Source organism: Proteobacteria bacterium CG1_02_64_396, assembly GCA_001872725.1.
Classification (GTDB): domain Bacteria; phylum Pseudomonadota; class MNWR01; order CG1-02-64-396; family CG1-02-64-396; genus CG1-02-64-396.
The window spans coordinates 1-57671 of record MNWR01000031.1 but is presented as its reverse complement, the minus strand read 5'-3'; the positions used below and the strand labels follow the sequence as shown (position 1 = coordinate 57671).

Here is a 57671-nt window from a genome sequence, read left to right as displayed (position 1 = left end):
GCTTTTCGCGGCACCGAGATTCGCCCCCACGACGGCGGCGACAACGTGCTCAAGGACATCCTGACCGACATCCGACTGCCCATCGAACACACCGGCTGGCTGCCCAACGTGGGAGGAACCCACAAGGGGTTTTCCCAAGCGCTCGACTCGGTCTGGAATGCCCTGAGCGGTGCCATCCTCAAGGGGGATGAGGCCCCCCCGTTGTGGCTGGCCGGTCACAGCCTGGGGGGAGCGCTGGCAACCTTGGCGGCACTGCGGCTCGACCAGGTGCAGGGGCTCTACACCTATGGGTCGCCCCGGGTCGGCAACGCCCGTTTCGCCCGCCACTTTCAGGCCCCCACCTACCGGGTGGTCCACCGGGAAGATCCGGTTACCGATCTGCCCTTCACCTGGTGGTGGCTGGGCCATTACCGCCACGTCGGCCAGCCGGTTCATATCGACGCGGAGGGTAAACTCCACTTTCCCGCACAATTGGGCAACCGGGCCAAAGCGATGTTCGAAGCGACGCTCCGCAATCTGTTGGAGGGGAATTTCGATCCGCTGCAACTCGACGGGCCAGCCACCATTCCCCGCCCCGTCGCCGACCACTCCCCCCTCTACTACGCCTTGCGCATGTGGAACCACCTGGTCGCCACCGCTCCCTCTATGTAAGCCCGACCTTGCCGCCCACGGAGCGGGCGCCCTTTCTTCTGCCTGCTCCTTTGGCTACCCTGACAGAACCTTACTATTACCGCGTCCTACCGCCCGGCGGAGTGTTCATGAGTCACGCGCAGTCCCTGCCTCCGGTGATCGAGCGACTGCTCGACCCCAGCTTTTACCCCCATCCGGTGGAACACCTGGAGCTGATTCAGACCCACGTCTCGTGGGTGGTCCTAACCGGCCCCTACGCCTACAAGGTGAAAAAACCGGTCGATTTCGGCTTTCTCGACTTCTCCACGCTGGAAAAACGGCAGCACTTCATCGCGCTGGAGCTGACCCTCAATCGGCGTCTGGCCCCCGACCTTTATCTTGAGGTGCTGCCGGTACGCACCGACCCCCAGGGCAACCTTGAGCTCGGGGGGGATGAGGGGGATCGCCCCATCGTCGAATACGTCCTCAAGATGGTGCAGTTCCCTCAATCGCATTTGCTCGACCGGCTGCTGAGCGAAAACAAGGTTGAGCCGCAGTGGATCGACGCGCTGGCCGACCGAGTCGCCCGCTTCCATCAAGACGCCCCGACCGGCAAGGCCATCGCCTCGTTCGGCGCCCCGGAGCGGGTGCGGGAAAACATTCGGCAAAACTTCGAGCAAAGCCGCCATTTGGTGGAACGTGGACGGGTCGACGCCGCCGCATTCGACGCCTTCGAACGCTGGAGCGAAGCCTTCTTCGTCGACCACGACGAGACCTTCCGGCAACGGGCGGAGCGGGGCCACATTCGTGAATGCCATGGCGATTTACACAGCGGCAACATCGCCGTTTGGGACGGTAACCTTCAGGTTTTCGACTGCATCGAATTCAACGAGCCGTTCCGCTTCATCGACACGATCAGCGATCTGGCCTTCTTGGTCATGGACCTGCGCTTTCGGGGCCGACCCGATCTGGCGATCCGGGTACTCAACCGCTATCTGGCCCACACCGGCGACACCGAAGCCCTGGTTTTGCTGCCGCTCTACGAAAGCTATCGGGCCCATGTGCGGGCCAAGGTGGCCGGCTTCATGGTGCAAGGGGGGGACGAGAGCCAGGGGGTGCAGGCGGCCCGCTACCTCGAATACGCCATGCAGGTCACCCACCCGCGAACCCCGCGTATTGTCGGGATCTTCGGCCTGTCGGGGACCGGCAAATCCTCCGTCGCCGCCAGTCTGGCCGAGGCGGGGCAGGCGATCTGGCTGCGCTCCGATACCATCCGCCGTCAGGTGGCCGGGCTTGAATTAACCGCCCGCACCAATTCCGCCCTCAACCACAACCTCTACGCCGCCGACATGACCGCCAAAACCTACGCCGAGCTCTTCCGCCAAGCGGGGGATGTGGTGGCGGCGGGGCTGCCGGTGATTGTCGACGCCACCTTCCTGGAACAAGAGGGGCGCGAGGCGCTGCATGGTGTCGCCAAACGCTTCGGCGTCCCCCTCGACTGGGTCTGGACCGATCTGCCCCCCCATCTTGCCGAGGAGCGGATCGTCCAACGCAGCGCGGCGGGGGCCGACCCCTCCGAGGCGACGGTGGAGGTCTACCGCGCCCAGCGGATGCGCTTCGATCCCCTGCAGAACCTTGAGGATCGGGTCTGGCGCCAAGAGACGACTCAACCCATTGACGCCGACGCCCTCTGGCGTCGCATCGAGGCGGGGTAAACCTTGTTTATTCTGCGTGCCGGTGGGGTGCTGTTGCTGGTTTTTGTGCTGGCCGCCCTGATCTACGGGGTGCTGGCCAAGGATCCCAGGGTGATCCCGGTGATGCTGCGGGTGCTGCGCTGGGGGGTGATGTTGGCGGCGCTGGGGGTGGGACTTTATTTCGTGGGACGTTTGGTGGGATGGGTATTGTGATGGCCGACGACTCGTTCGAAACCCTGCTGCGCGATCTGCTCGCCCTGAACCCCGAACAGCGCAGGCTGGTGCAGCGCACCGTGCGCGAGTTACTGGGCCAAGGGGGACAGACGCAAGGGGTGCCGCGCCCCGTCGAGCCACAGCCCGAAGCCTCCCCCGAGGGCGAGAAGGTCTTGGCGGCGATGCAGCGACTGCGGCGCAGCTACCCGATGCTCCCCCCCGAGAAACTGCTGGGACCGGCCAGCGAGATCATGATGCAGGCGATGAGTACCCCCAGCGAGGAGCACCCGGCCTTGATTGCGCGGCTTGAAACCCTGTTTTCAGCCCACTACCAACGCTACCTCGACGCCTTCGAGCAGGAGAACCCGACGTGAAGAAGTTGCTGCGCCCCCTAACGATGTGGCTACTGCTGATGGCGCTGCCGGTGAGCGCCTGGGCCGCCCCCTTCGTCGCCACCGCCACCGCGGGGGTCAACCTGCGGTCCGGCCCCTCCACCGAGCATTCGATCCTGTGGAACCTGCCGGTGCAGGGGTACCCGCTTCAAGTGGTCGAGGAGCGGGGCGATTGGATCCGGGTGGTCGATTTCGAAGGGGACGGTGGCTGGGTCGCCCAATCGTTGGTCGGCCCCAACCATGCGCTCATCGTCACCTCGGACAACGTCAATCTGCGGAGCGGCCCCGGCACCAACTTCGACATTGTGGCCAAGACCAATCGGGGGGTAATGCTGACCATCGTGAAAAAAAAGGGTCAATGGCTCCAGGTCGATGTGCCCGGCCATAAGGGGGAGGCCTGGATCTTCAACACCCTATGCTGGGGCGAGTAACTTTTTGATCCCCACCCCCCGTCGCATCGCGCTCTACCTTTCTGGCCACGGCTACGGCCACCTCTCCCAAACCGTCCCTATGTTGCTTGAGCTCGGTCGGCTGCTGCCGGATTTTGAGATCCTTCTGCGCACCGAACTCCCTGCCGATCTGCTGCACTGCGCCCTCCCCAATCTGAATCTGAAGATTCTGCCCGGACCGGTCGATGTCGGGGTGGTGCAGCGCTCGGCCATTGATGAGGACTGGGGAGCCACGCGAAGCGCTGTCGAGTCCTTTTTTGGACCTTGGCAGGAGCGAATCGACGCCGAGGTGGCCCGACTGGCCCCGCTTAAACCCGAGATCGTGGTTTCGAACATCAGCCCCCTGGCCTTTCCGGTCGCCCGCCGCCTCGGAATTGCCTCGCTCGCCCTGGCCAGCCTCGATTGGGGGGTCATCTACCGCTCCCGTTGGGGAGATGTGGACCCCTGGGTCGCACGCATCGCCCAGGCCCACCGCGACTGCGACCTGCGTCTGAGCCCGCCGCTGTCGTTGCCATCCGTCGATTTTCTCGACAACCGCTCCATCCCCCTGCTGGTTCGTTCCCCCCACCACAACCGAAAAACGGTGCGTGATGCCCTGGGGTGGGGCGAGGGTGAGAAGGTTGCGTTGGTGCTGTTTGGCGGCACCGGCCAGCCCCCCTTCGAACTGGCCGGGCTGGCCCACATCGAGGGATGGAGTCTCGCCCTGCCTACCCAGCTGGCCCCCGATCCCCTACCTCCCAACGTGTTGCGGGTGAGTATCGACCAACCGTTTGCCACCCCCGATTTGTTGCTGGCCGCCGACGCGGTGGTCACCAAACCGGGCTATGGGGTGCTCAGCGAGGCGTGGCAGGCGGGGTGCCCGGTGGTTTATCTGCCCCGAAGAGGATTCCCCGAATACCCGATGTTGCACGGTTGGTTGCAGAACCACGCCCCGAGCGCCCTGCTCGACCTTGAATCGTTTGCCGCAGGCCGCTGGGGAACCGCGCTGGCCCTGGCAACGTCTTGCTCCACCCGCTACCCCCCACTCGACCCCTCGGGGGGGCGGGTTGCTGCGGCAACGGTGGCGCGGCTAATGGGCGGTTTTGGCTAGATCCTTGCTATGGCGGCCCGCCTCGTCCTTGATCGAAAGGTTCGATTTCAACCCTGGGTTGCTTTAGCATCCCTCGATCTCTCGAAGCCCTTTTCAACCGGATTCGGGGAGCCGCCCCGGTCCATGATCCTTGTTTCACGGAGGTTGTTCTCATGAGCGTTCAACACATCACCGACGCCCAGTTTCAAGGCGAAGTCCTCAACAGCGAAGTCCCGGTTCTGGTCGACTTCTGGGCCGAATGGTGCGGCCCCTGCAAGATGATCGCCCCCCACCTGGATGCGGTTTCCGAGGAGTACGCCGGCAAGGTGAAGGTGGTCAAAATCAACATCGACGAAAACCAGGATGCCGCCCGCAACTACGGTGTGCGCTCCATCCCCACCCTGATGATCTTCAAGGGTGGTCAGGTCGCCGCCACCAAGATCGGCGCCCTGCAAAAATCGGCTCTGAGCCAGTTCGTGGGCGAGCACGCCTAATGCAAGAAGGGGGGGGACGGAGCCCTTCGGTCCCCCCCCTCCCCCTGTTGACACCGCTATTTTATCCCGTATATTAGTTTCTTCTAATATTAGAACTTGGATGTTCGCCCACGCTCCTAGGGGGCAGTCATGATCTCCGAAGAAAACCTAACCCGCGCCAGCCGCTGCATGAAGGCACTCGCCCATCCGATCCGCCTGCGCATCGTCGATGTGCTGGGCGAGCAAGAATTCAACGTCCAGCAGCTGGTCGAGGCGGTGGGAACCTCCCAAAGCAACGTTTCTCAACATCTAACCATGATGCGCGACAAGGGGATTCTCTCCTCTCGACGTGAAGGCAATCAGGTCTTTTATAGCGTTGGCGACTGCAAGATTCTCAAGCTGGTCAGCCTGATGAAAGAGACCTTCTGCCCCACGCCGGGGGATGTCGCCCCCGCTCCCGAAGTGAGCGACGAGGCGGCGCTATCCCAGGCCTAGCCAAAAACAGCGATGCGCCCCCGGTCACGGGGGCGCCTTGACAAAGGCCAGCGCGGCCTTTTCTTTTTGCCCATCAATATTAGAATTTTCTAATCTTCTTATTTAATGGAGGAACCGATGCCGATGCGTCGCGCCACCACCGCTTCCTGGATCGTCCTGGCCTCGCTGAGTGGCCTGCCCACCTGGGCCGCCGCCGCCCCCCCCGTATCGTTGGGAACGGCGGTTCGGCATGCCTTGGACCACAACCCCCAGATTCAGGCTGCCCAGGAGCAAATCGAGGCCGCTCAAGCCCAGCTCGATCAAGCCATCGGCCACCTGCTTCCCCGCATCGATCTATCAGCCACCGCACTGCGCAGCGATGGGGCGCTGGCTGCCTTTGGCAGCAAGCTCAACCAGCGCTCGGCCACGGTGGGCGACTTCGGTCTGCTCGAATCGGGGGCTGGAATCGGCGCCGCGATTGCCGGAACCGGCGCCCCCAACGCCGCCTATGCCCCCGACGCCCTGAATCGCCCCGGCTTTTACAACGACTGGGGGACCAAGGTGCAGGTGGTGGTGCCGATCTACAACGGCGGACGCATCTGGACTGGCAAGGGGCAAGCCGAGGCGATGGTCGAGGCGGCCCGCGATCAAGAGCTGCGCACCCGCCAGGAAATCGCCGCCCAACTGGTGCAGGCCTACCTGGGGGCGGTCACCGCCACCGCCTATGTCGAAGTGGCCCAGCAGGGGCGCAAGGCGACCGAGGAGTACGTCGCCATCGCCCGCAATCTGCTTAAAGGGGGGGTGATCGTCGAAAGCGATCTGCTCAACGCCCAGGTCCACCAGGCCGAGATGGAATCGCGGATTCTTGAGGCGCAAAACCAACAGCAGCAGGCCACCGACTACGTGCGCATGCTGGGCAACTACGTCGACGCCATTGAGCTGACCCTGAGCGGCGATCCGGTTTTGCCGATCCCCGAAGGGGACGAGACGGCGCTGATCGAGATGGCCCTGAATCAACGCCCCGACCTGTTGGCCATGAAGGCGCAAAGCCGGGCCGCCGAGGGGCAGATCGATCAAGCCGAGGCGGGACACCGTCCCAACCTGAATCTGATCGCCATGAGCGAGTGGCACAAAAACAAGCCGGGGCTGGCCAATCAAGCCTCGACGGTGCTCGCTCAGTTCGACCTCAACCTGTATGCCGGGGGGAGCGTCAAGGCGCAGACCCTGGCCGCCGAGGCCGACTACCGCCGGATCACCTCATTGATCGGCCAGATGGAGGAGGGGATTCGGGTGCAGGTGCGTCAGGCGCGCCGTAACTTGGGGGCGGCGGCGGCCCGCATGGAGGTGGCCCACCGGGCGCTGAGCCAGGCGGCCCAAGCAACCCAACTAACCCGCAACCGCTACCGCGAGGGGCTGACCACCATGGCTGAAGTACTGCAATCGGAGGCAGGACTCGACAAGGCCCGGGCCGATTTGGTGCGCGCCCGCCACGATCAACAGTTGGCGGCCCTCGATCTGATGCTGGCCACTGGACAGATGAAGTTTGAGGATCTGATCCGCCAGAACGGCGGGCAGTAATCTGCTGCCCCATCACCCCCTCCAGCGGTGGGGGGCAAACCAAAACTGTTATTCATTAATCGCGCCGAGGCGGCGCTCCAACAAATTTCTTATACGGAGCAAATCCATGAAATCCCGTGCTCTGCTGCTCGCCATGTTCGCGGCCGCCCCGTTGCTGGTCGGTTGCTCCGACGAAGCGGCCACTCCCGTCCCCAGTCCTGAAACCCGCCAAGTGGCGGTGAATGTGCTGGCTGTGACCCCCACCAGCCTGCCCCGCCACCATACCGCCACCGGTTCGGTCGTCTCCGACCACCGGCTGATGACCGCCTCGCGGGTCATGGGCTACATCAAGGCGATCCACGTGCAAGAGGGGGACTTCGTTGCGAAGGGGGATCTGCTGGTCTCCATCGACCCGGCCGACATCGAGGCGGGGATCGCCCAGGCCAAGGCGGGGCTCGAACAGGCCCAGGCCAATCAGCGCAAGGCGACCAGCGCCCTGGTCGACGCCACCGCCGACTATGAGCGTTTCAAGGGTTTGTACGAGCAGAACTCGGTCCCCAAACGCGACTTTGAAAAAATGCGGCTGCGCTATCAAGTCGCCCAACAAGATGTTCAAGCCGCCGAGGCGGGGGTGCGTCAGGCCCAGGCGGGGCTGACCAACGCCCGCGACCAACTCAAATACGCCGCCATCACCGCCCCGGCTCGCGGCGTGGTGACGCAGAAACTCAAGTCGTCGGGCGACATCGCCACCCCCGGCTTCCCCATTTTGGTGATCGAGTCGCCCGACCAGCTCATCTTCCGCACCCAAGCCCGCGAACAACAGGTCGGCCACATCGCCATCGGCGACGCGGTTGAACTGAGCATCGACGCCCTCGGCCATCCCATCCCCGGCAAGGTCAGCCAGGTTGTCCCGAGCGGCGATCCGGCCACCCACACCTATTTGGTCAAGGTCGCCCTGGCACCGAGCGCCGAGGATGCCCGCGCCCTCAAGGCGGGGATGTTTGGTCGTGCCACCTTCACCCTGGGCAGCGAGGATGGGATGGTCATCCCCCCTGCCTGCATCGTCGAAAAGGGGGGGCTCAGCGGGGTCTATCGCATCGATGAGCAGGGCAAACTCGCCTTTCAGATGGTCCGTCTGGGCCGTATCTTCACCCTTCAGGGTACACCGATGCAGGAGATCGTCGCCGGACTTGAGGCGGGGGACCGTATCGTCGTCGACGCTACTTTAACCCTGCGCACCGGCATGACCGCCGTGGTCGCCCCTGCACCCGCAGCCCCCGCCCCCCAGGGAGGTGAGTGATGAGCGAGCGTCCCAACGACGCGCCCCCGTCGGAATTGGAGCGCAAAGAACGGGAGTCGGAGCTTGACGCGCTCAAGCTCCGCGAGCAGATCCTCGAAGAGGAGGTCCAAGCCCTCGAAGAGGAGGCCCATTCCAACATTGCGGGCAAGATCGCCCGGTACTTCATCGATTCGAAGTTGACCCTGCTCATCGCCCTGGCCTCGTTGTTGTTGGGGGTCATGGCGCTGAACATCACCCCGCGCGAAGAGAACCCGCAGATTGTGGTTCCCGCCGCCAACGTCATGGTGATGAAGCCGGGGGCGACCGCCGCCGAGGTCGAGAACCTCGTCGTCAAGCCGCTGGAGGCGATCCTCAAGGAGATGCCGGGGGTCGAGCACACCTACGGCATGGCGATGAACGACATGGGCGTGGTCACCGTGCAGTTCTTCGTGGGGCAGAACAAGGAAGACTCCTTGGTCAAGCTCTATGACCGGATCATGCACAACATGGATCGCATCCCCCCCGGGGTCATGCAACCGCTGATCAAGCCGGTCGATGTGGATGACGTACCCATCGTCGCCATCGCCCTGTCGGCCCCCGAAGCGACCGACAACCTCTACACCGACAACGATCTGCGCCGGGTCGCCGACGACGTGCTCGAAGAGCTGCGTAAGGTGCCGGGCACCTCGGTTTCGTTCGTCACTGGCGGTCAAACCCGCCGCATCACGGTGGAGCTTGATCCCGAGCGGATGCAGTCGATGGGGGTCAGCCTCTTTCAGATCGACGAGATGCTCGACGCTGCCGATGTCGAGATCCCCAGCGGATCGCTCGTCCAGGGCAACAACGTCGCCTCGGTGCGGGTTGGCGGCTGGCTCAACAACGCCAAAGAGGTTGGTAATCTGGTCGTGACCATCAGCGACCAGGGGCGTCCGGTCTACCTGCACGACATCGCCAACATCACCGACGGTCCCGGCGAGCGGGCGCTTTCAACCCGCATGGCCTTCGGCCCCGCCCACTCCGGCTTTGCCACCTTGGGGGGGCAGGAGTACCCCTCGGTGTCGCTGGCGGTCGCCAAACTTCCCGGCACCAACGCGGTGACCGTCGCCCAAGCGGTGATCGACCGGGTCGAGGCGATCAAGGGCTCGATCATCCCCGAAGACATCCACACCGTGGTGACCCGCGACGACGGCGCCAAAGCCGACGACGCGGTCAACACCCTGGTGGAGCATCTGGCCATCGCCATCGGCTCGGTCATCATCGTGTTGATCATCTTCCTCGGTTTGCGCGAATCGATGATCGTCACCGCGACCGTGCCGCTGATTCTCTTCCTCACCCTGGCGGTGGGGATGATGGCGGGGCAGACGATCAACCGAATCACCCTGTTCGCCTTAATCCTCTCGTTGGGATTGCTCGTCGACGCCGCCATCGTGGTGATCGAAAACATCCATCGCCACTACGCCTTGGGGCGGGAAGACCGCGCCCTGGGTGCGATCCGTGGGACCAACGAAATCGGCAATCCGACCAACGTGGCGACCCTGGCCGTGGTCCTCGCCTTCCTGCCGATGTTCTGGGTAACCGGGATGATGGGCCCCTACATGGCCCCGATCCCCTTCAACGTTTCGGTGGCGATGGTCGCCTCCTTGTTGATCGCCTACGTCGTCACCCCCTGGGCTGCCAAGCGCTACATGCCCTATAGCCAACACGGCCAGGGGCACGAAGAGGAGGGGGCCGGCATCCGGGCCGCCTACCGCAAATTCGTCGGCCCTTTGATCGCCTCGACCGCCAAACGACGGCTGTTCATGGGGGGTGTGGTCGCCTTGTTGATCGCGGTTCTGGCCATGCCGGCCTGGGACGGGGTGCTCTTCAAGATGCTGCCCAAGGACAACAAGAACACCTTCAACATCACCATCGACATGCCCGAGGGCACGCCGCTGGAACAAACCGACCGGATCGCCCGCGAGGTCGGCGCTGTGGTGGCGCAAAACCGGTTTGTCACCGATTACGAGACCTTCGTCGGCATTCCCGGGGTGATCGACTTCAACGGTCTGCTGCGCGGGGCCGGGTTCAAAAAGGGGAGCAACATCGCCGAGGTGCGGGTGAACCTGGTCAACAAACACGACCGGGCGACCTCAAGCATCGACATCGTCATGGCCATGCGCGGCCCGATCCAGGCGATCATGGACCGCAACCCCGGCGCCAACATCAAGCTGGTCGAAGATCCCCCCGGCCCCCCGGTGCGGGCCACCCTCTTGGCCGAGCTCTACGGCCCCGATTACGACGAGCTGCGTTTGATGGCGGGCGACGTGCGCGGCCTGTTCTTGCAGACCGACGACGTGGTCGATGTCGACGACTCCTTGGGGGCGCAGCAGACCGAATACCGCATTGTGGTCGACAAAGAAAAAGCGGCTTTGTCGGGGATCGTCACCGGTCAGGTCGCCAAGACCCTGGCCACCTACCTGGGCGGTTGGGATTACGGGACCGTGCACATCGAGGGCGAGAAGAACCCGGTGCCGATCCGCTTCCAGCTCCCCCAAACCCGGCGCATCACCCCCGACGAGATCGAAAACATCACCATCCAAAACCGGACGGGGATGCAGATCCCGCTGTCGGAGATCGCCAAAATCGTGCCGGTAACGGCGCAGCGCCCGATCTTTCATAAGGATGGCCACCCGGTCGTCTACGTGATGGGCGAGCTGGCCCAAACCAGCCAGGTCTACGCGGTACTGGGGATGTATGGCCAAGTGGCCAAGCAACAAGTAAACCCGCCCAGCGGTTTGGATATTGCCCTCGACATGTTTGGCCTGGGCAACCTGCAAACCCTGGGGCAACTCGGCGGGCATGAGGTCAAGCAGCTCTTCACCGCCGATCCCAACGATGGTCAGTACTCGTTGCGTTGGGATGGGGAGATGCGCCTCACCCTCGACGTCTTCCGCGATCTGGGGACCGCCTTCGGGGTCGCCGTGGTCCTGATCTACCTGCTGCTGGTTGGTTACTACCGCTCCTTCGTGATCCCCTTGGTGGTGATGGGGGCGATTCCGCTGACCATGGTGGGGGTCTTCCCAGGCCACATGATTACCGACCAGTACTTCACGGCGACCTCGATGATCGGGGTGATCGCCCTGGCGGGGATTGTGGTGCGCAATTCGCTGCTGCTGATCGACTTCATCATCGATTACCGCAACAAGGGGTACACCCTGGAGGAGGCGGTTCTCGAAGCGGGGGCGGTGCGGTTCCGGCCGATTTTGCTCACCGCGCTGGCGATCATCCTCGGCACTGCCGTGATGATTACCGACCCGGTCTTCGGCGGCTTGGCGGTGGCGCTGATCTTCGGCACCTTCGCCTCGACCATCCTGACCCTGGTGGTCATCCCGCTGCTCTACTACGCCATCGAAAAGCGGCGCGAGCTTCAAGCAGCGGCCTGAGCAGCAGGGCTTCGGCGACGGGGTCGCCTCCTACGACGGCGCACCCTTTTGGCAGCTTCGGCGACGAGGTCGCCTCCTACGACAGCACACCCTTTCGGCGGCCCATCCCTGGGCTGCTTGGAAGAATCAATCCGCGCTTCCCAAGGGGGCGGTTTCGCGCCCCCTGTACCTTTTTGGAGCCCATCATGACCTTCGTGAAAGAAAACTGGCCTTGGATCGCCGCCTTCGCACTGATCGCCTTCATCCTGCTCAAGGGCCCGATCTCTACCGCCATGGCCGGGATCAAGACAATCTCGGTGAACGACCTGAACGCCATGATGAGCAGCGACCAGCCACCGCTGTTGATCGACGTGCGCACCCCGGCCGAATACAACGCCGGCCACGCCCCCAAGGCGGTGTTGATTCCCCTGTCGGAAGTGGAACGGGCAATCCCTCGGATTCAAAAACTGGCGGGGGAGCGCCCCATCGCCCTGATCTGCCGCTCCGGCAATCGCTCGGGGCAGGCGGCGGTGATTCTGAGCGGCGCCAAGCTGACCAACGAGATCGTCAACGTCGGGGGCGGCACGATGGCGTGGCAGAGCGCTGGGTATGCGGTGGAGCGGTAAATCTTGAGATATAGGTCTTATAGAACTCATAAGACCCATAACGACCTATAACACCCCGGAGGCCCCATGAGCGAAACCCTGACCCTCCCCTGTCCCGCTTGCGGGGCGCTCAACCGGGTGCCTGTCGCTCGACTTGGCGAACAACCGACCTGCGGCAAGTGCAAACAAACGCTGCTGCCGGGCAAACCGGTCGTCGCCAGCGACACCACCTTCGACCGGCAGGTGCTGCAATCGCCCCTGCCGGTGTTGGTCGATTTTTGGGCGCCCTGGTGCGGCCCTTGTCGTATGGTGGGGCCGGTGCTGGAACAGATCGCGGCCGAGCGGGAGCAGTCGCTGAAAATCGTCAAGGTCAACTCCGACGAAAACCCTGGCCTTTCAAGCCGCTTTGCGATTCGCTCGATCCCTACCCTGATGCTCTTTAAGGGGGGGCGACATGCCGATACCATCATGGGCGCCCTCCCCAAGGGGCAGCTCGATAGCTGGTTGAACCAACATCTGGCTTAACCCGGACCCCGGTCCGCCACGTACCTCTCACCCACCAAAGGAAAGGAGCACCCAATGCAAGCAAACATGGGCAGTGTCGATCGCGGGGCCCGCTTCGTCGTCGGTCTCATTCTGGTTACCCTGGTCTTCGTTGGTCCCCAGACCCCCTGGGGCTGGATTGGCCTGATTCCCCTGGCTACCGCCGTCCTCGGCTGGTGCCCCCTCTATGTGCCGTTGAAGCTCAACACCAAAGGCAAGGAGGGCTGAGTCCCATGGCCGATTACGGTTTCCGCAAGGTGGTCGCCGGCTCGATGGACGAGGTGGTCGAGCGCACAAAAGAGGCCCTCAAAGGGGTCGGCTTCGGCACCCTGTTCGATCTGAACGTGGCCGGCATCCTGAAGGAAAAAATCGGCCACGAGCGCCGTCCTTACCGCATTCTTGGCGCCTGCAATCCCCGTTATGCCGCCCAGTCGTTGCAAATCGAAGAGGAGCTGGGGCTGCTGCTGCCCTGCAACGTCATCGTTTACGAAAACGAAGCCGGGCAAACGGTGGTGAGCATGATCGATCCCCAAGCCATGCTCGGAGTCCCCGGCAATCCGGCCCTAACCGAGGTTGCCGGTCCCGTCAAAGAGCTGATGCAACAAGCGCTGGATGCAATTTGATCGGCCGCCGCACGACCTTGAAACCCCCAGCCATCCGGCTGGGGGTTTTCTTTTGGGGACTTAAACCATGACCCCCCCCCATGCCCACACCCCCCTTACCCTCTGGGGCTGGGACGAATTCTTCGAAACCGGCTACCAGCCCTGGGTCGGCAAACGGGCCGAACCGGGCCGCATCGTCGCCCAGCACCAGAACATCTACCGGGTTGCCGCCGCCTCGGGGGAATACCTGGCGGAGGTCTCGGGGCGTCTGCGCCATCAGGCCAGCGGAAGGATCGACTTTCCCGCCGTGGGTGATTGGGTCGCCATCCGACCCACGACCGGCGACCGGGCCACCATCCAGGGGCTGCTGCCCCGCAAAACCCTTTTCGCCCGGCGCATGTCGGGGCTGGAGGCCGACCAGCAGGTGGTCGCCGCCAACATCGACACCCTCTTTCTGGCCACCGCCTGCGACCGCGATTTCAACCTACGCCGTCTAGAACGCTACCTGCTGCTCACCCAAGAGGGGGGCGCCAGGCCGGTGGTGCTTCTGACCAAGGCCGACCTAGAAGAGAACCTCGCCGCCGTGGTCGCCTCGGTCCACGCCATCGCCCCCCAGGTGCCGGTCCACCCGGTCAGCACCCTGACCCTCTCGGGGCTGGAGGCGCTCGATCCCTATCTGGGGCCGGGGCAGACGGTGGCGGTGCTGGGGTCGTCGGGGGTGGGCAAATCGACCCTCATCAACGCCCTGAGCGGCCAGGCAAAGATGGCAACCCAGCAAATTCGGGCAAAAGACGGTAAAGGTCGCCACACCACTACCCATAAGGAATTGTTGCTTCTAGAGGCGGGGGGGATGCTGATCGACACCCCCGGCATGCGGGAGCTGCAACTGTGGGAGGGACGCGAGTCGCTCGACGCTTTGTTTCCCGATGTTGAAGGTCTTTTGGGAAGCTGTCGTTTTTCCAACTGCACCCACAGCAACGAGCCGGGCTGCGCCATTCAGGCGGCCATCGATGCGGGGGAGCTAGCGGCGGGGCGCTGGAACAACTACCTGAAAATGAAACGGGAGATCGAAGAGATCGAGCACATGTTGAGCGTTCCAGACAAAAAGGGGCGCCCCGTGCGTCATCGACGCGGCTGACGCCTTCAGCCCCAGGGAACCGCCCCCCCGCTGGAGCATCCATCCTGACCCTACCCGGCAGCGGTCGCGCTTTTCACACACAGGAGTAGATCATGAGACATTGGCTAGCACCGATCTTGGCAGGTTGTTTCGTCATGGCCGCCCTTCCCGCCATGGCCGAAGACGATGGCGACGAATGGGACGAAGCCCCGATGCAGTCGAGCCCCTGCATGGGGCAACCCTGCATCATGGGACACCCCGGCATGGGACAACCCTGCATGCCGGGACAATCGGGCATGGCGGCGCCTGGAGCCAAACGGCCCGCCCCTGGGATGGGGCGTGGCTGGGATGCACTGAATCTGACGGCCGAGCAAAAGACCAAGATTCAGGCGCTGCGCGATTCATTCCTTCAACAACGCAGCAACGAGCGCGAGCAGATTCGTCAAGCCATCGACAAGGTACGGGCCTTGAGCAATGACCCCGCCACCACCGATGCCGACCTCACGGCGGCGATCCAAGCCAAACACGAGCTGCTGATCCAAGCGGAACTCGCCCACCTCCAGCACTGGCGCGATGTCCGCAAACTCCTCACCCCCGAACAGCTGCAACAGCTCGACAGCCGCCGCGAGCAGCGCCGCAACCGGATGGAGGAGGGTGGACAGCCGCCTCGGCGCTGATTCCAGCCAGTCCCACCGAAAAAGCCCCGTGGCTTGAAACCCACGGGGCTTTTGGTTTTCTTGCCTTATCGTGCCTGGACGCCGTGATCGAATACCGGGCCTTGACGCCCCTTTGTCGTCAGGCTCCCCCCCATCAAATTCCACCCCTTCCTCCTCAGCGGGTTCGTGCCATGGCTCAACACATCGTCATCCTGGGCGCCGGGTTCGCCGCCGTCACCGCCATCCGCCAACTGCGTCGCTTCGGCCCCCCCGATCTTGAGATCACCCTGGTCGCGCCCAAGCCCGAATTCGTCTACCTCCCCAGCCTGATCTGGATCCCGACCGGGCAGCGGCGGGGGCGGGATCTAACGGTCAACCTGCAATCGTTCTTGCAGCAGAACAAAATCAAGTTCTTCCCGGCCCAGGTCACTGGCCTGCGCGAGGGGGGACGGATCGTGCGCACCGACAAAGGGGAGGTGGAAAACGACGCCCTGCTCATCGCCAGCGGCGGACGTTTCATCAAGAAACTGCCGGGGATTGAGCACGCCGTCACCCTGTGCGAGGGGATCCCGGCCGCAGAACAAATCCGCGACAAACTGCGCAGTATGGAGGGGGGGAAAATCGCCTTTGGTTTTGCCGGCAATCCTCAAGAGCCCGCCGCCATGCGGGGGGGGCCGATGTTCGAACTCATGTTGGGGATCGACACTTGGCTGCGCCGCCATTGGAAGCGCGACAACTTCGAGCTGACCTTCTTCAGCCCCGCCCCCAAACCGGGGCAGCGCATGGGCGACAAAGCGGCGGAACACCTGTTGGCTGAATTGGCCGACCGGGGGATCCAAATCCACCTGGGCCACAAGATGGTCCGCTTTGAAGAGGGCAAGGTTGTGACCGAAGGGGGAGAGGTCGCCGCCGATCTGATCTGCTTCATGCCGGGGCTGACTGGACCCGCCTGGCTCGCCCAGAGCGGCTTGGAACTCTCGCCGGGGGGATTCGTGCAGGCCGACGCCTACTGCCGGGCGGTGGGAATGGAGCGACTCTTCGTGGCGGGGGATGCGGGGAGTTTTCCCGGACCCGACTGGCTGCCCAAGCAGGCCCACATGGCCGATCTGCAAGCCAAGGCGGCGGTGGAAAACCTGCTCGATGCCCTGCGGGGCAAGGGGCCGGCCGCCATTCCCAAAACCGAGCTGGTCTGCATGCTCGACCACCTCGACGGGGCGATGCTGGTCTACCGCAGCGAAAAACGCAGCTTTATGTTGCCCGGCGGGAGGCTGTTCCACTGGGGCAAACGGTTTTTTGAGCAGTATTACATCAAACAATTCGGGTAAATCGGACGGGGCGGTCTCTTCATTCGGCATCGTCCCCACCGACCACCCACCCATCCCCCGCTTGATCCGAAAAAACGGTGAGCGCCACCGCCACCACCCCCGGATCGAACTGGCTCCCCGAGCCCCGATGCAACTGATCCAATGCCTCGTTCCAAGACATCGCCTTGCGGTAGGGGCGATCGGCGATCATGGCGTCGAAGGCGTCGGCCACCGCCAAAACCCGTGCCTCGATGGGGATTTCGGTCCCCCGCAAACCGTCGGGATAACCGCGGCCGTCGAAACGCTCGTGGTGGTGGCGCACGAAGGGGATGATCGGCTTGAAGGGGGTCATCCGCCCCAAAATCTGGGCGCCGTCGACCGGATGGCGCCGCATGGCTGCAAATTCCGCGTCGTCGAGCCGACCACCCTTATTCAAGATGGCGCCGGGGGTGCCGATCTTGCCGATGTCGTGCAGTAGCCCGGCGATGCGCAAAAGCTCCAGCCGTTCCTCCTCCCAACCCAACGCCTTGCCCAGCCGCAGGGCGAATTGGGTCACCCGGCGGGAATGACCGGCGGTCCAGGGCGATTTCTTGTCGACCGCCTCGGCCATCGCCAGGGCCGACTCATTGAACTGCTTAACCAGCCGGTCGTGCAGCCGCACATCCTCCAGCGCCGCCCCGGCCTGAAACACCATCGCCTTGCACAGCTCGATCTTGCGCGGGGTGATGGGCGCCCGGTCGGCATCGCGGAACTCGGTCAGCACCACCAGCCCCAAGACCTCGCTGCGGCTGAGCAACGGGATCGCCAAGGCTGCCCTCCCCCCGCCAAGCAACAACACCTGCCGGTCGCACAGCTGCACGATTTCCCCCCGCTCGACCACCTTGTGCCGCCTCTCTTCTAAAATCCGAGCGATGACGGGGCATTCGTTCAACCGCACCGTCGCCCATGCGGGGTCGGCAATGGCGGGCAGCGTGCGCACCGGGAAGCGGCCTTGCCGTTCCAGTACGCGCCCCTCCTGCCCCTCTTGCCAAAGCAAGATCTGACAGGCCGCCGTCTCACTGGCTCGGGTCAGGTTTTCGGCCAAGCGGTCGAGGGAGCGCAGCGGATCAACCGCGCCGGAGAGGGCGTGGCTGGTTTCGAGCAGTACCGACAACTCCTGGGTTTGGGTTGCGATGGTGTTGCGCTGTTCCAACAGCAGATCGCGGATGCGCTGGGCCATGCGGTTGAACCCAGAGATCAGCGCCCCGATTTCGTTGCCCGATTCGCCAGGGATGGCGACCAGGGTGTGGCCGTTGCTCATCATCCGCTCCATCCCCTCGCGCAGATGGCGCAAATGGCGAAAAACCAGCCATTCGCCCAGGAGGAGCAGGAGCGCCAACATCAACCCCAGCTCGGCGATGGCAATGGTCTGTTGCTCCCACTGATTGTGGACCACCGCCTGTTGCACCTGGCTCATGTCGATGTCGATGTCGATCACCCCCAGCATATCCCCCTCCTGGGCGCTGACATGGCATTGCAAGCACTGCTCCTCGGCCAGCACGGCGTGGAGGAATCTCAAGGTGGGAGGGGTGGCGTCGGATTGCCAGAACATGCGGGGGGAGTCCTGCGCCAATCCGATCCATTCGGGGCGGTCGTCGATGATGTGGTGGGGGGTTTGAAGGTCGTGATCGCGCACCACCGAGGGGGCGACCCAAACCCTGAGGTCGCGCACCCCCTGCATCCGCCTGAAACGGGCGTAGAGGTTATGCAGATCCTCGTCGTCGACCCCCATGCGCATCATCTCGATCAAGGTGTCGCGCAACACCAATGCCGAAACATTGAGCTGTTGGCGCGAGAGCGCCTCCATCTCTATTTTGACGTGGCGGTTGCCGATCCAGGTGCCGACCGACTCGACCGCCACCAGCATCACCGTCACCGCCACGAACAAGATGATCCGAATTGACATTCCGCCCTTTGACTCCCTGGTTGCCGTGCCGCCAAACGACCGATGCGTGCTAGACTCGCACACGTTTTGAGCGTTCGTCCAGCCACCCTTCACATGCAGATCGACACCCCATGAATCCCGCCCCCTTCCTCCCCATGTCCCGCGCCGAGATGGATCAGCTCGGCTGGGAAAACTGCGACGTCATCCTGGTTACCGGGGATGCCTACATCGACCACCCCGCCTTCGGCATGGCGTTGATCGGTCGTTTGCTCGAATCCTTGGGGCTTAAGGTGGGGATCATCGCCCAGCCCGATTGGAACACGGTGGCCGACTTCCAAAAACTGGGACGCCCCAACCTCTTCTTCGGGGTGACGGCGGGGAACATGGATTCGATGGTCAACCGCTACACCGCCAACCGAAAAATCCGCTCCGACGACGCCTACTCCCCCGGCGGGCAGGGGGGCAAACGGCCCGACCGAGCCAGCATCGTCTACAGTCAGCGCTGCCGCGAGGCCTTCAAGGGGGTGCCGATTGTGTTGGGGGGGATCGAGGCCAGCCTGCGCCGCATCGCCCACTACGATTATTGGTCCGACACGGTACGCCGCTCGATTTTGCTCGACGCCAAGGGGGATTTACTGCTGTACGGCAACGCCGAGGCAGCGCTAACCGAATTGGTGACCCGGCTGCAAGCGGGGGAGGCCATCGGCGACATCGGCAATGTTCGGGGGACGGCGCGGTTGTTGCCGAAAAACACGCCGCTCCCTGAGCATGTTGCTCTGCCCCCCTTTGAAGCGGTGCGGGACGACCCAGCCACCTTCGCCCAGGCCGACCACCTTTTCCACCGCGAAACCAACCCCTTCAACGCCCGCCCCCTGGCCCAGCGCCACGGGGAGCGGATCGTCTGGATCAACCCCCCACCGCTGCCGCTGGAAACTACGGCAATGGACCGCCTTTACGCCCTGCCCTTCGCCCGCCGCCCCCACCCCAGTTACGGCCAGGCCCACATCCCCGCCTACGAAATGATCAAGTTTTCGATCGCCATCCAACGGGGTTGCTTCGGCGGATGCACCTTTTGTTCGATCACCGAGCACGAGGGGCGGATCATTCAGAACCGTTCCCAGGGGTCGATTGTGCGCGAGGTCGAGGAGATACGGGCCAAAACGCCGGGCTACACGGGGTACATCAGTGACCTGGGGGGACCGACCGCCAACATGTACCGGTTGCACTGCTCCGACCCCAAGATCGAGGCTGCCTGCCGCCGCCCCGCCTGCGTGCATCCCGACATCTGCGAGCACCTCAACACCGACCACACCCCCCTGATCGAGCTTTACCGGGCGGTGCGAGCCATCCCCCATGTGCACACCGTGACCATCGGCAGCGGGGTGCGCTACGACCTGGCGTTACGTAGTCCCGAGTATGTCGAGGAGTTGGTGCGCCACCATGTGGGGGGGTATCTGAAGGTAGCGCCCGAACACACCGAGAAGGGGGTGCTCGACTGCATGCTCAAGCCGGGAATCGAGGTCTTCGACCGCTTCGACACCCTGTTCAAGCGGTTGTCGAAAAAGGGGGGCAAGGAGCAATACCTGATTCCCTATTTCATCGCCGGACACCCCGGCACCACCGACACCGACATGGTCAACCTGGCGGTGTGGCTCAAACGGCATCGCTACCGGGTCGACCAGGTGCAAACGTTTTTGCCATCACCCATGGCCATTGCCACCGCCATGTACCACACCGGACGCAACACCCTGAAAAAGAGCCTGCCCCCGGTCGAAATCCCCAAACGGGCCGGGCAACGGGCGCTGCATAAGGCGCTGCTGCGTTACCACGACCCCAAGAATTGGCCGTTGATTCGGGGGGCGCTACTCAAGATGGGGAGGAAGGATTTGATCGGGGTGGGGAGGGGGGCGTTGGTGCCGCCGGGGGTGGCGCTGCGGGGGGGATCCCCATCGCGTCCCAGCGGCGGCGGATCTGCGGGGCGCGACACCAGCCGCGCTCTGGCGCCACGGGGCAGGCGGCCCGGCACAGCGGCGAAGGGAGGGCGGGGGCGCGATTAAGCGACGGTCTGCGGCGAAGTGAGAAGCCGGCTCTCTGGTACCAGCTTTTGCAGGTGTTCCCGCAGCATCGCCTCGTTCTGCGACCGTCCGACCTCCTCCAGTGTGGCTAGTTCGGCCAACAACCAGTTCCAATCGACCCGCCGTGCCGCCGCCAACAACAATTTGGGATGGTTGGTCCCCTGCAACGCTTCGGTCTCGTGGAAGAGCTCCTCGAAGAGCTTCTCGCCGGGGCGCAGGCCGGTATGGACGATCTCGATGTCGCGACCCGGTTCCTTGCCCGACAAACGGATCATCTGCTCGGCCAGATCCTGAATCCTCACCGGCTCCCCCATGTCGAGCACGAAGATCTCCCCCCTCGATCCCATGCTCCCAGCTTGCAGGATCAATCCCACCGCCTCGGGAATCGTCATGAAATAGCGGGTGATTTCGGGGTGGGTCACGGTCACCGGCCCCCCATTGGCGATCTGCTCCTGGAACAGAGGGACAACCGAGCCGGCCGAACCAAGAACATTGCCAAACCGGGTGGTGATGAAGCGGGTTGTTGAACGCAATGCAAGATTCTGACAGTAGATCTCAGCCACCCGCTTGGTGGTCCCCATAACGTTGGTCGGGTTGACCGCCTTATCGGTGGAGACCAACACAAAACGTTCGGCCCCGTAGCGGTCGGCCAAATCGGCGATCACTTTGGTCCCCATGACGTTGTTGAAGACCCCCTCCTCCGGATTGGCTTCAACCATGGGGACGTGTTTGTAGGCTGCTGCGTGGAACACCACCTCGGGACGATGTTGCTCAAATGCCATCTGCGCCCGGTGGGGATCCCGAACATCCCCCAGGACGGGGACCAGATTCAGGCCGGGATGCAGGGCGCGGATCTCCCGTTCAATCTGGTAAAGGTTGAACTCCCCGTGTTCCAGGATGATGAGTTTTTCGGGGGCTCGCGCCGCGATTTGGCGGCACAACTCCGAACCGATGGAGCCCCCCCCGCCGGTGATCAGAACCCGTTTGCCCTTCAGGTAGGAGCCGATGGCCTGCATGTCGAGCAGAATGGGCTGACGCCCAAGGATGTCCTCGACGGTGAGCGGGCGCAGCTTGGAGACCTCGAACTTCCCATCGGCCATATCCCGCATGGAGGGGAGGATGCGGGCGGGGATGTGGGCCTGGCCGCAGGCCTCCACGACCTGCTCCAGCACCACCTTTTCGACGTCGTCGGCCGCAAATAAGACGACGTCGATGTGGTACGCACGGATCAGATCCAGGACCTGCTCCGGAACCCCCAAAACCCGAACCCCGAGCAACTCCCGCCCCTGCTTCTTGGGGTGACCGTCGATCAGGCCGACCAGCAGGTAGCCCCCTTGATGGCTCAAACCGCGGATCAGCGCCTCGGCCTCCCGCCCTGATCCCACCACCAACGCCCGCAACTCGCCCCGGCGCCGATGGTGCGAACGGCGGTCCTGAAGCCACCGATAGAGCGACCGCGGCCCCGCTAAACCCAACACCAGGAGCATCGGATAAAGCAGCAGGGCACTCCGTGGGATATCCACCATTCGGTAAATCTGCACGGCCGCCAATCCCAATACCAGGCTGCCCACCCCCACCGCCTGAACAATACGCATCAAATCGGGCATCGAGGCGAAACGCCAAATGCCCCGGTACAGGCCGAACCACCAAAACGTTGCCAATTGGATGGGAACAGCCAAACCAACAAGCGCCCACATCCGATCGAAGAAGAGATCGGGGATACTGCCAAGGTTGAAGCGCAACCAGTACGCTCCGATCAGGGCTGCAGGCACCCAGAACAGGTCGTGCAGGATGACCAACCATCGGCTTTTCAAAACCTTCATGGCCTCGATATCCACGTTTCAGTTGCCGCGAAGTTCTTGGCGGTGGGTGAGATAGGCGATCACGGCATACACGCCGCACCATCCCAACAACAATGCCCACAGGGCAAATATGCTCGACAACCATGCGGTTGCGGCGACCGCGCTGATCGTCCCCAAAGCCATGAGCCCGTACTCGGCCAGCACGGTACGGCGATGCCCCCAGCCCAATTGCACCCAGCGTTGATAATAGTGGCTGCGGTGCGGTCGCCAGACCTTCTCCCCCTGCATCAGTCTGCGCATCAAGGTCACGGTGGCATCGACCCAAAACGGCGCGAAGACCAGTAGAGGGGCCCACCAGGGGAACAGCCCCTCGGCAATGCCCAGCAAGGATAAGGCGGCGGCGCAGTATCCCATCGGGGTGGAGCCCACATCCCCCATGAAGATTTTGGCGGGGGGGAAATTCAACACGAGAAACCCGGCGTTGCCGGCCGCTACAACCCAACACACCCCTGCAAACCCGGGGGCATCTCCCAACATGCCGAGCACCCCCAAACTGCCGAACCCGAACACCCCCATCCCGCCGGCAAAACCATCCATGCCGTCCATGAAGTTGTACAAATTGATGACCCAGACGACGCCGAACCCCAATGCAATCTGAGCCGACAGAGTCGCAACGCCCCACCGGGCTTCCCAGACTTCCCCTATCCCCCCTCCCAACAACAACGCCGCCGCCACCCCATGCACGGCAAACCGGGACAGGGGAGAAAGCCCCCTGATGTCGTCGAGCAGGGAGACGACGGCAAGCAACACCACCCCAACGGCGGCGCCGACCAACCCAATCGGCCATTGCCCCCAAATCGCCAAGCCCCCCCAGCCGACTGCGCATCCGGCCAACACTCCGAGCCCCCCGCTGCGAGGGGTAGGGCGATCATGTAAGGAGCGTTCGTTGGGGTGATCGAGAATCTGCCAGTGCGCATCAGGACGGGCCAAGTACCAGCTCGTCCACAGGGAAACCGCCAGCGCCAGCGCCAGCGAAACGACCGTCGTCATGGCTGCCTCCCGGCCAGAGCCAACACGGCATCGGCCATTTGTTGCGCCAATCGGGCGCGACCGAATTTTGCGACGAATGCCGTGCGCGGGGTCGGTTTCAAGCTGAGTCGGGCAAACGCTTGCTCGGCCGCCTCCACGTCACATGGTGGAAACACCTCGGCATTGTCGAGTTCTTCGTCCACAAACCGGGCGGCATACCCTGCAACCCCGGCCCAGATGGGTTTTCCCATCGCTCCGTACTCGAATATTTTCGAGGGCAACACCTTTTCGAAGGCGTCGTAATCATTCAGATGCAGGAATAACACATCGGCAGTGCGATAGACCTCGACGAGTCGATCCCGGCTGATGGGAGGAAGTACCTCTACGTTGTCGACCCCCTCCTTGGCAAGAGCATCCAGCAGAGCCTGTCGTCTTCCCCCATCGCCGACAATTTTGAACACAACTTGCCGCCGCATCCGCTTGGCCAAAGCCGGCATGATCGCATGGAGTCCCTGTCCCTCGCCAAAATTGCCCGCATAGACGACTTCGACTCTGCCGTCCTCCCGTTGTGGGACGGGTAACGCCTTTTCCGACATGAATTCGTCGTCGATGCCGTTGGTAATGTAGGTGAATTCCTTGTTCGGATACCGGTTCTTGAAATACTCGGCAAACCCCCGCGAAATCAGGTTAACCTGCGTCGCAGTTGTAACAGCAAAGCGCTCCAGAACCGAGAAGAACGGCTTGAGCACAACCGCCCAATGTCGGGGCAGTACATCCTTGATGGTATCGACGAAGATGTCGCGGATATCAAGGTAGTAAGGAATGTGCCGTCGGCGTGCGATCCAAGCCCCCAAAACCGACGTCATCAGTCGGCCGGAGGTCACGAACACAAGGTCGTATTCCCGACCGCGCACATGGCGCAAAACCTGGCGTGCGAAGGTGGCGTAGGCCCTGGCCTGATCCAACATGCCGCTACTGTGACCGGGAAGGGCAATTCGTGTGATCGATACGCCCGGTAGCTGCTCCTGCAACGGAGCTTCGACGGAAAAACTGCTGTACCGGTTGGGACGCGTCGTGAGAACGTCGATGTGACCACTTTCCGGCATCCGCTCTCTTAAGGCGTCGATCACGGACGTCGCCCGGAAAGAGCCTGCGGATAGATCGGGCTTAAAGAAGAAACACAGTGCCAGTATTTTCAAACCGTCATCTCCATTGGATGCGGATCTGCAACTTGGGGCCACTCAACCGCGCCACCAGACACACATTGGGAATCGACGTCCCGAAGCGGGGATGCCAGGTTCCGGGCTCCACCCGCAACGCGCCCCCAACAACCCCGAAGTGCCCCTCCACGCCATCCGGTCCTTCGAAACGGACCTGCCCCGGCGCCGTTTCCGAAATGCGAATGGCGGGGTGCAGGTGAAACCGCGCCTCGGCCCAGCCGAATGCTCCGGTCACCTCGTCGTCAACCTCAAGCATTCCACGGCCCAAACGCCAGCGCCGACGATGCATGTTGTGCCCCGGCAACCGACGAAAACCATCATGGGAGGCCTCGACCTCCTGCATTTGGGCGTCGTCCCGTGTCGCCCCTACCGTCACTCGGGCCCGACGCGCCACCCTAAACCCGCCCCACACCTCGGACGAGTCGGCCCCATCCACCACGACGGTACTATGGGCAGCGGTGCCGCGTTGGCGCTGACGCTCGGGGCCGGTTCCATACAGCGAGGTGCCCGAATTCACGACGATCCGCTGCCCCGCCACCGAAAGTTCAAACGACAGGGCATCGGCATGGCCATGGCCCGGCAGATAGGAGGGGCCGATGGGGGCCACATCCAACAACGCGACGGCAGCGTCGTGCTGCAAGCGGATGTAACCACTGGCCTCCAAGTACGTGATCCCCGGCGGGGGCTCCTGGCTGGGGGCATAACCCAAACGGGCGGCATACCGCTCCAGGGTGTCGCGACGAGGAGCCCCATCGAATGCCCCGTCGTTGAAAAACGCGATCTCCCCGTCGGGATGGCACATGACGGCAAGCCACTGCCGCATGGCCCCGATCAAGCCGAAATTGATCGGCAAAGTGTTCCCGAACGTTCGGGCGACATTGGTCAAATCCAAGAGGTCTTCGAGGATGAGGCTGTGGTATTGCGGACTCAATTCGAAGTGGCCGCCATCGCCCAGGATCTGCTCGGGCAGCTCGTCGGCGAGGATCTCCAGCCCCCGCTCCAGCCACTGCCGCGCCTCGTCCCCCTCGAAAAACAACCCTGCAAAAACAAGCGCCTTAGCGTTGGCAAGCAGGTGGTTGCCCAGCAGATGAAATTCGAGTTGCCCGCACAAGAACCGCACCTGGACCGCGAGGCTAGCCAGCGCTTGCGCTGACAAATCCCCGCCGTCCAAGGTCCATTTGATCCAGTTCACGATGCGCACCGAGCTAGGGTAGGGCTCCCAACCGTTGCCCCGGCCGGTCGGGTTTTCCACCACCCAGCGTTCGATCAGTTGCCGGTGCCATTCGGCCCGCTCCCACCCCCCTTCGGCGTTGAGATCGTCGAAGTAGTGCAGGTTGTACAACCACAGTTTTTCGGCGGCCGGATCGTTCCATTCCCCCAGGGTGCGAATGCTTCTGGTCTCACCCAAAAACCGGAAGGTGTCGGCCGCCGACATGCTGGCTGGACGGCGACAAGGCGCCTGCCACGAGGTCACAGGCGCTCTGCGCGCAGGGGGGGGACTGAGGTCGGGAGGGGGGCGACGGAACTTGATGGCAATGCGCCCGAAAATTTGGATCGGGCGCAAATACCGCAGCGTATGGAAATACAGAGCCAACTTCACCGGCGGGCTGCCTCGGCGATTTCGACGGAGACCTTGGCGACCTCCCAAATCTGCTCCAGCGCAATGGGGCCCTCCCCACCCTCGGTGATCGACTTGAGGAAGGCGGCCACGCAGGCCTCTTGCCCCTTGTCCTGAGCCCAAAGCTTTTGCTTTTTAAAGCCGGGCCAGCCATAGCCGCGCAGTTCGCGGTAGTTGTCCAGTTGCAGCACGGCATCGCCCGCAAACACCTCAAACCGCTCCTTGGGGAATTTCTTCCCGCCGTTGGCCAGATAGTGAATGGTCCCGATGGAACCATCCTCGAAGCGCAGCGTGATGGTGGCCTTGTCGTCGACAATCTCCATCGCCGGATTGCGCCCCATGGTCATGACATGAGCCTCGACGAGGGGGCTACCGGCCAGATCGCGCACCAAATCGATGAAGTGACAGGCCTCCCCCACCAAGCGACCGCCGCCGGACTCGATGTTCTGGGCCCAATGGTCGGCGGGGATGTTGCCGGCATTGCAGGTGTAGACAAAGACCTTGGGTACCCGCACCGTCTTGAGCAGCGAGCGCATGGTCTCGACCAAGGGGGAGAAACGGCGGTTGAAACCGACCATCAGCACCGGCATGGGGGCGCCACTCTCGGCCCGACGGTTCCACGCTGCCTGGATTTTCTCCAGTTCATCCAGACGCAGTGCCAACGGCTTTTCGACGAAAACGTGTTTGCCCGCTTCGATCGCCCGGACGACGAAATGGGCATGGGAGTCGTGCCGGGTGGCGACGACGACGGTGTTGATCGAGATGTCGTCGAAGATCTGGGCCGTATCGGTCGATACCGATTCGAACCCCATCTTCCGTCCCATGTTGGCGCCGTCGGAGCCGCCGCTGGTCACCACCGCGCCGAATTGGGCTCCCGCCTTTTGGAAGGTGGGCACCAACATCCGCGAAGCGTAATTGCCCGCCCCCAAGACGCCGATCTTCACCTGACCGGTCGCAACCTTTTGTCGGGGAGGCGTGAGCACAATCGTCCGCTCCAGGGCCGCCTCGGAATCGCCGTAGGTCATCACGATCCCGAGAGCGCCGCGATCCTCGGTCAGGGTGGCATAGGCGCGAACGGCATCGTCGAAGGCGAAACGCTGCAAAATCAGGGGATTCACGTCGACCGCCCCCCTGGCCATCAACCCCAGGACCGCCTCGAAATTGCGTTGCTCGGTCCAACGCACGAAGCCGATGGGATAATCGTTCCCCTCCTGCTCGTAAAAGGGGTCGTAACGGCCCGGACCATAGGAGCACGACACCTGGAAGGTCAGCTCCTTTTCGAAAAACTCGGAGCGGTTGAGCTCCAGACCGGTCACCCCCACCAGCACGATCCGTCCCCGCTTGCGCGACATCTGCGCCGCTTGGCTGACCGGCTCGTTGGACTTGGTCGCCGCCGTGATCAACACCGCGTCGATCCCCCGTCCTTGCGAGAAGGCCATCCCGGCGGCAACCGGATCCTCCCCCTTGGCCGGATTGACGGTTACGGCCCCAAAGCGGCGGGCCATTTCGAGCTTGCCCTCGTCCAGGTCGATTCCCAACACCTGGCAACCCTGGGCCCGCAGCAACTGCACCGTGACCAACCCGATCAGCCCCAAGCCGACCACCGCCACCCGCTCACCGAGCTCGGGCTTGGCCAAACGGATCCCTTGCAGGGCGATGGCGGCGAGCACAGTGAAGGCGGCCGCCTCGGCGTCGACCCCATCGGGAATCTTCGCACACAGGTTTTTAGGAACCCGGACGATCTCGGCGTGATTGCCGTTGGAGGCGACCCTGTCGCCCACGGCGAACTCAGTCACCCCCTCGCCAACTCCGATCACCACCCCAGCATTGCAATAACCCAAGGGGATGGGTTGCCCCAGCTTGCTCTGTACTGCGTCCAAGGTGGCGAACAGGCCGTCGGTGACGACCTTGTCGAGCACCTGTTTCACCTTTTCGGGCTGCTGGCGGGCCTTGTCGATCAGGGAGGCCTTACCAAAATCGACCAGCATCCGCTCGGTTCCCGCCGAAATCAGGCTGGCCTGAGTACGGATCAGCACCTGCCCCCGCCCCACAGTGGGACAGGGAACTTCGGCCAGCTCGGTCTCACCGCTCTTGAGGTTCTGCAAAATCTGCTTCATCAAAAACTCCATAATAACGGCTTATGCCGAAAGGGTAGCGCCGCAAAAATCGAGGACTTGCCGGTTCGCGGTGTCGAGTCCCACGAACTGCTTGTGTTTGACCAGGAAGACCACCAGATCGGCCTCGGCCACCCCGCCGGTCAGCGGCCGTAGCTCAAGTTCAGGATGGAATTCGATGTTCGGCTCGACGGCGAGAACATCAAAGTTCTCCCCCTGCAAAGCCAGGGCAACAGCCAGGGCGGGGGATTCACGCAGGTCGTCGATGTCGGGTTTGAAGGCCAGTCCCATGCAGGCGATGCGGGCTGGACGTCCGTGCTCGATCTGGAATTTCAACGCCGCGTTCTTGACCTTCTCGATCACCCAGCGGTTTTTGTAGTTGTTCACTTCGCGGGCGGTGCGGATCAGGTTCGAATGGACCGGATCCTTGGCCACGATGAACCAGGGATCGACGGCGATGCAGTGGCCGCCAACGCCACAGCCAGGCTGCAAGATGTTGACCCGGGGGTGGCGGTTGGCGAAGCGGATCAGCTCGTTGACGTCGATCCCCAGCCCGTCGCACAACATCGACAGCTCGTTGGCGAACGCAATGCCAACATCGCGGGAGCTGTTCTCCACCAGCTTGCACATCTCCGCCGTCCGAGCGGTGGTCTTGAGGACCTCCCCCTGCACGAAGGTCTTGTAAAACGCCGCCGTCAGCTCGGTCGCCTCGGGGGTCAGCCCCCCCACCACCCGGTCGTTTTCGATCAGCTCGATCATGATCCGCCCCGGCAGTACCCGCTCGGGGCAATAGCTGAAGTGCAGCATGGCGACGTCGATCCCGCACCCCGCCAGAACGTCTCGGATCGTCTCGGTCGTCCCCACCGGCGAGGTCGACTCCAAAATAATCAGGTTGCCGGGCTGTACGAAGTCGGCAATCCCTCTGGCAGCCGCCTCGACGTAACTCAGGTCGGGCTGGGGGATGGGGTTGTCGTCGTGCAGAAAGGGGGTGGGGACGCAAATCATGAAGATGTCGGCCAACACCGGGGTCAGCGCCGCCTTCAGTCGTCCCGAGGCCACCGCCGAATGGACGAAGGTATCGAGGTCGGGCTCGACGATGTGGATCTTGCCCTGGTTGATGATCTCGACCGCATGCGGATTGACGTCGACGCCGTGCACGCTGTAACCGGCATTGGCCAAAAGCGCCGCCGTCGGCAGACCGATGTAGCCCAGACCGACGACACAGACCCGTTGACTTTTCAACATTGAAACCTCACGCAGAAACCGTCTTGCGATTGAAATAATTCAGGGTTTTTTTGGTTTTTCTTTTACCGAGGATGTGGGTGGGAGTTTCTACGTAACGGTGGATGGTCCATCCTACCAATAACGCCGTTGTGGTTTGAATAAACAATGCCAGCTCTGGAGGAACCCCGCCCCCGATCATCATCCTCATACCTACGTAACCCATGGCGGCATGGCTGACATAAAGTGGATAACTGATGTTGGCAAAGAAATCGAAAAAACGATTTGATTGAATACGTTCGCGCCCCAAATACATAGCGGCGAACACGATCAGTGCAAGTAAATAGTTGAACCGCAATTCAGGGACACTACATACGGCAAAAACCAGATAACTTGCCACCGCCATCCCTACAAGTTCTCGATTTTTATACACGCCACGGTAATGAAGGGCGAAAGCAACCCCTGCAAGCATGAAAACGATGTATTTTGGCGCAAAAAGAATGGCCTCCAGTAAGGGATGGGTCTGGCCGAACAACATTTCGATTATCGCCAATAACGACAACCCTACGAAGAGGGCAAAACGCCCATACAAAATCGAGGCTGAAAACATCACACACAATGCATAGAACTTGATTTCTATGCCCAACGTCCAAACGACGCCATCACCGAGCAAGTCCATCAAAGTCACCAGCTGAACAACCACTTTTAAGAAGTCGGGATGATAGCCGATTCCAGTGGCAATACCTGCGATATAGAAGGCCATTATGGTGATGGACAAACCAATCAAATAGGTAGGCCAAATACGAAATACACGTCCAGTTATAAAAGCCGTTTTCCAGTGTTCATATTCGCTAAGTCTCGCGACCATTAGCGCAATAGCGAACCCGCTGATTAGAAAAAAAAGTGCGACCCAGAAGGGACCGTAATTAAACATCGGAATATAGAACCTTACGGCATCCCAGTAGGGCAAAGGGCTTTCGGCCAGGGGTTCAAACCCTGCGTACCCACCCCGTAACAAGTTAAATACCCCGATGTAATGCGCGATCAGCACACTCAGGCTTGCCACACCTCTTAGAATATTAGCAAACGATTCCCTCTCCATATTGGCGTTCATAAGAACGCGCCCGTCAAAACCTCGCCGATGCGCTGCGCCGCCTTTCCGTCGCCGTACGGGTTATGGGCGTACGCCATCGCCCGATAGGCCTGCCCGTCATCAAGCAAACGTTCGGTTTCGCGCACGATCACCTCGGCGTCGGTCCCCACCAGTTTCACCGTCCCCGCTGCAACCGCCTCGGGTCGTTCGGTGGTGTCACGCATGACCAACACCGGCTTGCCCAGCGAGGGGGCCTCCTCTTGAACGCCACCGGAGTCGGTGACGATAAGGTGCGCCCGGTTCATCAGGTAGACGAAGGGTAGATAGTCCAACGGCTCGATCAGATGGATGTTGGAGCGCGCCCCCAGCAGGCGGCGCACCGGCTCCTGCACGTTGGGATTAAGGTGGACCGGATACACCAGCTCCACATCCTCCCGCTCGGCCAGCCTTGCCAGCGCGGCGCAAATACGCTCGAACCCCGCCCCGAAATTCTCGCGCCGATGGCCGGTGATCAAGATGGTCCGTTTGGCGGGATCAAGGAAAGCGAACCGCCCATCAAGATCGGCACGCAGCCCCTCATTGGCCTCGATCATCGCCACCACGTCGAGCAGAGCGTCGATCACCGTATTGCCGGTGACGTATACCTCGTGCGCCGGGACCGCCTCGCGCAGCAGATTGTCGCGTGAGGTCGAGGTCGGCGCGAAGTGAAACGTCGCCAGCGACCCGGTCAGCTTGCGGTTCATCTCCTCGGGCCAGGGGGAGTAACGGTTACCGGTCCGCAGCCCCGCCTCGACATGGGCGACCGCAATCCGCTGGTAGTAGGCGGCCAGACCGGCGGCAAAGGTGGTGGTCGTATCGCCGTGCACCAGCAAAACATCCGGCTGAAACTCGGCCAACACCACCCGTAATCCCAGCAGTACATGGGCTGTGATGTCGGTCAGATCCTGCCCCGGTTTCATCAGGTCGAGGTCGTACTCGGGGACGATGCCGAACAGGTTCAAAACCTGATCGAGCATCTGCCGGTGCTGAGCGGTGACGCACACCCGGACCTCTCCGGCAAACGACTCCTTCATCCGGCGCACAACCGGCGCCATCTTGATGGCCTCGGGGCGGGTCCCGAACACAATCAGCGCTTTTTTCATGGGGTTACGGTTTCATCCAAAAAGATGCGACACCACAGCTCGATGCACATCAGAGAGAAAATGGTGTAGCTGGCGTCGACCCTTCCTTGGGCATCCTCCTTGACCAGCGCCGCCACCTCGTCTGGATCGAAGATCCCCCGGCTGCGTATCGCCTCACGGGAAAGAAGGTCGCGCTGCAACGGCTGAAGCTGACTTTCGCCGCGCAACCAAGTGCGCAGCGGGGCGCCGAACCCGGTCTTGGGGCGGTAGATCACGTCATGGGGCAGATGAGGTTCCATCGCTTTCTTGAAGATCCATTTCCCCTCCCGACCCCGCTGCTTGAACGCCACAGGCAAACGAGTGGCGAGCGCCACGAGATCGGGATCAAGCAAGGGGACCCGGACCTCGACCCCCATTGCCATCCCCATCTTGTCGGTGTAGTTGAGGTTGTGGTCGGCCAGGAAGAATTTGCTTTCAAGAAAGAGCATCTTGTCGAGCCGGTCGCGATGCGCAGGGACCCGGCCGAGGGCCTGGACCAACGGGTCGGCGGGCGAGGTGTCGCGCAGCTGGGCCCGGACCTCGGGGGCGAGCAAACGCTGCAACCGTTCGGGACGCCCCCAGAAGAAGTAGCTGGCCAGCCGCTCGTCGGTGGGCAGGTCGGCGTACTCAAAGGCCTTGCGCAGGCGGCGCAGCGCGGGATGTCCCGTCGGCAAACGATGCGCCCCGGCGGCGAGCATCCTGCGGCTCCAGCGGGGCAGCCCCTGCCAATAACGTTCCTGTTGCAGGGCAAAATGGCGGCGGTAACCGCTGAAAATATCGTCCCCCCCCGCCCCCGACAGCAGCACCTTGATGCCGTGTTCCCGCGCCAATTTCGAGATGAACAGCGCGTTGAGGGGGGCCGGATCGGCCTGCGGTTCGTCCAGATGGTAAAGCATCTGCGCCAGGTGGCCGGTGATTTCGGGGCCCACCTCGATGGTGTGCAGATCAACCCCCAGGTGGCGGGCCACCCGCTGGGCGTAAGGGAGGTCGTCCGCGAACCCCTCCTGCCCCCCCCCCTTGAGCGCGATGGTGAAACACTGAAGCCTGACCTCGGGCTCGACCTGACGGGCGAAGGCGACCACCGCGCTCGAATCGAGCCCCCCCGACAGGAAGGCTCCTACCGGTACGTCGGCGACCATCTGCCGCGTCACGGCAGTGCGCACCGACTCCTCGACCCGTCGGGCGGCCTCCTCGGCCGACCATGGCTCAATCGCCTGATCGTAGGGGAGCTCGTAATACTGCCACTGCCGCTCGATCTTACCGTCGCGAATCGACATGGCATGGCCAGGTAACACCTTTTTCACCCCGGCCAGAATGGTTCGCGGCGCCGGACACCATAGGTAGGTCAGGTATTGCCACACCGCCTGGGGATCGATGCTGCGTTCAACCTCGGGATGGACCAGCAGCGCCTTCAATTCGCTGGCGAACACCACTCCGGCGTTGGTCTGGGCGTAATAGAGGGGCTTAACCCCCATCCCGTCGCGAACCAGCAACAGCGTTTGCGACCGCCCGTCCCAAATGGCAAAGGCAAATACCCCGTTGAGCAACGGCAGCATCGCCTCGCCCCGGGCCAGGTACAGATGCAACAACACCTCGGTGTCAGAATGGCCCCGGAAGGTGTGCCCCCCCGACTCCAACTCGCTGCGCAGCTCACGAAAGTTGTAGATCTCGCCGTTGAAGACGATGGCCACCTGCCCCGAGGCATCGAGCATCGGCTGATGCCCCGTCGCCGACAGGTCGATGATCGACAAACGGCGGTGGGCCAGACCGATCCCCTGTTCGGACCGATGGAAATACCCCGCGTCGTCGGGGCCGCGATGAACGATCTTCTGCCCCATAAGTCGCAGGGAGGACTCGGGAAAACGGCCCGAAAAACCGGCTATGCCGCACACGGTGTCGTCCCCCTGGCCTCTGGATGGCGCATCAAAACAGTGGTGGGCATCAGCGGTGCTCCAGCGAGGCGAGAATCCGCTGCAACTGCCTACGCCGGGCCTCGACCGTGAAGCGCTCCAGACGCTCCAGCCCCGTGCGGCGCATCGCCTCGAAATAGGAGGGATCGTCGGCCAAGCGGGCCAAACCCTCCGCCCACTCCTGCTGCGTTTGACCGTAGATGACGCTGTCGCCGTTGATTTCGAGGATGCACGGCTCGGGCGAGGTCACCACAGGGGTGCCGCACCCTTTGGCCTCCAGGATCGCCAATCCAAACCCTTCGCAGGTCGAGGGCTGAAGGTAGGCCTTTGCTGCACGCAAGAAGGCGATTTTGTCTTGGTGCGAAACCCGGCCGTGCAGCACCACCTTGTCCTCGACGCCGCATTCCCGGCTGCGCTGGCGTACATCCTCCACCGCGTCACCAAACGAGCCGCAGATCTGGTAGGTGTAGGTCGGATGACTTTTCGAGAACAGGGCGAACGCCTCGATCGATTCCAGTAGCAGCTTGCGAGCGACGTTCTCCTTGGTCAGATGGGTAATCGTCACGACCGTGTCGGTTTTGGGGACCTCTGCATCGGGGGAATAGACCTTGGTGTCGACCGCGCAGTAGGCGATCTCGGGGCCCGGAGCCTCGAACGATCCCAACTTCTTGAAATCGGTGTTGGAGATGAACAGGTTGCGGTCGGCAAGCTTCATGGCCAATTCCATCAGGATGCGTTTGTGAAACGGCCAATCTGCCAGGCTACCGCAGTTGGTGGTGTGAACCGCCCCCGTCATCACGGCTGGACGCCCCTTGAGTTTGGCCAGCAAGGTTGGGAACACCCCATAACCGAACCACCAGATGTAGTACAGATCGCACCGGGTGCGCAGCAACTCCCCGAAGGTGTTCACGCAAACCACCTCGTGCCCCAAGGCACGCAGTGCGTCGATGTCGACCTTGTAAAACTCGACAACTTCGAAGAGTGCTTTGTCGCGTACCCGGGCAAAAAAACAGATTTTCATGCTCATTCTATGCAAGTCTTTATTGAATTATCTGACATCTAATCCTGATGGCTTTTTTCTTGCTTTGCTGCCCCCAGAAAAGGACGTCGGGGCCCTACGAGACAAACGGCCCTGTAAGCAAGAAAGCCTACGACGCACGCCACAGAATAACTTCCCCCTAAAAGAATCAGTGGTGGAATCCCTGCTTCAGATAGCGGAAAAGACAATGCCACCCAAACCGCAATAAACCCTGCTCCCATTGCCCTCTTGTCTTCGGAGGTACTCCAGTGCGAGACACCCCTGACGAGCCGTCCCTCGATATATGCCAATCCGGCGCCAAGGAGCAACATCCCAAACCAGGCCCCAAACAATCCATAATCAATCAACAAATACCCGAATGGATTAATAGCAAATGATGTTCCATAAGGCTCGATTGCATGTACATAAAAATACACCTCTTGCGAAGCGACGGGAGGTTTGTCTTTCCATAATGCGTGCGGGATCCAGAGATAGAGGGTTTGAAAATGGTAATACCCCTCCATTGTCTCCATTCGCCCCGACAACACCTCATCTGTAGCGGCGAGATAGGTGCGATGGATCCCACCTAAAAACCGGGCGTCCGTTGCAAGAATTATATTCCTTGCCAATCCATCAATGGCAACATCCCCCATCTGCCCCCCCGACCGGGTTACCACCCGAGCCCCTATCAGGGTGATCATGATCAGTACAATAGCCACCCCTTTGACAGAGAATATTTCACGCACAACTGCGGCACGAAGTCGGACTATTCCATAGCCATAAGCACAATACGCAAGGTACAATAATAAAGAAATTACTGCCTGGGCTTTTGAATAAGAAAACAATGACGCAACCAGGAAAACAACCATTGCCGGAATGATATTCAACCCAAAAAAGGCGCCTGCTCCAATCGGTATCAATGTGTTTGCAACGCCATACAACCCGTAGTACCCAACGGTTTCGGAGGGGGTTACGTACAAAAAACCGACTTTAGATGCAATAAACAAATCGACAGAAAATCCAACGACAAGCAGCGTCAGGCCCAGCGGCTTGGAAACACCGAAACCACACTGACCACCATAATGCACAACCCTGTCATTCTTCATCAAGTACCGACGAACCAATAAAAAACCAACGTCGGCGGCAAAAATCGCAATGCCAAGATACAGATTCCCATAAAGCCGGACATCGCTCGGAATATCCCTCAGATCGTTATAATTAGTTTGCGTATATGTCCAATAATCATCCGAGATGAAATCCCCAAAAACATGTGCAAACAAGAACAGCTTCAAAAAACCATAAATACCACCGCTGTAGCGCAGTGTCGCCGCAAGATAAACACACAACAACACCGTCACAATTGATTCCATGGTCAACCCTAATCAACCAGATCCCCACGCACATAAACGTTACTAGCGCGGCGAGTCCAATTCCCAATGGTAAGAAAAAATCTTAGCGCCTGACGGCTGATTTATTTGCATACAGGCGAAAAACAACCATGGCAGCAAACTCGGAAAGCAAACTCGCCACTATAACCCCCCACAACCCATAGACATGGCCCGAGAAAAGCGACAATACCACAATGGCAACGGCACAAATAATATTAATTCTGGCGCCAATCGCCGTTTGTGCTCTAACAAACAAAATATTTCCATTCAATGCGGCCAATGCCCGAATCGGAACGATCATTGCAACAATGGCAATGTACGGATAAACATCGGAAAACTTCCCCGAAAATTGCTGTGCCAACAATCCCAATCCTACCAGGGCCAGCGCAACAACCACACCGGAAAGCGCCACATAACGTTCATACTTTCGATGCTGGCCCAGCAACTCCTCAGGGGCGTTTTGTTGGATTTTCCCGTAGCGGGGCAACATGACCCCGACCAAACTGGAAGGCAGGATCATCGCCCCCGCAACCAGAAGCGTGCACATCCCATAGATTGCGATCTCGACCTGCGACGCTGCCAGGAAGGCAAAGATCAGGAAGGGGGCGTTGTCGATGGCGCTCCTAAAAATCAACGACGCTGAAACCGCCACCCCTTCGCGGCATACCTCTGCGATCTCACCCCATAACATGCGGTGCCGGGACAGCATCGGCCCGACGAAATAGATCCCCGCTAGGACAACCAAACCTTCCGCCACGTAGCGCGAAAATACCCAACCATCCATCTGCCAACGGTCGACCAACACCACCAACAGCCCCAAGGAGGCCGCCGAGGCGACGAACGTGGTGACCGAAATAAGCCCGAAGCGCTCTTTGCCGTAAAAATAGTTGAGCGCAGTGCGTCCAACGCTTGTCAGCACCACCACCCACACCAATGCGCCGAAATACTCCCCCACCGGCGTGGGGTGCAGCGCCACAACTGCCGCCCCCAGGCTCGCTACGATGAGGGCCGAAACCCCGGCAATCGTCATGTAGGAGGTCAACACCCTGCCCGTTTGCGCTGACTCGGTCGACTGCGACGCCAGCCGAACCACCAGCAGGGACATCCCCAGCGGCGCCACGGTCGCCAACACCTGCAAGGTCGCCTCGACGGTTCGAACCGTGGCGAAACCCTCGACCGTCAACATCCCAGCCAGAATCAACTGCCCGATGTAGGCCGCTCCCTGGATGCTGAACACCGACAACAGCATCCATAAAACATTTTTTTTCATGGCAACGACATGCCCGGCCAAGGTTGAAATAACTCTGTCACTTTCTGGCTGTCATCTTGAACTCGATCACCCACACGATGGCCCCCATAAAACGGGCTAAAAAAAACAGGGGGATCGTTAGCAGGGGGATACCGATCTTGAGGTAATAACGCATTCGAACGTAGGCATACTTGCGCTCGATCTTGAATCGGGCGTTGCTGTAGTAGGGGCGATCTTTGCACTCGGGAAAGTCGGGATCGAAGAAATTGAGGGTTCGCTCGCTGAACGATTTCTTGTGCGTGGGATCGGCCAGCATGTCGGGGGAGTTCCAGAATGGAACCCGGACAATCACCGTGGCACCAGGTTTTGAAATTCGGTGCAGCTCCTCCAATGTGCGAATGGTGTCGGGCAAATGTTCCAACACATTGATGAGGTGAATCTCGTCGAAGGTCGAGTCCTCGAACGGCCAAGGAAACGCTTCCAAATCGTGGACGACATTGACTCCCGGAAGTTGAACGACATCCAAATTGACAAAATCACTGCGAATATCTCGCCCGCACCCAACATTTAGTTTCGCCACCCTATTCACCACCCCTGTTTGCACAACGGCCCTCCCGCGAAGGTCGTCTCTAACCCACTTCGTCGCCCCGCTCCGGGAATACCTGTTTCAACCTTGCTTTTAGTTGGCCCTTCTCATGGCCCACTGGGCGCGTAGTGTAGTCAATCGCCCCGGGCATCGCACGGGATCCACGCCCGTAGCGAGATACGCCACGCTTGTTTCGGAGCAAAGCAACCCCCATGTTGAGATTTTCCATCACCGCTCCTTTGCGGCCCGGATTCTCGGCCTTGAGGGACATCTCCGCAAAATTGACGCCAATTTACATTCTGGCCGTTCTGGTCAGCCCCTCCTACTCCCCCACCTCCGGGCAATACTCATCAATCAACCTGCGCAAATCCTGGGTCTCCACCGGTTTGCCCAGAAAACCATCCATCCCGGCGTTCATGCTGCGCTGCCGGTCTTCACTCAGGGCGCTGGCACTCAAGGCGATGATGGGGGTGTGGATCCCGGTCCGCTCTTCGAGAATCCGCATCCGTTTGGTGGCTCTAAAACCGTCGATCCCCGGCATTTGCAAATCCATCAGCACCAGATCGAAGGGGCGCTCGGCGAAGCGGGTGCAGGCCTCCTCACCGTTGACCGCACTTTCAACCTCGACCCCCAGCTTTTGCAGTTGCATCGTCAAAACCTCGCGGCTGATCGGCTGATCCTCGACCAGCAACACCCGCAAATGGCGTCGCACCACCCCGCTGCGGTCGTCGGCGACCGGCTGGGAGGGAAGGATGCCGGCCAGGGTTCGACCAAACCCTCGCATGGGCACCCCGGCGGGCAAAACCGCCTCGATCCCCCCCTCCAGCAGATGCCAGGGCAGACGATCCCCCGGCCAGGGGGGAACAATCATCAGCACCGGAATGCTGGGATCTTTGCCTCCCCCCAGTCGCTCTTGCCGCCACTGCACCGGATCGCTAGGGACCGTCTCCTCCACCGCCACCACCGCATCGAATCCTTCGCTCGCCCCCTCCGAAAGGCAGTCGACCTCCCAGGCGCGCCAGGCCTGCTCCCCCTCGGCGCAGGCATCCCCCAACCGCAGGATGCGACGCCCCCCCAGGGCGTGACGCAGGTTTTCACCCTTGGGGGGCTCTTCGAGGGGGAGGCGCAGCCAAAAACATGCCCCCTCCCCCTCGCGGCTTTCGACTCCGATCTCCCCCCCCATCGCCTCGACCAACCGCCGCGAGATCGCCAGCCCCAACCCCGAGCCGCCGTGCAGCCTCGCAGCCTCCCCCGAAACCTGACTGAAGGGTTGAAACAGCAGGTGCTGCACCTGCTCGGAGATGCCGATGCCGGTATCGCACACCATCGACTTGATCCACCCCCCCTTTTCATCCTCTTCTCGCGTCAGGGAAATGTGGATCGCCCCCTCGGGGGTAAATTTGGCGGCATTACCAATCAAATTGCCGAGTACTTGGGCCAGCCGGTCCCGGTCGCCGAGCAGCTGCATGGGGATTTCGGGGTCGATGTAGATCCCGTAGCGCAACTTGGGACGGCGCGGGATCATCAGCCGGGCGCTTTCCCAGACCAGACGGCGGGGATCGAAGGGGGCTTCGACCAACTCGACCCCACGGTTTTCGAGGCGGGAGAAATCGAGAATATCGTCGAGGATGCGCCGCAAGGTGCGGGCGCTGGTCCCGATCGCCTCAATCTGGTGGCGCTGCTGGGCAGTCAGCTCGGTATCGAGAATCAACTCGGCCATCCCCAGCACCCCCATCAGCGGGGTGCGAATTTCATGGCTGACGTTGGCAACGAACTCCGATTTGAGCCGCCCCGACTCCTCGGCCTTTTGCAACGCCTGCCCCAGGTCGGTTCGGGTGTGCACCAGCTCGCCGATGTCGATCAGCGATCCGGATGCCCGTATCAACGATCCGCTCGGGTCGCGCTCGACCCGGCCCCGGTGCATCACCCAGAAGTAGTCGCCATCGGGATGACGCAGTCGGTGTTCCAGCGAAAACGGACCGCTCCCCAACCCCTCGCCGAAGATGTGGGCGATCACCGATTCCCGTTCGGCGGGGTGAAGCCACCCCTTCATCTCGTCGAAGGTCAACGGTTGGTTGCCCGAAATCCCCACCAATTCACGAAAGCTGGGGGAGACGAAGACCTCGCCGTGGGAGGACTGGGCATCCCACACCCCGATGCGCGAGCCATCGAGGCAGCGGGTCAGCCGCTCCTCGGCCAAACGGTGACCCTCTTCGGCGATGCGCCGCCGCTCCACCTCCCGGCCCAGCACCTGGTTGGCCTCTTGCAGGCGGCTGTGGTGGCGATCTCGGCTCCATTCGGTGAGTTGGGCGAACATGGCCACGAACAGATAACTGACCGCAAAATAGGTCAAGGTATCGTTGTCGAAGGCCAAGGTCATCAACCCCGCCTCGCGCAGCCCCACCATCGCCCCCACCAGCATCAGGAACCCCACGGTCCACACCCAGCCGCCGAATTTTCCTTTAAAAACGAAGGCGAACAGGGGGTAGGTGAAGAGCCAGAAGATCCCCGATTTTCCGATACCGCCATCGACCAGCAGCGTCAAATACAGGGGGATGATGACCAGCAAAATCAGGGTCTCGACCAGAATCTGGTTGCGACCGCTGCGAACCATGCGAATCAAGGGGTAAAAAAGCAGGGCCAGCGACAAATCGAACCAACCGATACGGGCGTACCCGGCGGGGAATTGGATCAGCCCCACCACCACCAGGATGACCACCGCCACCCACATGATGACCTCAAGGATGCGGCGGCGCTCGGCAGCACTTGCGTCGGGCATTGCCAACTGGGGGCCGTTCAGGCTCTCGGAGCCGAACCGTTTGAGGGTCTTGCGCAGACTGAAGTCCCGACTGTTCATGCCTGTTCTCCATGAGACCGATGCAACAAGGGGAGGGGCAGCTTGCCCGCCCCGCCGGGGCCAGGCAAGCCACGGGCGGGAACAACGCTCTTGTCTTGAGCAACGTCCCCAACCCTGGGTTATGCTCCCCACCCTTTGGCCCAAGCCGTCTCCCCAAACCGAACCTTTCCCCACCCATCCAGGGGCTCGATTCATGAAACCTTTTTGGCTTTTGGCCGCGATGGCCACCCTGCTGACCGCCCCCTTGGCCGCCCAGGCCGAGGATCACACCGGCCACACCATGCCCGGCATGAACCACGGCGCCGATCCCCATGCCAGCCATGGTCAGACCGGGATGTTCATGCGCACCGTTGAGGTCGATGGCATCGCTGTGACCTTTCATGTCATGCCGACCACCCCCGACATGGACCACGGCGGCACCCACAACCTGATGGTGAAGTTCGCCCAGGGGGGAGGCGAGGTGATGCCGACCGGCGCCAATTCCAAGGTGATCCACCCCGGCGACGTCGAGGAGTCCCACATGCTGATGAAAATGGGGGGGTGGTGGATGGCCGGATACGACCTGTCGGCGCAGGGCGCCCACCAAATCATGGTGCTCTTCATGACCGACGACGGCGCCAAACACTTCACCGGCATCTGGTACCCGAACGAGCCTTGAAGGCCGCAATGAGAAACCCCATGTTGAAACTGTACCGCCTGACCCTGACCCTGCTCGCCGCCTTGCTGGTGAGCGCCTGCTCCAGCGAGCCGAGCGCCCCCACGCCGAAGGGATCGACATCCGTCGCCCCTGCCGCGACCGGCCAATACATCGGCCTGCCGGTCGAGGGCAAACCCTTTCCCCGGTTGGTCTTGACCACCCTGGACGGCAAGCGGGTCGACTCGACCGCGCTCTTCAAGGGCAAGACGGTCATCCTGAACATCTGGGCCACCTGGTGCCCCCCCTGTCGAGAGGAGATGCCCGACCTGATTGCGCTTTCAAAGGCACTGCCCGAAGAACGCTTCGTGGTGGCGGGGCTGTCGGTCGACAACGACATCCGGCAACTGGCCGCCTACACCGGCCAAGCGGGGATCCCCTTCCCCCTGTTTCAAGATCCCAACGGTCGCGGCATCTCAGAACCGCTGCTCGGGGTGACCAAGTACCCCGAAACCTTCGTCATCAGCAAGGATGGGGTATTGCTGACCAAGGTGATCGGCGCCTACCCCTGGGGCGATCCCAAGGTGATCGAACTGCTGCGGCAGATCGACGCCACCGGGCAGCTGCCCGCCGAATAAAGAAACCCTCTTTCCATCGCCTACGCTCCTGAAACGCTCGCGCATCCTGCGCTCGCCGGGCATCTCCACAAGTTTTTGGGAAGCGCCGATTTATTCGGCGCTTCCGAGCAGCCCAGGGATGGGCTGCCAAAATGGCGCGCTGTCGTAGGAGGCGACCTAAGCATCAGACGCAATCGCGCCGAGGGCGGCGCTCCTACTTGTCGCATCAGGGCGCCTGCTTTTGGTTTTTGCCAGGCGTGCCGATTCAAGGCAGGATGCCTTGAATCGGCGTTTCCCTAAAGCTTGCGCGCACCCAGGGGAAACTTGCTGAAGTTCCTCGCCTCAACCTACCTTTGCCGTCCTCGAACCTTTCGATCCTTTGTGGATGCCATGACCCTGTCCCGTCTTCTGACCCCGCTGCTGTTGGCCCTGACGCTGTTGAGCGTCGGCGCGTCGGCGCACGCCTGCGGTCACGAAGGGATGGAGCAACCCCAGGCAGGGGCTGCATGCCCCGCCGACGGGATGCACCGCCAGGGGCATGAGAAGGCGGCCAAGCCCTTCTGCTGCAATGAGAATGAGGCACAAACCGGCAGCGCCGCCCCCCACGACCCCCACGGCTGCTGCATCGACCCGGCCCAAGGGGGACATCTGCCCACCGGGGCAGCGCCGGTCGACGGCGCTTGGCTCGACCTCGCCAGTCCCCTGCCGGTCGTGATGGCGCTCTTACCCCTGCCGCGCCCCGCCCCCCAAACCACCGTTTTCCCTACCTTGCGAACGCCGCCCCCCTCTTCTGGGGTGGGGTCTGCCCGCCTGATCTGTTGATTGCCTGATCCTCGCCCGGCCCGTGCCGGGGCGTTGTCGTGCGGTCCCATTCCACCGACCGATCAGGATGCACCCCATGTCGATCTTCCGTTGCCTCTGGCTTGTCGCGCTCGCCCTGCCCTGGGGTGCCCAGGCCCAGGATGCCCCCCTTTCCCTGAACCAAGCGGTCGCCCAGGCTCTGGCCCACAATCCCAATTTGGCAGCCATCGAGGCCCGCCTGACCGGGCTGCAAGCGGCGGTCGAACCTGCCGGGGTCCTGCCCGATCCCAAGGCGAGCCTGGGGGTGGTCAACATGCCCCCGAGCGCGCCGGGACTGGACCGCGACCCAATGACCCAGGTGGTGGTGGGGGTGACGCAGCCGCTCCCCTATCCCGGACGGCTCGATCTGCAACGGCAGATTGCCCAGGCCAAAGCGGCCGGGGGGCAGGCCCAACTGGCTGAAGCACGTCTTGCCCTGGCGCGGGAGGTCAAGCTGACCTGGTGGCATCTGGCCTACCTCGACCGGGCGCTGGCGCTGCACTGGCAAACCACCGAGGAGCTCAATCGGTTGGTGGAGGGGGCCGAGGCCCGCTACCGGGTCGGCAAGGGGTTCCAGGGCGATGTCTGGCTGGCGCGCTCCGAGCGGGCCAGGATCGACCCGACCATCGCGGCGCTCCAAGCGCAGCGCGCCGGCGCGCAGGCCCAGCTCGCCGCCCTGCTCGATCTGCCCCCAAACACCCCGATCATGTTGCCCGACAGGGATCTCCCCCCCCTGCCCGCCCACGTCGAACCCACCCCCCCGATGGCGAAAGCGCTGCAAGCCCGTCCCCTGCTGATGGCCGCCGCCGCCGAAATTGCTGGCGCGCGGGCGGGGGTGGGGTTGGCCGACAGCGCCTGGATCCCCACCTTCGATCTGGGGGCGAGCTACGGCATCCGCAGCGGCAACCGCCGCGATCTGGCCTCGATCACCCTCTCGGCGACCTTGCCGCTGCACGGCTCCAGCCGCCAGGTGCCCCTGCTCGACCAGGCCCGGTCGGAGCAAAGCGCCGCCGGGCACCGACGGCACCAAGCCGAAAACCGGGTGCGGGCCGAGGTGATCGCCCTGGTCGCCGAGCTCAATCGATACCTCGCCACCGTCGCCGACTACGACGAGCGCATCCTCCCCGCCGCCCAGGGAACAGTGACCGCGATGGAGGCGGCCTACGGGGTTGGCAAGGTCGATTTTCTCAACCTGGTCCGGGCCCGGCTGACGCAACTGAGCGACACCGTGATGGCGCTGCGTGCCCGCATCCTTGCATTCCAGGCCCAGGCGCGGCTCGACGCCGCCGTCGGCCAGGAGGTGACCCCATGAACGCGAAATCCTTACTGCTTGGGCTGGTCGCCGGGGGAATGGTCGGGGCCGGTGCGGGAGGGTGGCTTCTCCCCGCCCAACCCCAATCTTCCCAAGGGACACAAGCCGCAACGCCCGCCACGGTGCAACCGCAGCCCCTCTTTTATCGCAACCCCATGAATCCGGCGATCACCTCCCCCGTCCCGGCCCAGGACGAGATGGGAATGGACTACATCCCGGTCTATGCGGACTCGGAAGGGGGCGACCATCCGGTCGGGACGGTCACCATTAATCCGGTGGTGCGCCAAAACCTGGGCGTGCGTACCGCCCAGGCGCAGGTCGGGACAATCCACACCACCGTCGCCGCCTGGGGCAACGTGGTCCCCGACGAAAACCGGCTGACCCGGATCCACCCCCGCAGCGAGGGGTGGGTCCAGCGGCTATTCGTTTCGGAGACAGGCGAGAAGGTCGCCCCCGACGCCATGCTGCTGGCGTTCTACTCCCCCACCCAGATCGCCAGTCAAGAGGAGTATCTGCTGGCGCTGCGCCAAGAGGGGGCGACCAGCCCGGTGACCCAGGCGGCGCGGCGGCGGTTGGAGCTGCTCGGGGTGCCCCCCCACCAAATCAAAGAGATTGAGGCGGGGGGCGCCCCAAAAACCGCCCTGCATATTCATACCCCACAGGGCGGCCAGGTGCTCAAAATCGGGGTGCGCCCCGGCGGCTACGTCACCCCCGCGACCACCCTGTACGAGATCGCCGACCTGAGCCGGGTTTGGGTCGAGGGGGCGGTCTACGAGGACGACATCGAACAGGTGAAGGTAGGGGATCTGGCCGACATAGCCCTGCCCGCCCTGCCAGGGCAGATCTTGCACGGCACGGTCGCCTTCATCGCCCCGGTGGTCGAGGCGGCGACCCGCACCGCCCAGGTCCGGGTCGAGCTCGACAACCGCGACCTGCGTCTGCGCCCCGGCATGTACGCCCAACTCACCCTGAGAACCGCCCCTCGCCAGGGGGTGACGGTGCCACTGGAGGCAGTGGTCCGTTCCGGCAAGCACGACCGGGTTTTCATCGCCGCCGGCGAGGGACGCTTCGAGCCGCGCGAGGTGACGGTTGGGAGGATCGAAGATGGGCGGGCCGAGATTTTCAAAGGGCTCAAGGGGGGGGAGACGGTGGTGACCTCGGCGCAGTTTTTGATCGATTCGGAGTCGAGCCTGCGCGAGGCGGTGGCCAAGCGGATGGCGCCCCAGGTCGAGCAGGATGCGGGCGACCTCGACATGGGCGGGATGAGCCTGAAAGGGATGACGCTGCCGGGGGGCAGGCCATGAGCCGCGACCGCCGCATAAAAATCCCCCCTAGGAGTCTGTCGGGCTTGAGCGTCCGTAGCGAGCCGAGTGGGGAATCGAGGATCATAGTGGTGGCTATGTGACGAAAAACCGGGGAAATTTGGACCGATTACCCGCCGGCGCAGTAGGACGATCTCAAGTCCGACAGACTCCTAGGCGCCTGTCGGGCTTGAGCGTCCGTAGCGAGTCGGATGGGGAGTCGAGGTCGTTTTTTTGCCCTTTTGAGGATCACAGTGGTGACTATGTGCCGAAAAAGGGCAGGGAAATAAACCGATTCCCCGCCGACGCAGTAGGACGGCCTCACGTCCGACAGGCTCCTACCCCCCCTTTGGCACGGGGGGGGCAAGACCTCCGCCTCACCCTTTGCCGCCTTGCAGTCGGCTTGGCTGGGGCCTCCCCCATGGGCGCTGAGAAACCTCGCCCCGACCTCTCCCATGGGCACCCCCTCCTTCTCAAAAGGGGGGTCGGGGGGGATTTCTTGCCGCCCAACACGGCACCCCTCCCTGCCAGAGTTCGCCCATGATCGCCCGCCTCATCACCGCCTCGACCCGCAATCCGGCGCTGGTCTTGATTTTGGCCGCCCTACTCGCCGCCGCCGGACTCTGGGCCGCCAAAACCACCCCGCTCGACGCCATCCCCGACCTGTCGGACGCCCAGGTCATTGTCAGCGCCGACTTCCCCGGACAATCGCCCCAGGTGGTCGAAGACCAGGTCACCTACCCCCTGACCACCGCCATGCTCGCGGTCCCCAAGGCGCAGACGGTGCGGGGGTATTCCTTCTTCGGGGTGAGCTTTGTCTACGTCCTTTTTGAGGAGGGGACCGACCTTTACTGGGCGCGCTCCCGGGTGTTGGAGGCGCTCAGCGGCGCCGCCCGCAAACTCCCCGCCGAGGTCGCCCCCACCCTGGGACCCGACGCCACTGGGGTCGGCTGGGTCTTCGAGTACGCCCTGGTCGACCGCAACGGGCAGCACGATCTGGCCGACCTGCGCTCGATTCAAGACTGGTACCTGCGCTACCCCCTGCAAACGGTGCCGGGAGTGGCCGAGGTCGCCTCCATCGGGGGGATGGTCAAGCAGTACCAGGTCGAGATCGACCCCGAGAGGCTTGCCGCCTCGGGCATTTCTTTAAGCAAGGTGCGTCAAGCCATCGTCCGCTCCAACTCAGATGTCGGGGGGCGGACGGTTGAGATGGGCGAAACCGAGTACATGGTGCGGGGGCTAGGTTACCTGCACGGGGTCGACGACCTGGCCGCCGTCCCCCTGGGGGTTAACCCGCATGGGGTCCCCATCCTGCTCGGGCAGGTCGCCCACATCCACCTGGGGCCGGAGCTGCGCCGGGGGGTGGCCGAGCTCAACGGCGAGGGGGAGGTGGCCGGGGGGGTGGCGATTGTCCGCTTGGGTGAAAACGCCCTGGCCGCCATCGAGGGGATCAAGAAAAAGCTGACGGAATTAACCCCTGGACTGCCCCCGGGGGTCGAAATCGTCCCGGTCTACGACCGCTCCAGCTTGATTGAGCGGGCGGTGGCGACCCTGCAAACCACCCTGATCGAGGAATCGATCATTGTCGCCCTGGTCTGCCTGGCTTTTTTGCTGCATCTGCGCTCCGCCCTGGTCGCCGTCGTCACCTTGCCGCTGGGCATCTTGGCGGCGCTGCTGGTGATGAAGCTGCAAGGGATCAACGCCAACATCATGTCGCTGGGGGGCATCGCCATTGCCATCGGCGCCATGGTCGACGGCGCCATCGTGCTGATCGAAAACGGCCACAAACACTTGGAACGGGCCGCCGAGGAGCTGGCTCGCCCCCTAACCCAGGCCGAGCGCTGGTCGGCGATCCGCAGCGCCGGGGTCGAGGTCGGCCCCGCTTTGTTCTTCAGCCTGCTCATCATCACCGTGTCGTTCTTGCCGGTGCTGACCCTGCAAGCCCAAGAGGGAAGGCTTTTCGCGCCGCTGGCCTTCACCAAAACCTATGCCATGGCGGCCGCCGCGATCTTGGCGGTGACGGTGGTGCCGGTACTGATGGGTTACCTGCTGCGCGGCAACATTCTGCCCGAAGCCCGCAACCCCCTGAGCCGCGCCCTGACGGCGCTGCACACCCCGATTTTGGCGGGCGCCATCCGCTATCGGGTTGTCGTGGCGCTGGCCGCCGCCCTGCTGCTTGCCGCCAGTTGGATTCCTTTGAGTCGCCTGGGCACGGAGTTCATGCCGCCGCTCGACGAGGGGGACATTCTCTACATGCCGACCACCTTCCCCGGCCTGTCGATCACCAAGGCGAGCGAGCTACTCCAGCAGACCGACCGGATCCTGCACACCTTCCCCGAGGTGGCCTCGGTCTTTGGCAAGGTGGGGCGGGCCGACACCGCCACCGATCCGGCGCCGCTGACCATGCTCGAAACCACCGTCCGCCTGAAACCCAAAGAGCAGTGGCCCAACCCCGAAGAGAGCACCGCGCAGCTGATGCGGCGCATGGACGCCGCGATTCAATACCCAGGGCTGGCCAACGCCTGGACCATGCCGATCAAAACCCGGATCGACATGCTTGCGACCGGAATCAAAACCCCGGTGGGGATCAAGATCTCCGGCCCCGACCTGGAGGTACTGCAAGATCTCTCCCTGCAGGTGGAGGAGGCGATCAAAACCCTGCCCGACACCCTGTCGGCCTTCGGCGACCGGACCGCCGGGGGGTATTACCTCGACATCGCCATCGACCGGCAGGCCGCCGCCCGCTATGGCCTGGCGGTGGACGATATTCAATCGGTGATTCAAACCGCGCTGGGGGGGATGACGGTCACCTCTACGGTGGAGGGGCTGGCCCGCTACCCGGTCAACCTGCGCTATCCCCGCGATTTGCGCGGCGACCCCGACGCCATCGGGCGGCTCTTGATTGCGACCCCCAGCGGGGCGCAGATCCCCCTCAAGCTGGTGGCCACGCTCGATCTGCACCGGGGGGCGCCGGTCATCAAGAGCGAAAACGCCCGTCCCAACGCCTGGGTGTATGTCGATCCGGCCACCTCCGACATCGGCGGCTATGTGGCCCGCGCCCAGCAGGCGGTGGTTGACCAGGTGCAGATTCCCCCTGGTTACACCTTGATTTGGTCGGGGCAGTTCGAATACATGACCCGCGCCAAGGAGCGGCTGCAACTGATCGTGCCGGTGACGCTCGCGCTGATCTTTCTGCTGCTCCACCTGCACTTCGGCAACCTGCGTCAACCGCTGCTGGTGATGGCCTCGATCCCCTTCGCCCTGGTCGGGGGGATCTGGTTGCTCGACCTGCTGCATTTCAACCTCTCGGTGGCGGTGGGGGTCGGTTTCATTGCGCTGGCCGGGGTCGCCGCCGAAATCGGGGTGCTGGTGCTGACCTTCATCGACCAAGAGACGGCAAGCCGCAGCAAGGCGTTGGGGCGCAGGCTAACGGGGGATGAAATCTGGGGGGCGGTACAAGCGGGCACGGCGCAGCGGGTGCGCCCCATCGCCATGACCGCCCTTTCGACCATCGCCGGGCTCATGCCGATCTTTGTCGGTCACGGTGCAGGATCCGAGGTGATGCAGCGGATCGCCGCCCCGATGGTGGGGGGGATGATCTCGACGTTGTTGCTGTGTTTAGTGGTGTTGCCGCTGCTCTACGGCTGGGTTTTGCAGCGCTGGCAGCCACAGGAGGACAAGGCCCCGTAGGGTGGATCAGCGCAGCGCATCCACCCACAGGCGGCCAACCAACCCCCGCCGCTCGGCAAAACAACAACATCGGATGAACAGGTGGTCGCACGGGATGCTTGAGCCCCCTCGCCCCACTTGCGGGGCGAAGGGGAACCACCGCGACAAGACCCGACGCGGCGGGCGCAAACGCCCGCGTGAATTCGAGACCAAACGATACCCGCCGCAGGAGATTCCATGACTCGTCCCCCCGAAAAAGCCCCCCCTTCCTCCCCCTCCTCGGGGCACGAGGATGTCGCCCAATACACCCGCAGTTTGATCGAGGCCAGTCTCGACCCCCTGGTCACCATCAGCGCCCAGGGCAAGATCACCGACGTCAACCAAGCCACCGTCGAGGCGACCGGGGTGGCGCGTCAGGCGCTGATCGGCACCGATTTTTCAGACTACTTCACCGAACCGGACAAGGCCCGGCAGGGGTATCAGCAGGTCTTTGCCGAAGGGGTCGTGACCAACTACCCCCTCACCCTGCGCCATCGCAATGGCCATCTCAGCGACGTTCTCTACAACGCCAGCGTCTACCGCGATCCGGCGGGCAGGGTGTTGGGGGTCTTCGCCGCCGCCCGCGACATCACCGAACTCAACAAGGCGCAGGCGGAAGTCGTGCAGTTGAGTCAGCGCAATCAACTGATCTTGAATGCGGCCGGAGAGGGGATCTACGGCCTCGATCCCGAGGGGCGCTGCACCTTCGTCAACCCCGCCGCCGCTCAGCTCCTCGGTTTCGGCGTCGACGAGATCCTGGGGCAAAAAACCCACCCTCTGTTCCACCACACCACCGCCGACGGCCACCCCTACCCGGAGTCGGAGTGCCCGGTTCAGGAGGCCTACATCCAGGGGGTGGTGCATCGTGGCAACGATGTGTACTGGCGCAAGGACGGCAGCAGCTTCCAGGTCGGTTTCGTCAGCACCCCCATCCAAGAGGGGGGACACACCACCGGGGCGGTGGTGGTCTTCCGCGACATCACGGCGATTCAGCGTGCTCAGGAGGAGCTACAGCGTAGCGAACGCAGCCTTGCCGAGGCGCAGCGCATCGCCCATTTGGGCAGTTGGCATGTCGATCTGGCGACCACCGAGGTTTATTGGTCCCAGGTGCTTTACGAGATGTACGGTTTCGACCCCGCCTTGCCGCCGCCGCTGCTGACCGAATCCCAAAAACTGTTCACCCCCGAAAGCTGGGCGCGGTTGAGCGCCTCCATCGCCCGCGCCGTCGAAACCGGCACCCCCTACGAGATTGAACTGGAGATGGTGAAAACGGGGGGCGACCACGGGTGGATGTTGGCGCGTGGGGAGCTGGTGCGCGATGCAGGCGGCAACCCCAGCAGGGTTCAGGGGGTGGTCATGGACATCACCACGCGCAAGCAGGCCGAGGAGGAGGTGCGCAGCAGCGAGCGCAGCCTGGCCGAGGCGCAGCGCATGGCCCACCTGGGCAACTGGAGCCTCGACCTGATCCACAACGTATTGACCTGGTCCGACGAGATTTACCGCATCTTCGAAATCGACCCGAAGCAATTCGGCGCCTCCTACGAGGCCTTCCTCCATGGCATCCATCCCGACGACCGCGACAGGGTCAACAACGCCTATACCGAGTCGGTCGCCAACCACACCCCCTACAACATCGTGCACCGCCTGTTGATGAACGATGGCCGGGTGAAATACGTCAACGAACGGTGCAAGACCTATTACGACGATGAGGGCAAGCCGCTGCGCTCGGTGGGGACGGTGCACGACATCACCGAGCAGGTGTTGGCGGAAAACGCCATCAAACAGCTCAACCGCGACCTGGAACGACGGGTGGCGCAGCGCACCCAAGAGCTGCAAGAGGCCAACGCCGAGCTTGAATCGTTCGCCTACTCGGTCTCCCACGATCTGCGGGTGCCGCTGCGGGCCATCGACGGTTTTTCACAGATCGTCCTGGAGGAATACGCGACCACACTCGACGCCGAGGGGCAGCGGCTGCTCAATGTGGTGCGGGACAACACCCAGCGGATGGCCCAGCTTATCGACGACATCTTGAGTTTTTCGCGCACCGGCCGTCAGGAGATGCGGTTGGGCGCGATCGACATGGCGGCGCTGGTGCGCGGCACCCTGGCGGAGCTGGCCCCCAACATGGCCGACCGGCAGGTGGAGGTGGAGATCCAGCCGTTGCCCAGCGCCCATGCCGACCGCGCCATGATGGAGCGGGTCTTCGTCAACCTGCTGACCAACGCCATCAAGTTCACCGCCCCCAAGGCGCAGGCCCACATTGTCGTGGGGGCCACGCCGGGGGAGGGGGAGACGATCTACTTCGTCCGCGACAACGGGGTTGGCTTCGATATGCGCTACGCCGACAAACTCTTTGGGGTCTTCCAGCGACTGCACAGCATCGAGGAGTTCGAGGGGACCGGCATCGGCCTGGCCATCGTCAAACGGGTCGTAACCCGGCATGGCGGCAGGGTGTGGGCAGAAGGTCGTGTTGGGGAGGGTGCAACCATTTATTTCACGCTGCCCATCGAGGAGACGCATCATGAGTGAAGCGATGAACGAAGTTGAGATCCTGTTGGTGGAGGACAACCCCACCGACGCAGAGCTGGCGATCCGTGCCCTGAACAAACAACACCTGGCCAACAAGCTGGAGTGGGTCAAAGACGGGGCGCAGGCGCTGGATTTTGTCTTCGCCCAAGGCGACTACAGCCACCGTTCGGTCGAAAACGGCCCCAAGGTGATCCTGCTCGACCTGCGTCTGCCCAAGGTCGACGGCATGGAGGTACTGCGCCGCATCAAGTCCGACGAACGGACCCGAACCATCCCGGTGGTGGTGCTGACCTCCTCCAAAGAGGACCGCGATGTGGCCGAAAGCTACAACCTGGGGGTCAACAGCTTCATCAGCAAACCGGTGGAGTTCGACGCGTTCGCCAAAACGGTGGCCGAAATGGGCATGTACTGGCTGCTGGTCAATCGACCGCCGCTGGCGACGAAGAGGTAATCGTGCCCGAAACCACTCCCCCCCAAGAACTGCGTATTCTCATGCTGGAGGACACCCCCTCGGACGCCCAGCTCATGGAGCACGAGCTGCGCAAAGAGGGGATCGCCTTCACGGTCCGCCGGGTGACCACCAGCGCCGCCTTCGATCAAGCGCTGAGGGAATTCCATCCCGACATCATCTTGAGCGATTACAACCTGCCCGCCTTCACCGGCCTGGACGCCCTGCGCATGGTGCGGCTCGATCATCCCGACCTGCCGGTGGTCATGGTCACCGGCGCTCTGCCCGACATCGAGGCGGTCGAGCTGATCCATGCCGGGGCCAACGATTACGTCCTCAAGGACCGGCTGGCCCGGCTGCCTTCGGCCATTCGTCGCGCATTGGCCGAAGCGCAGGAAATCCGCCGCCATCGCCAAAGTCAGGAACAACTGCGCAGCATCACGACCACCGCCCGGGACGCCATCCTGATGCTGGACGACGCCGGGAAAATCGCCTTTTTCAACCCCGCCGCCGAAACCATCTTCGGCTACAGCGCCAACGAGGCGCTGGGACAAGATCTGCACACCCTGCTGGCGCCCCAACGCTTTGGGGAGGAGGCCCAGCGCGGGCTATCCCAGTTTTACCAAACCGGTACAGGCCCGGTGATCGGCAAGACGATTGAACTGATCGCACGACGTCGTACCGGGGAGGAATTCCCCATCGAGCTGTCGCTGTCGGCCATGGAGCAAGCCGGGCGATGGCAGGCGGTGGGCATCGTCCGCGACATCACCCAGCGCAAGCAGGCAGAAGATGCTTTGCGCCGCGCCAACCGGGCGCTGAAAACCCTGTCGGCGGGCAATCTGGCGCTGGTGCGCGCCGTCAGCGAAGCGCAGCTGCTGCGGGCGGTCACCCGGGTCATTGTCGAGGAGGGGGGGTATGCCTTGGCGGTGGTCGATTTTGCCCAGGACGACCCGCAAAAAAGCCTGACCCCCATGGCTTGGTCGAGTATGGAAGAGCGGGAATACTGGACGCACGACCTGAGCTGGGGCGACAACGAGGGGGGGCAGTTGCCGGTCGCCCGCGCCATCCGCACCGCCACCACCCAGACCAGCCCCGACATCGAAAACGACCCCTCCTTTGCCCCATGGCATCAAGCAGCGCTGGAACGGGGCTACCTTTCGAACATCGCCCTTCCGTTGGTCTCGCCCCAGGGGACCTTCGGCGCCTTAAGCATCTACGCCCAGCAAACCCACGCCTTCGACCTGGCCGACGAGGTCCAATTGCTGGAGGAACTGGCCAGCGACCTGGCCTATGGAATCCTGACCCTGCGCACCCGGATCGCCCACGAGCAACATGGGATTCAACTGCGCCAAAGCCTGGAGCAATCGATCCAGGTCGTCGCCGCCACCGTCGAGGCACGCGATCCCTATACCGCCGGACACCAACGTCGGGTGGCCGATCTGGCCGCCGCCATTGCCCAAGAGATGGGGCTACCCGAGGAGCAAATCCACGGCATCCATCTGGCGGCCAGCATCCATGACCTGGGGAAAATCCATACCCCGGCCGAGATCCTCTCCAAGCCGGGCAAACTCACCCCCCTTGAGTTCGCCATCATCAAGGAGCATGCCCAGGCGGGGCACGACATCCTCAAGGGGGTGACCTTCCCCTGGCCCATCGCCCAGATCGTGTTGCAACACCACGAGCGGCTGGACGGCTCCGGCTACCCGCAGGGGCTCACGGGGGGGCAGATCTTGCCCGAGGCGCGAATTCTCGCAGTGGCCGATGTGGTCGAGGCGATGTCCTCCCATCGCCCCTATCGGCCCGGCCTGGGGATCGAGGCGGCGCTGGAGGAGATCGAGCGCCATCGGGGGGTGTTGTACGACCCGATTGTGGTCGATGCCTGCTTGGCCCTGTTTCGGGCGCGCGGGTTTAGCTTCCCCCCCTGATGCGCGTCATCCCCCCGCGCCCATGCGACCGCGCCAAACACCCTCAACCCTTGCTTGTCCGAACCGGTCGTGGGACTTTTCCCTATAACGACAATTGGATGACGACGCCCTTTGGCTATTGAGCCCCGCATTGAGGATTTGCAGCGATGAAAAACCACCTCTGGAAGATCGAGTGGCGCGACGCGATGAGCGTCGGCATCGACGAGATCGACGAGGACCACAAGATTTTTGCCGGACTCATCAACGATCTGAACGAGGCGATCGTCGAGCGCATGGATCTTGAGGAGCTCAAGCGGTTGCTCGATCTGATCGTCGACGACGCGGTGCAACACTTCGACCACGAAGAGCGGCTTTTTGCCCAATGGCACTACCCCGACGCCCCGGTCCACGCCCTGCGCCACGCCGAGGCGATCAAGGATGTACTGGCCATCAAGGCGCGGGTCGAAAATTCCGACCTGCAAACCGAGTGGATCGAAGGGGGGATGGAGATCAAAGACATCCTGATCAACCACCTCATCACCGAAGACATGAAGTACGCCAAGTACTACCGCGACAACCTCAAGGGTCGGGAGGCGACCTTCTGACCTTGAGACCACCTCGATCCAGCATCCCAAGGGGCCCTTTCGGCCCCTTTTTTTGTGTCTGCGCTTGACCCCTGCCACGCCTCGCGCTACCAATGAACCTGTTCACTGAACATGTTCATTCGATAAGAGGGGAACATGCCTCCCCCACCACGGCACGAAACCAAAGCGCTGACCCGGCAAGCGATCCTGCACGCCGGACGCGACATCTTCGCCCGGCAGGGGTACGAACAGACAACGATCCGGCAGATCGCTCAGGCGGCGGGGGTCGGGGTCGGGTCGGTCCACCTGCATTTCGACAACAAACTCAACCTGCTCGCCGCCGTGCTGCTGGAGGGGCTGGAGCCCCGTATTGCCGAGGGGATCAACGCCGCCCAGGCGCCGCTGCCCCTGGCCGAGCAGCTCCAACGCCTCTTCCGCCCCCTGTTTGTCTTCTACGCCGAGCAACCCGAGCTCAGCCGGGTTCTGCTCAAGGAGGGGCTCTTTCTTCAAGGGGGGTGGAAGGAGCGCTTCGACCGGCAGATCCAGGCGTTTCTGGAGGAGGTCGGCAAGGTGCTGCTGCAGGGGCAACAGACGAGGCAATGGCGCAGTGACATCCCCATCGAAGGTGCAACCCAGACCCTGTTCGCCCTCTACCTGGCGACCCTGATCGGGGCGCTGCGCGAAGGGGGAGAGCTCACCCGATTCGAAACCCTTTTTGCCACGCTTTTGCTGCCCTGGATTGCCGCCCACAGGAGACCTTGATGAGCCAACGTCTCGACAAACGCTCCATCCCCGGCACCGACTGGCGCCTGTTGGAGGAGGGGATCCATACCTGCCTGCCCGACGCCGAGATTGCCAGCGACTACGACCCCATCGCCAAGGGGTACGACCGGGTGGTTGGCAACCCCCTGTACAACCGCGTGGTTTGGGGCAATTCGGTGGCCGACTACCGCCGCCGCGCCGCCCAGGCGCTGGCGGCGGCGAACGAGGGGCCGATCCTCGACGTCGGCTGCGGCACCCTGAAGTTCACCCTGGCCCCCTATCTGGCCACCCATCACCGTCCGCTGCTGCTGCTCGACCGCTCTTTGGCCATGCTGCGTTTGGCCCGCGACCGGCTTAAACGGGCCCACGGCGGCGCGCTGCCCCCCGACATTCTGCTGCTGCAAGGCAACGCCTTCGCGCTTCCCTTTTTGGAACACAGCATGGGGGCGGTGGTGTCGTGGGGGGTGCTCCACCTCTTCGACGATCCCCTACCCCTGCTGACACAGATGGAACGGGTTTGTCGCGACGATGGGGTCGTCGCCTGGTCCCACCTGGTGCTGGCCGAGCGCTGGAGCGACCGCTATTTGCAGCTGTTGCAACGCCACGGCCATGTCGCCACGCCGAGGTCGACCGGCGATCTGGCCCTGATGTTGGGCCGCACCTCCCGCCCCTATCGTTTGGAACGGCAGGGGGGGATGGTGTACGGGGTGGGGTAACCCCCTTGGCACAAACGGTTTTCAATCCGGCGAACCGGTTTTAATCTGCGACGAGGTTCCCCCTACCCAGCTTCGTCGAGGTCCCCCATGCCGCGCCGCCCACCTCTGCTGCTCGCCCTGTTGCTGCTCTTCACGCTGTCCCCCCCCGCCTGGGCCAAAACCAGCTTCATCCTGCTGCCGGTCCCCGGTGCCGGGGTGAGCGCCGCCAAAACCGAGGCGGCCATGAGCGCCCTGCGCGGATATTTGTCATCCTCCGGCCGTTACACCCTGGTGGACCGCGACCGGTTGGCCGCGGTGATGGCCGAACAAAAGTTGCAGATCTCGGGGGTGGCCGACGCCACCCGTGTGGTGGAACTCGGAAAGATCCTGGGGGCCGAGAAAATCGCGGCGGTCGAGATTCTCGACGGGCCGGGGGATGAGGTGAGCCTGGGGGTTACGGTGGTCGATGTCGCAACCGCGCAGGTCGAGCGGGTTCTGCCCCAGACCGGTTCGGCCATCCCCGAGTGGAACGCCAAATGGCTGGCCGGAGGATGGGCCTCGGCCTATCCCCTGGTCGGAACCGCCCTCGGGGTCAAAGGAGCTACGGTCTTCGTCGATCTGGGGGAAAACGACGGCATGAAACCGGGGCAGCGGCTTTTCGTCGCCCATCTCAAGGTGGAGCGGGACGACAGCGGCGCGGTGCTGTTCAGCAACCTCGACCGAATCGGCACGATGCGCCTGACCGAGGTCGGCCCCACCCGATCCAAGGGGACGATCCTCCGGCTCGAAGCGGGGGTGACGATCCAAAAGGGGGATCGGGTCTCCCCCGATCCCATCCCCCTGGGCACCCCAAGTCTGGCCCGCGCCCCCCTGAATCCCCAGGCCAAACCGGGCAAACTGCTGCTCGACGACACCATGGATTCGCAGCTTCTGGCCCCCGAAGGCAACCAGGGGGCCCCCTACCGCAATGGCCGTCTGTACATCGACGCCGACACCATCCCCCCGAGCTGGCATGCCCGCGTCTACTACGGTGGAACCCTGAACGACTCCACCGACTTCGTCTGGGAAAGCGATCTACGTTGGGAAGGGGGGGACAACGCCCGGGTCACCTTGATCTTCCGCTCCAACGGCCAATACGCCCTGGCCGATGGCTACGCCCTCTACCTGACCCAACGGGGCACCTTCTCCTTCAACCGCTGGCGTCGGGGGAGCTGGGAAAACCTCACCCCAGAGGAGGCGACCGGGGCGATGCGCCGGGGCAAAGGGGAGCACAACACGGTCCGGATCGTCGGGGTCGACGGCCGCTTCGATCTGTACCTCAACGGCCAATTCGTGGCCGGATTCCAGGACGAAACCTACGAGCGGGGGACGTTCGGTTATTTGTGCAACAACCAGACGATCTTCTCGGTCGACGACGTCAAGGTGTGGGCGGTGGCGCCGTAAGCTCCGGCGGATCGACCCCGTCTACCCCCAACAAAAAGGGGCTCCGAAACGGAGCCCCTTTTTTGTTGCGACCTGCCGCCCCGCGCTCAGTGCGACATCCCCTCCATCGCCATCGGCTTGACCTTGGGCATCGCCCGGATCAGCGCGATGGTGCGGCGCACGCTCATGTCCAGATCGTGCACGTAGGCCATCT

The 57671-nt window shown here is 62.8% G+C and carries 49 protein-coding genes (1 of these 49 running past the window's edge); 32 read left to right on the top strand and 17 right to left on the bottom strand.

What is annotated here, in order from left to right; genetic code table 11:
* The 18 genes from AUJ55_03935 to AUJ55_03850 all read left to right on the top strand — a co-directional run.
* Positions 1-651, top strand: the 3' portion of a protein-coding gene (locus AUJ55_03935; GenBank protein ID OIO59196.1) for a hypothetical protein. 294 nt of this gene lie to the left of the window's left edge; 651 of the gene's 945 nt are visible here — the last part of the coding sequence; its start codon lies off the left edge, out of view; its stop codon occupies positions 649-651.
* A 107-nt stretch (positions 652-758) separates the two neighbouring features.
* Complete coding sequence (locus AUJ55_03930; GenBank protein OIO59195.1) at positions 759-2324, top strand: hypothetical protein; 1566 nt, start codon at positions 759-761, stop codon at positions 2322-2324.
* A 3-nt stretch (positions 2325-2327) separates the two neighbouring features.
* Positions 2328-2516: a hypothetical protein gene (locus AUJ55_03925; GenBank protein OIO59194.1), complete on the top strand. Its 189-nt coding sequence runs from the start codon at positions 2328-2330 to the stop codon at positions 2514-2516.
* Complete coding sequence (locus tag AUJ55_03920; protein OIO59193.1) at positions 2516-2890, top strand: hypothetical protein; 375 nt, start codon at positions 2516-2518, stop codon at positions 2888-2890. The genes AUJ55_03925 and AUJ55_03920 overlap by 1 nt, the downstream gene beginning before the upstream one ends.
* A gap of 23 nt (positions 2891-2913) precedes the next feature.
* Positions 2914-3339 carry a hypothetical protein gene (locus AUJ55_03915; protein ID OIO59205.1) on the top strand — a complete coding sequence of 142 codons (426 nt, stop codon included), beginning with the start codon at positions 2914-2916 and terminating at the stop codon, positions 3337-3339.
* Between the two features lie 4 nt (positions 3340-3343).
* The gene (locus AUJ55_03910; GenBank protein ID OIO59192.1) at positions 3344-4447 is read left to right on the top strand and encodes a hypothetical protein; all 1104 of its coding nucleotides are present in this window, start codon (positions 3344-3346) and stop codon (positions 4445-4447) included.
* Between the two features lie 152 nt (positions 4448-4599).
* Entirely contained in the window at positions 4600-4920 is a 321-nt protein-coding gene (locus tag AUJ55_03905; GenBank protein OIO59191.1) for a thioredoxin, read from the top strand.
* A gap of 168 nt (positions 4921-5088) precedes the next feature.
* A complete protein-coding gene (locus AUJ55_03900; protein OIO59204.1) occupies positions 5089-5394 on the top strand; it encodes a transcriptional regulator in 306 nt (101 codons plus the stop codon).
* 117 nt (positions 5395-5511) lie between these two features.
* Positions 5512-6951, top strand: a complete 1440-nt coding sequence (locus AUJ55_03895) for a hypothetical protein (GenBank protein OIO59190.1) — start codon at positions 5512-5514, stop codon at positions 6949-6951.
* A 106-nt stretch (positions 6952-7057) separates the two neighbouring features.
* Positions 7058-8230 (top strand): hypothetical protein, encoded by a 1173-nt coding sequence (locus tag AUJ55_03890; protein ID OIO59189.1) that lies wholly within the window; start codon positions 7058-7060, stop codon positions 8228-8230.
* A gap of 89 nt (positions 8231-8319) precedes the next feature.
* Positions 8320-11631 carry a hypothetical protein gene (locus AUJ55_03885; protein ID OIO59203.1) on the top strand — a complete coding sequence of 1104 codons (3312 nt, stop codon included), beginning with the start codon at positions 8320-8322 and terminating at the stop codon, positions 11629-11631.
* A 272-nt stretch (positions 11632-11903) separates the two neighbouring features.
* On the top strand, positions 11904-12236 hold the full coding sequence (locus tag AUJ55_03880; protein OIO59202.1) for a hypothetical protein: 333 nt from the start codon (positions 11904-11906) through the stop codon (positions 12234-12236).
* A 66-nt stretch (positions 12237-12302) separates the two neighbouring features.
* Positions 12303-12740, top strand: coding sequence for a thioredoxin (locus tag AUJ55_03875; GenBank protein OIO59188.1), 438 nt, complete (start codon positions 12303-12305; stop codon positions 12738-12740).
* Between the two features lie 54 nt (positions 12741-12794).
* A complete protein-coding gene (locus tag AUJ55_03870; protein ID OIO59187.1) occupies positions 12795-12986 on the top strand; it encodes a hypothetical protein in 192 nt (63 codons plus the stop codon).
* A gap of 5 nt (positions 12987-12991) precedes the next feature.
* Positions 12992-13381, top strand: coding sequence for an ABC transporter ATP-binding protein (locus AUJ55_03865; protein OIO59186.1), 390 nt, complete (start codon positions 12992-12994; stop codon positions 13379-13381).
* Between the two features lie 67 nt (positions 13382-13448).
* Positions 13449-14498, top strand: coding sequence for a ribosome small subunit-dependent GTPase A (locus tag AUJ55_03860; protein ID OIO59185.1), 1050 nt, complete (start codon positions 13449-13451; stop codon positions 14496-14498).
* 92 nt (positions 14499-14590) lie between these two features.
* Entirely contained in the window at positions 14591-15154 is a 564-nt protein-coding gene (locus AUJ55_03855) for a hypothetical protein (protein OIO59184.1), read from the top strand.
* 170 nt (positions 15155-15324) lie between these two features.
* Positions 15325-16458, top strand: a complete 1134-nt coding sequence (locus tag AUJ55_03850) for a pyridine nucleotide-disulfide oxidoreductase (protein OIO59183.1) — start codon at positions 15325-15327, stop codon at positions 16456-16458.
* Between the two features lie 19 nt (positions 16459-16477).
* Here the strand turns inward: AUJ55_03850 and AUJ55_03845 are convergent, their stop codons facing one another.
* On the bottom strand, positions 16478-18382 hold the full coding sequence (locus AUJ55_03845) for a hypothetical protein (protein ID OIO59182.1): 1905 nt from the start codon (positions 18380-18382) through the stop codon (positions 16478-16480).
* A gap of 110 nt (positions 18383-18492) precedes the next feature.
* Between AUJ55_03845 and AUJ55_03840 the strand changes: the two genes are divergently transcribed.
* On the top strand, positions 18493-20418 hold the full coding sequence (locus AUJ55_03840; protein OIO59181.1) for a YgiQ family radical SAM protein: 1926 nt from the start codon (positions 18493-18495) through the stop codon (positions 20416-20418).
* Here AUJ55_03840 and AUJ55_03835 read toward each other — a convergent pair.
* The 15 genes from AUJ55_03835 to AUJ55_03765 all read right to left on the bottom strand — a co-directional run bounded on the left by AUJ55_03835 (position 20415) and on the right by AUJ55_03765 (position 40701).
* A complete protein-coding gene (locus tag AUJ55_03835) occupies positions 20415-22259 on the bottom strand; it encodes a polysaccharide biosynthesis protein (protein ID OIO59180.1) in 1845 nt (614 codons plus the stop codon). The genes AUJ55_03840 and AUJ55_03835 overlap by 4 nt on opposite strands.
* Before the next feature lie 18 nt (positions 22260-22277).
* Entirely contained in the window at positions 22278-23288 is a 1011-nt protein-coding gene (locus AUJ55_03830) for a hypothetical protein (GenBank protein OIO59179.1), read from the bottom strand.
* Entirely contained in the window at positions 23285-24466 is a 1182-nt protein-coding gene (locus AUJ55_03825) for a glycosyltransferase WbuB (protein OIO59178.1), read from the bottom strand. Before AUJ55_03825 ends, AUJ55_03830 begins: the two co-directional genes overlap by 4 nt.
* Before the next feature lie 4 nt (positions 24467-24470).
* Positions 24471-26087 carry a hypothetical protein gene (locus AUJ55_03820; protein ID OIO59177.1) on the bottom strand — a complete coding sequence of 539 codons (1617 nt, stop codon included), beginning with the start codon at positions 26085-26087 and terminating at the stop codon, positions 24471-24473.
* Positions 26084-28222 carry a dehydrogenase gene (locus tag AUJ55_03815; GenBank protein ID OIO59201.1) on the bottom strand — a complete coding sequence of 713 codons (2139 nt, stop codon included), beginning with the start codon at positions 28220-28222 and terminating at the stop codon, positions 26084-26086. The genes AUJ55_03820 and AUJ55_03815 overlap by 4 nt, the downstream gene beginning before the upstream one ends.
* 21 nt (positions 28223-28243) lie before the next feature.
* Positions 28244-29464, bottom strand: coding sequence for a UDP-N-acetyl-D-mannosamine dehydrogenase (locus AUJ55_03810; GenBank protein ID OIO59176.1), 1221 nt, complete (start codon positions 29462-29464; stop codon positions 28244-28246).
* A 7-nt stretch (positions 29465-29471) separates the two neighbouring features.
* Positions 29472-30542, bottom strand: coding sequence for a hypothetical protein (locus AUJ55_03805; GenBank protein ID OIO59175.1), 1071 nt, complete (start codon positions 30540-30542; stop codon positions 29472-29474).
* A gap of 8 nt (positions 30543-30550) precedes the next feature.
* Positions 30551-31675 (bottom strand): UDP-N-acetylglucosamine 2-epimerase, encoded by a 1125-nt coding sequence (locus AUJ55_03800; GenBank protein OIO59174.1) that lies wholly within the window; start codon positions 31673-31675, stop codon positions 30551-30553.
* Entirely contained in the window at positions 31672-33585 is a 1914-nt protein-coding gene (locus AUJ55_03795; GenBank protein OIO59173.1) for an asparagine synthase (glutamine-hydrolyzing), read from the bottom strand. Before AUJ55_03795 ends, AUJ55_03800 begins: the two co-directional genes overlap by 4 nt.
* A 49-nt stretch (positions 33586-33634) precedes the next feature.
* On the bottom strand, positions 33635-34624 hold the full coding sequence (locus AUJ55_03790; protein ID OIO59172.1) for a hypothetical protein: 990 nt from the start codon (positions 34622-34624) through the stop codon (positions 33635-33637).
* A gap of 38 nt (positions 34625-34662) precedes the next feature.
* The gene (locus AUJ55_03785) at positions 34663-35979 is read right to left on the bottom strand and encodes a hypothetical protein (protein ID OIO59171.1); all 1317 of its coding nucleotides are present in this window, start codon (positions 35977-35979) and stop codon (positions 34663-34665) included.
* A gap of 94 nt (positions 35980-36073) precedes the next feature.
* A complete protein-coding gene (locus AUJ55_03780; protein ID OIO59170.1) occupies positions 36074-37279 on the bottom strand; it encodes a hypothetical protein in 1206 nt (401 codons plus the stop codon).
* A 37-nt stretch (positions 37280-37316) separates the two neighbouring features.
* Entirely contained in the window at positions 37317-37862 is a 546-nt protein-coding gene (locus tag AUJ55_03775; protein OIO59169.1) for a hypothetical protein, read from the bottom strand.
* A 25-nt stretch (positions 37863-37887) separates the two neighbouring features.
* Complete coding sequence (locus tag AUJ55_03770) at positions 37888-38073, bottom strand: hypothetical protein (protein OIO59168.1); 186 nt, start codon at positions 38071-38073, stop codon at positions 37888-37890.
* A 93-nt stretch (positions 38074-38166) separates the two neighbouring features.
* The gene (locus tag AUJ55_03765) at positions 38167-40701 is read right to left on the bottom strand and encodes a hypothetical protein (protein ID OIO59167.1); all 2535 of its coding nucleotides are present in this window, start codon (positions 40699-40701) and stop codon (positions 38167-38169) included.
* 193 nt (positions 40702-40894) lie between these two features.
* Here AUJ55_03765 and AUJ55_03760 point away from each other — a divergent pair, with 193 nt between their 5' ends.
* From AUJ55_03760 to AUJ55_03740, 5 genes are all read left to right on the top strand, one after another.
* Positions 40895-41359, top strand: coding sequence for a hypothetical protein (locus tag AUJ55_03760; protein OIO59166.1), 465 nt, complete (start codon positions 40895-40897; stop codon positions 41357-41359).
* 20 nt (positions 41360-41379) lie between these two features.
* Entirely contained in the window at positions 41380-41973 is a 594-nt protein-coding gene (locus tag AUJ55_03755) for a hypothetical protein (protein OIO59165.1), read from the top strand.
* 369 nt (positions 41974-42342) lie between these two features.
* Complete coding sequence (locus AUJ55_03750) at positions 42343-42774, top strand: hypothetical protein (protein OIO59164.1); 432 nt, start codon at positions 42343-42345, stop codon at positions 42772-42774.
* Positions 42775-42850: 76 nt separating this feature from the next.
* Positions 42851-44104 (top strand): hypothetical protein, encoded by a 1254-nt coding sequence (locus tag AUJ55_03745; GenBank protein OIO59163.1) that lies wholly within the window; start codon positions 42851-42853, stop codon positions 44102-44104.
* Entirely contained in the window at positions 44101-45408 is a 1308-nt protein-coding gene (locus tag AUJ55_03740) for a hypothetical protein (protein OIO59162.1), read from the top strand. Before AUJ55_03745 ends, AUJ55_03740 begins: the two co-directional genes overlap by 4 nt.
* Before the next feature lie 127 nt (positions 45409-45535).
* On the opposite strand, the gene AUJ55_03735 is transcribed toward AUJ55_03740, so the two are convergent.
* Positions 45536-45862 (bottom strand): hypothetical protein, encoded by a 327-nt coding sequence (locus AUJ55_03735; GenBank protein ID OIO59161.1) that lies wholly within the window; start codon positions 45860-45862, stop codon positions 45536-45538.
* A gap of 83 nt (positions 45863-45945) precedes the next feature.
* Between AUJ55_03735 and AUJ55_03730 the strand changes: the two genes are divergently transcribed.
* From AUJ55_03730 to AUJ55_03695, 8 genes are all read left to right on the top strand, one after another.
* Entirely contained in the window at positions 45946-49095 is a 3150-nt protein-coding gene (locus tag AUJ55_03730) for a cation transporter (GenBank protein OIO59160.1), read from the top strand.
* 216 nt (positions 49096-49311) lie between these two features.
* Positions 49312-51642 carry a hypothetical protein gene (locus tag AUJ55_03725; protein OIO59159.1) on the top strand — a complete coding sequence of 777 codons (2331 nt, stop codon included), beginning with the start codon at positions 49312-49314 and terminating at the stop codon, positions 51640-51642.
* 4 nt (positions 51643-51646) lie between these two features.
* Positions 51647-52093 (top strand): two-component system response regulator, encoded by a 447-nt coding sequence (locus AUJ55_03720; GenBank protein ID OIO59200.1) that lies wholly within the window; start codon positions 51647-51649, stop codon positions 52091-52093.
* A 353-nt stretch (positions 52094-52446) separates the two neighbouring features.
* Positions 52447-54015 carry a hypothetical protein gene (locus tag AUJ55_03715; GenBank protein ID OIO59199.1) on the top strand — a complete coding sequence of 523 codons (1569 nt, stop codon included), beginning with the start codon at positions 52447-52449 and terminating at the stop codon, positions 54013-54015.
* 146 nt (positions 54016-54161) lie between these two features.
* Positions 54162-54599, top strand: coding sequence for a chemotaxis protein (locus tag AUJ55_03710; protein OIO59158.1), 438 nt, complete (start codon positions 54162-54164; stop codon positions 54597-54599).
* A 135-nt stretch (positions 54600-54734) separates the two neighbouring features.
* The gene (locus tag AUJ55_03705; GenBank protein ID OIO59157.1) at positions 54735-55340 is read left to right on the top strand and encodes a hypothetical protein; all 606 of its coding nucleotides are present in this window, start codon (positions 54735-54737) and stop codon (positions 55338-55340) included.
* Positions 55340-56056, top strand: coding sequence for a hypothetical protein (locus AUJ55_03700; protein ID OIO59156.1), 717 nt, complete (start codon positions 55340-55342; stop codon positions 56054-56056). Before AUJ55_03705 ends, AUJ55_03700 begins: the two co-directional genes overlap by 1 nt.
* Before the next feature lie 87 nt (positions 56057-56143).
* A complete protein-coding gene (locus AUJ55_03695; GenBank protein OIO59155.1) occupies positions 56144-57478 on the top strand; it encodes a hypothetical protein in 1335 nt (444 codons plus the stop codon).
* The last annotated feature ends 193 nt before the right edge of the window (positions 57479-57671 follow it).

Bases quoted from the DNA above. Each gene is read 5' to 3' on its own strand.
- AUJ55_03840 (OIO59181.1), top strand. From the start codon at position 18,493: ATGAATCCCGCCCCCTTCCTCCCCATGTCCCGCGCCGAGATGGATCAG.
- AUJ55_03760 (OIO59166.1), top strand. From the start codon at position 40,895: ATGAAACCTTTTTGGCTTTTGGCCGCGATGGCCACCCTGCTGACCGCC.
- AUJ55_03920 (OIO59193.1), top strand. From the start codon at position 2,516: ATGGCCGACGACTCGTTCGAAACCCTGCTGCGCGATCTGCTCGCCCTG.
- AUJ55_03870 (OIO59187.1), top strand. From the start codon at position 12,795: ATGCAAGCAAACATGGGCAGTGTCGATCGCGGGGCCCGCTTCGTCGTC.
- AUJ55_03705 (OIO59157.1), top strand. From the start codon at position 54,735: ATGCCTCCCCCACCACGGCACGAAACCAAAGCGCTGACCCGGCAAGCG.
- AUJ55_03810 (OIO59176.1), bottom strand. From the start codon at position 29,464: ATGTTGAAAAGTCAACGGGTCTGTGTCGTCGGTCTGGGCTACATCGGT.
- AUJ55_03865 (OIO59186.1), top strand. From the start codon at position 12,992: ATGGCCGATTACGGTTTCCGCAAGGTGGTCGCCGGCTCGATGGACGAG.
- AUJ55_03725 (OIO59159.1), top strand. From the start codon at position 49,312: ATGACTCGTCCCCCCGAAAAAGCCCCCCCTTCCTCCCCCTCCTCGGGG.
- AUJ55_03915 (OIO59205.1), top strand. From the start codon at position 2,914: ATGTGGCTACTGCTGATGGCGCTGCCGGTGAGCGCCTGGGCCGCCCCC.
- AUJ55_03755 (OIO59165.1), top strand. From the start codon at position 41,380: ATGTTGAAACTGTACCGCCTGACCCTGACCCTGCTCGCCGCCTTGCTG.
- AUJ55_03735 (OIO59161.1), bottom strand. From the start codon at position 45,862: ATGGGAGAGGTCGGGGCGAGGTTTCTCAGCGCCCATGGGGGAGGCCCC.
- AUJ55_03745 (OIO59163.1), top strand. From the start codon at position 42,851: ATGTCGATCTTCCGTTGCCTCTGGCTTGTCGCGCTCGCCCTGCCCTGG.
- AUJ55_03855 (OIO59184.1), top strand. From the start codon at position 14,591: ATGAGACATTGGCTAGCACCGATCTTGGCAGGTTGTTTCGTCATGGCC.
- AUJ55_03895 (OIO59190.1), top strand. From the start codon at position 5,512: ATGCCGATGCGTCGCGCCACCACCGCTTCCTGGATCGTCCTGGCCTCG.
- AUJ55_03805 (OIO59175.1), bottom strand. From the start codon at position 30,542: ATGGAGAGGGAATCGTTTGCTAATATTCTAAGAGGTGTGGCAAGCCTG.
- AUJ55_03850 (OIO59183.1), top strand. From the start codon at position 15,325: ATGGCTCAACACATCGTCATCCTGGGCGCCGGGTTCGCCGCCGTCACC.
- AUJ55_03700 (OIO59156.1), top strand. From the start codon at position 55,340: ATGAGCCAACGTCTCGACAAACGCTCCATCCCCGGCACCGACTGGCGC.
- AUJ55_03860 (OIO59185.1), top strand. From the start codon at position 13,449: ATGACCCCCCCCCATGCCCACACCCCCCTTACCCTCTGGGGCTGGGAC.
- AUJ55_03710 (OIO59158.1), top strand. From the start codon at position 54,162: ATGAAAAACCACCTCTGGAAGATCGAGTGGCGCGACGCGATGAGCGTC.
- AUJ55_03730 (OIO59160.1), top strand. From the start codon at position 45,946: ATGATCGCCCGCCTCATCACCGCCTCGACCCGCAATCCGGCGCTGGTC.
- AUJ55_03835 (OIO59180.1), bottom strand. From the start codon at position 22,259: ATGAAGGTTTTGAAAAGCCGATGGTTGGTCATCCTGCACGACCTGTTC.
- AUJ55_03720 (OIO59200.1), top strand. From the start codon at position 51,647: ATGAACGAAGTTGAGATCCTGTTGGTGGAGGACAACCCCACCGACGCA.
- AUJ55_03815 (OIO59201.1), bottom strand. From the start codon at position 28,222: ATGAAGCAGATTTTGCAGAACCTCAAGAGCGGTGAGACCGAGCTGGCC.
- AUJ55_03790 (OIO59172.1), bottom strand. From the start codon at position 34,624: ATGAAAATCTGTTTTTTTGCCCGGGTACGCGACAAAGCACTCTTCGAA.
- AUJ55_03780 (OIO59170.1), bottom strand. From the start codon at position 37,279: ATGAAAAAAAATGTTTTATGGATGCTGTTGTCGGTGTTCAGCATCCAG.
- AUJ55_03905 (OIO59191.1), top strand. From the start codon at position 4,600: ATGAGCGTTCAACACATCACCGACGCCCAGTTTCAAGGCGAAGTCCTC.
- AUJ55_03740 (OIO59162.1), top strand. From the start codon at position 44,101: ATGAACGCGAAATCCTTACTGCTTGGGCTGGTCGCCGGGGGAATGGTC.
- AUJ55_03765 (OIO59167.1), bottom strand. From the start codon at position 40,701: ATGAACAGTCGGGACTTCAGTCTGCGCAAGACCCTCAAACGGTTCGGC.
- AUJ55_03900 (OIO59204.1), top strand. From the start codon at position 5,089: ATGAAGGCACTCGCCCATCCGATCCGCCTGCGCATCGTCGATGTGCTG.
- AUJ55_03695 (OIO59155.1), top strand. From the start codon at position 56,144: ATGCCGCGCCGCCCACCTCTGCTGCTCGCCCTGTTGCTGCTCTTCACG.
- AUJ55_03830 (OIO59179.1), bottom strand. From the start codon at position 23,288: ATGACGACGGTCGTTTCGCTGGCGCTGGCGCTGGCGGTTTCCCTGTGG.
- AUJ55_03750 (OIO59164.1), top strand. From the start codon at position 42,343: ATGACCCTGTCCCGTCTTCTGACCCCGCTGCTGTTGGCCCTGACGCTG.
- AUJ55_03845 (OIO59182.1), bottom strand. From the start codon at position 18,382: ATGTCAATTCGGATCATCTTGTTCGTGGCGGTGACGGTGATGCTGGTG.
- AUJ55_03930 (OIO59195.1), top strand. From the start codon at position 759: ATGAGTCACGCGCAGTCCCTGCCTCCGGTGATCGAGCGACTGCTCGAC.
- AUJ55_03880 (OIO59202.1), top strand. From the start codon at position 11,904: ATGGCCGGGATCAAGACAATCTCGGTGAACGACCTGAACGCCATGATG.
- AUJ55_03800 (OIO59174.1), bottom strand. From the start codon at position 31,675: ATGAAAAAAGCGCTGATTGTGTTCGGGACCCGCCCCGAGGCCATCAAG.
- AUJ55_03890 (OIO59189.1), top strand. From the start codon at position 7,058: ATGAAATCCCGTGCTCTGCTGCTCGCCATGTTCGCGGCCGCCCCGTTG.
- AUJ55_03875 (OIO59188.1), top strand. From the start codon at position 12,303: ATGAGCGAAACCCTGACCCTCCCCTGTCCCGCTTGCGGGGCGCTCAAC.
- AUJ55_03770 (OIO59168.1), bottom strand. From the start codon at position 38,073: ATGGAAAATCTCAACATGGGGGTTGCTTTGCTCCGAAACAAGCGTGGC.